The 55,506-nt window shown below is 65.5% G+C and carries 60 protein-coding genes and 2 tRNA genes (2 of these 62 running past the window's edge); 49 read left to right on the top strand and 13 right to left on the bottom strand.

The features are described 5' to 3' along the window. The 37 genes from EJI01_RS12640 to tatC all read left to right on the top strand — a co-directional run. Positions 1-128 carry the end of a pilus assembly protein PilP gene (locus tag EJI01_RS12640; RefSeq protein ID WP_126837488.1) on the top strand. Its footprint begins 412 nt before the window's first position, so the window shows 128 of its 540 coding nt (coding positions 413-540); its start codon lies beyond the left edge, outside the window; the stop codon is at positions 126-128. Then, a complete protein-coding gene (gene pilQ, locus EJI01_RS12635; protein ID WP_126837487.1) occupies positions 125-2,275 on the top strand; it encodes a type IV pilus secretin PilQ in 2,151 nt (716 codons plus the stop codon). The genes EJI01_RS12640 and pilQ overlap by 4 nt, the downstream gene beginning before the upstream one ends. Positions 2,276-2,299: 24 nt before the next feature. Further along, complete coding sequence (locus EJI01_RS29280; RefSeq protein WP_126837486.1) at positions 2,300-2,845, top strand: shikimate kinase; 546 nt, start codon at positions 2,300-2,302, stop codon at positions 2,843-2,845. 36 nt (positions 2,846-2,881) lie between these two features. Beyond that, positions 2,882-3,982 carry a 3-dehydroquinate synthase gene (gene aroB / locus EJI01_RS12625; protein ID WP_126837485.1) on the top strand — a complete coding sequence of 367 codons (1,101 nt, stop codon included), beginning with the start codon at positions 2,882-2,884 and terminating at the stop codon, positions 3,980-3,982. A gap of 16 nt (positions 3,983-3,998) precedes the next feature. Continuing rightward, positions 3,999-5,129 carry a deoxyguanosinetriphosphate triphosphohydrolase gene (locus tag EJI01_RS12620; RefSeq protein WP_126837484.1) on the top strand — a complete coding sequence of 377 codons (1,131 nt, stop codon included), beginning with the start codon at positions 3,999-4,001 and terminating at the stop codon, positions 5,127-5,129. Then, complete coding sequence (locus tag EJI01_RS12615; RefSeq protein ID WP_126837483.1) at positions 5,126-6,388, top strand: CynX/NimT family MFS transporter; 1,263 nt, start codon at positions 5,126-5,128, stop codon at positions 6,386-6,388. Before EJI01_RS12620 ends, EJI01_RS12615 begins: the two co-directional genes overlap by 4 nt. After that, on the top strand, positions 6,385-6,960 hold the full coding sequence (locus EJI01_RS12610; protein WP_126837482.1) for a DUF1415 domain-containing protein: 576 nt from the start codon (positions 6,385-6,387) through the stop codon (positions 6,958-6,960). Before EJI01_RS12615 ends, EJI01_RS12610 begins: the two co-directional genes overlap by 4 nt. Continuing rightward, positions 6,957-7,823: a class I SAM-dependent methyltransferase gene (locus EJI01_RS12605; RefSeq protein WP_126837481.1), complete on the top strand. Its 867-nt coding sequence runs from the start codon at positions 6,957-6,959 to the stop codon at positions 7,821-7,823. The genes EJI01_RS12610 and EJI01_RS12605 overlap by 4 nt, the downstream gene beginning before the upstream one ends. 21 nt (positions 7,824-7,844) lie before the next feature. Continuing rightward, positions 7,845-8,537 carry a transposase gene (locus tag EJI01_RS12600; RefSeq protein ID WP_126837480.1) on the top strand — a complete coding sequence of 231 codons (693 nt, stop codon included), beginning with the start codon at positions 7,845-7,847 and terminating at the stop codon, positions 8,535-8,537. 183 nt (positions 8,538-8,720) lie between these two features. Further along, positions 8,721-13,466 carry a glutamate synthase-related protein gene (locus EJI01_RS12595; RefSeq protein ID WP_126837479.1) on the top strand — a complete coding sequence of 1,582 codons (4,746 nt, stop codon included), beginning with the start codon at positions 8,721-8,723 and terminating at the stop codon, positions 13,464-13,466. A 34-nt stretch (positions 13,467-13,500) separates the two neighbouring features. Continuing rightward, complete coding sequence (locus EJI01_RS12590) at positions 13,501-14,979, top strand: glutamate synthase subunit beta (RefSeq protein WP_126837478.1); 1,479 nt, start codon at positions 13,501-13,503, stop codon at positions 14,977-14,979. A 113-nt stretch (positions 14,980-15,092) separates the two neighbouring features. After that, complete coding sequence (locus EJI01_RS12585) at positions 15,093-15,914, top strand: ABC transporter ATP-binding protein (protein WP_126837477.1); 822 nt, start codon at positions 15,093-15,095, stop codon at positions 15,912-15,914. Beyond that, positions 15,911-16,693, top strand: coding sequence for a lipid asymmetry maintenance ABC transporter permease subunit MlaE (gene mlaE / locus EJI01_RS12580; protein WP_126837476.1), 783 nt, complete (start codon positions 15,911-15,913; stop codon positions 16,691-16,693). The genes EJI01_RS12585 and mlaE overlap by 4 nt, the downstream gene beginning before the upstream one ends. A gap of 20 nt (positions 16,694-16,713) precedes the next feature. Beyond that, complete coding sequence (mlaD, locus tag EJI01_RS12575; RefSeq protein WP_126837475.1) at positions 16,714-17,202, top strand: outer membrane lipid asymmetry maintenance protein MlaD; 489 nt, start codon at positions 16,714-16,716, stop codon at positions 17,200-17,202. Further along, positions 17,199-17,945 carry a VacJ family lipoprotein gene (locus EJI01_RS12570; protein WP_126837474.1) on the top strand — a complete coding sequence of 249 codons (747 nt, stop codon included), beginning with the start codon at positions 17,199-17,201 and terminating at the stop codon, positions 17,943-17,945. The genes mlaD and EJI01_RS12570 overlap by 4 nt, the downstream gene beginning before the upstream one ends. A gap of 155 nt (positions 17,946-18,100) precedes the next feature. After that, the gene (locus EJI01_RS12565; protein WP_260602444.1) at positions 18,101-18,712 is read left to right on the top strand and encodes a phospholipid-binding protein MlaC; all 612 of its coding nucleotides are present in this window, start codon (positions 18,101-18,103) and stop codon (positions 18,710-18,712) included. 16 nt (positions 18,713-18,728) lie between these two features. After that, positions 18,729-19,001 carry a lipid asymmetry maintenance protein MlaB gene (locus tag EJI01_RS12560; RefSeq protein WP_126837472.1) on the top strand — a complete coding sequence of 91 codons (273 nt, stop codon included), beginning with the start codon at positions 18,729-18,731 and terminating at the stop codon, positions 18,999-19,001. Positions 19,002-19,059: 58 nt separating this feature from the next. Continuing rightward, on the top strand, positions 19,060-20,007 hold the full coding sequence (locus EJI01_RS12555; RefSeq protein WP_126837471.1) for an ABC transporter ATP-binding protein: 948 nt from the start codon (positions 19,060-19,062) through the stop codon (positions 20,005-20,007). A gap of 85 nt (positions 20,008-20,092) precedes the next feature. Then, on the top strand, positions 20,093-20,857 hold the full coding sequence (locus EJI01_RS12550; protein ID WP_126837696.1) for an ABC transporter permease: 765 nt from the start codon (positions 20,093-20,095) through the stop codon (positions 20,855-20,857). 2 nt (positions 20,858-20,859) lie between these two features. Further along, positions 20,860-21,102, top strand: coding sequence for a BolA family protein (locus EJI01_RS12545; RefSeq protein ID WP_126837470.1), 243 nt, complete (start codon positions 20,860-20,862; stop codon positions 21,100-21,102). 19 nt (positions 21,103-21,121) lie between these two features. Further along, positions 21,122-22,408: a UDP-N-acetylglucosamine 1-carboxyvinyltransferase gene (gene murA, locus EJI01_RS12540; protein WP_126837469.1), complete on the top strand. Its 1,287-nt coding sequence runs from the start codon at positions 21,122-21,124 to the stop codon at positions 22,406-22,408. Then, positions 22,405-23,046 carry an ATP phosphoribosyltransferase gene (hisG, locus tag EJI01_RS12535; protein WP_126837467.1) on the top strand — a complete coding sequence of 214 codons (642 nt, stop codon included), beginning with the start codon at positions 22,405-22,407 and terminating at the stop codon, positions 23,044-23,046. The genes murA and hisG overlap by 4 nt, the downstream gene beginning before the upstream one ends. Before the next feature lie 2 nt (positions 23,047-23,048). Beyond that, positions 23,049-24,416 carry a histidinol dehydrogenase gene (gene hisD, locus EJI01_RS12530; protein ID WP_126837466.1) on the top strand — a complete coding sequence of 456 codons (1,368 nt, stop codon included), beginning with the start codon at positions 23,049-23,051 and terminating at the stop codon, positions 24,414-24,416. A 14-nt stretch (positions 24,417-24,430) separates the two neighbouring features. Then, positions 24,431-24,790, top strand: coding sequence for a hypothetical protein (locus tag EJI01_RS12525; RefSeq protein WP_260602429.1), 360 nt, complete (start codon positions 24,431-24,433; stop codon positions 24,788-24,790). Between the two features lie 5 nt (positions 24,791-24,795). Continuing rightward, the gene (gene hisC, locus EJI01_RS12520; protein ID WP_126837465.1) at positions 24,796-25,890 is read left to right on the top strand and encodes a histidinol-phosphate transaminase; all 1,095 of its coding nucleotides are present in this window, start codon (positions 24,796-24,798) and stop codon (positions 25,888-25,890) included. Further along, positions 25,887-26,516, top strand: coding sequence for an imidazoleglycerol-phosphate dehydratase HisB (gene hisB / locus EJI01_RS12515; RefSeq protein ID WP_126837464.1), 630 nt, complete (start codon positions 25,887-25,889; stop codon positions 26,514-26,516). Before hisC ends, hisB begins: the two co-directional genes overlap by 4 nt. Before the next feature lie 55 nt (positions 26,517-26,571). Then, positions 26,572-27,222 (top strand): imidazole glycerol phosphate synthase subunit HisH, encoded by a 651-nt coding sequence (hisH, locus tag EJI01_RS12510; protein ID WP_126837462.1) that lies wholly within the window; start codon positions 26,572-26,574, stop codon positions 27,220-27,222. Between the two features lie 45 nt (positions 27,223-27,267). After that, positions 27,268-28,011, top strand: coding sequence for a 1-(5-phosphoribosyl)-5-[(5-phosphoribosylamino)methylideneamino]imidazole-4-carboxamide isomerase (hisA, locus tag EJI01_RS12505; RefSeq protein ID WP_126837460.1), 744 nt, complete (start codon positions 27,268-27,270; stop codon positions 28,009-28,011). Between the two features lie 103 nt (positions 28,012-28,114). Beyond that, positions 28,115-28,957, top strand: coding sequence for a D-hexose-6-phosphate mutarotase (locus EJI01_RS12500; RefSeq protein ID WP_126837459.1), 843 nt, complete (start codon positions 28,115-28,117; stop codon positions 28,955-28,957). Positions 28,958-28,980: 23 nt separating this feature from the next. Continuing rightward, entirely contained in the window at positions 28,981-29,760 is a 780-nt protein-coding gene (gene hisF / locus EJI01_RS12495; protein WP_126837457.1) for an imidazole glycerol phosphate synthase subunit HisF, read from the top strand. Between the two features lie 14 nt (positions 29,761-29,774). After that, entirely contained in the window at positions 29,775-30,176 is a 402-nt protein-coding gene (hisI, locus tag EJI01_RS12490; protein ID WP_126837455.1) for a phosphoribosyl-AMP cyclohydrolase, read from the top strand. Beyond that, positions 30,173-30,562: a phosphoribosyl-ATP diphosphatase gene (locus tag EJI01_RS12485; protein ID WP_126837454.1), complete on the top strand. Its 390-nt coding sequence runs from the start codon at positions 30,173-30,175 to the stop codon at positions 30,560-30,562. Before hisI ends, EJI01_RS12485 begins: the two co-directional genes overlap by 4 nt. 9 nt (positions 30,563-30,571) lie before the next feature. After that, complete coding sequence (locus EJI01_RS12480; RefSeq protein ID WP_126837452.1) at positions 30,572-30,952, top strand: DUF4870 family protein; 381 nt, start codon at positions 30,572-30,574, stop codon at positions 30,950-30,952. Continuing rightward, on the top strand, positions 30,949-31,392 hold the full coding sequence (locus EJI01_RS12475; protein ID WP_126837450.1) for a histidine triad nucleotide-binding protein: 444 nt from the start codon (positions 30,949-30,951) through the stop codon (positions 31,390-31,392). The genes EJI01_RS12480 and EJI01_RS12475 overlap by 4 nt, the downstream gene beginning before the upstream one ends. Positions 31,393-31,461: 69 nt before the next feature. Beyond that, positions 31,462-31,704, top strand: a complete 243-nt coding sequence (tatA, locus tag EJI01_RS12470; RefSeq protein ID WP_093105670.1) for a Sec-independent protein translocase subunit TatA — start codon at positions 31,462-31,464, stop codon at positions 31,702-31,704. 13 nt (positions 31,705-31,717) lie between these two features. Next, a complete protein-coding gene (gene tatB, locus EJI01_RS12465) occupies positions 31,718-32,176 on the top strand; it encodes a Sec-independent protein translocase protein TatB (protein ID WP_126837449.1) in 459 nt (152 codons plus the stop codon). 60 nt (positions 32,177-32,236) lie between these two features. Then, positions 32,237-33,040, top strand: a complete 804-nt coding sequence (gene tatC / locus EJI01_RS12460) for a twin-arginine translocase subunit TatC (protein WP_126837447.1) — start codon at positions 32,237-32,239, stop codon at positions 33,038-33,040. 23 nt (positions 33,041-33,063) lie between these two features. On the opposite strand, the gene EJI01_RS12455 is transcribed toward tatC, so the two are convergent. Beyond that, entirely contained in the window at positions 33,064-34,227 is a 1,164-nt protein-coding gene (locus tag EJI01_RS12455; protein WP_126837446.1) for a S1C family serine protease, read from the bottom strand. A 186-nt stretch (positions 34,228-34,413) separates the two neighbouring features. On the opposite strand from EJI01_RS12455, the gene EJI01_RS12450 reads away from it, so the two are divergent. Together EJI01_RS12450 and pdxA are read left to right on the top strand one after the other, a co-directional pair. Next, the gene (locus tag EJI01_RS12450) at positions 34,414-35,187 is read left to right on the top strand and encodes a Nif3-like dinuclear metal center hexameric protein (RefSeq protein WP_126837444.1); all 774 of its coding nucleotides are present in this window, start codon (positions 34,414-34,416) and stop codon (positions 35,185-35,187) included. Then, positions 35,184-36,236, top strand: a complete 1,053-nt coding sequence (gene pdxA / locus EJI01_RS12445) for a 4-hydroxythreonine-4-phosphate dehydrogenase PdxA (RefSeq protein ID WP_126837443.1) — start codon at positions 35,184-35,186, stop codon at positions 36,234-36,236. The genes EJI01_RS12450 and pdxA overlap by 4 nt, the downstream gene beginning before the upstream one ends. Here pdxA and mscL read toward each other — a convergent pair. After that, complete coding sequence (gene mscL, locus EJI01_RS12440) at positions 36,223-36,651, bottom strand: large conductance mechanosensitive channel protein MscL (RefSeq protein WP_126837441.1); 429 nt, start codon at positions 36,649-36,651, stop codon at positions 36,223-36,225. The genes pdxA and mscL overlap by 14 nt on opposite strands. Positions 36,652-36,808: 157 nt before the next feature. On the opposite strand from mscL, the gene petA reads away from it, so the two are divergent. The 6 genes from petA to EJI01_RS12410 all read left to right on the top strand — a co-directional run bounded on the left by petA (position 36,809) and on the right by EJI01_RS12410 (position 41,033). Further along, positions 36,809-37,423 (top strand): ubiquinol-cytochrome c reductase iron-sulfur subunit, encoded by a 615-nt coding sequence (gene petA, locus EJI01_RS12435; protein WP_126837439.1) that lies wholly within the window; start codon positions 36,809-36,811, stop codon positions 37,421-37,423. A 13-nt stretch (positions 37,424-37,436) separates the two neighbouring features. Continuing rightward, positions 37,437-38,837, top strand: a complete 1,401-nt coding sequence (locus EJI01_RS12430; RefSeq protein ID WP_126837438.1) for a cytochrome b — start codon at positions 37,437-37,439, stop codon at positions 38,835-38,837. Positions 38,838-38,853: 16 nt separating this feature from the next. Further along, positions 38,854-39,609, top strand: coding sequence for a cytochrome c1 (locus tag EJI01_RS12425; RefSeq protein ID WP_126837436.1), 756 nt, complete (start codon positions 38,854-38,856; stop codon positions 39,607-39,609). Between the two features lie 101 nt (positions 39,610-39,710). Then, the gene (locus EJI01_RS12420) at positions 39,711-40,322 is read left to right on the top strand and encodes a glutathione S-transferase N-terminal domain-containing protein (RefSeq protein ID WP_057596959.1); all 612 of its coding nucleotides are present in this window, start codon (positions 39,711-39,713) and stop codon (positions 40,320-40,322) included. Between the two features lie 19 nt (positions 40,323-40,341). Beyond that, entirely contained in the window at positions 40,342-40,908 is a 567-nt protein-coding gene (locus tag EJI01_RS12415; protein WP_126837434.1) for a ClpXP protease specificity-enhancing factor, read from the top strand. Positions 40,909-40,957: 49 nt separating this feature from the next. After that, positions 40,958-41,033, top strand: a tRNA-Thr gene (locus EJI01_RS12410). A gap of 6 nt (positions 41,034-41,039) precedes the next feature. Here EJI01_RS12410 and EJI01_RS12405 read toward each other — a convergent pair. Further along, positions 41,040-41,345 (bottom strand): DciA family protein, encoded by a 306-nt coding sequence (locus tag EJI01_RS12405; protein WP_126837433.1) that lies wholly within the window; start codon positions 41,343-41,345, stop codon positions 41,040-41,042. Between the two features lie 190 nt (positions 41,346-41,535). Here EJI01_RS12405 and secA point away from each other — a divergent pair, with 190 nt between their 5' ends. The 4 genes from secA to mutT are packed head-to-tail and all read left to right on the top strand — an operon-like array spanning position 41,536 to position 46,863. Next, positions 41,536-44,319: a preprotein translocase subunit SecA gene (gene secA, locus EJI01_RS12400; RefSeq protein ID WP_126837431.1), complete on the top strand. Its 2,784-nt coding sequence runs from the start codon at positions 41,536-41,538 to the stop codon at positions 44,317-44,319. Between the two features lie 19 nt (positions 44,320-44,338). Then, on the top strand, positions 44,339-45,568 hold the full coding sequence (gene argJ / locus EJI01_RS12395) for a bifunctional glutamate N-acetyltransferase/amino-acid acetyltransferase ArgJ (protein ID WP_126837429.1): 1,230 nt from the start codon (positions 44,339-44,341) through the stop codon (positions 45,566-45,568). Next, on the top strand, positions 45,565-46,434 hold the full coding sequence (locus tag EJI01_RS12390; protein ID WP_126837427.1) for an ATP-binding protein: 870 nt from the start codon (positions 45,565-45,567) through the stop codon (positions 46,432-46,434). The genes argJ and EJI01_RS12390 overlap by 4 nt, the downstream gene beginning before the upstream one ends. 6 nt (positions 46,435-46,440) lie before the next feature. Then, the gene (gene mutT, locus EJI01_RS12385; RefSeq protein WP_126837425.1) at positions 46,441-46,863 is read left to right on the top strand and encodes an 8-oxo-dGTP diphosphatase MutT; all 423 of its coding nucleotides are present in this window, start codon (positions 46,441-46,443) and stop codon (positions 46,861-46,863) included. Here mutT and EJI01_RS12380 read toward each other — a convergent pair. From EJI01_RS12380 to EJI01_RS12335, 10 genes are all read right to left on the bottom strand, one after another. Beyond that, on the bottom strand, positions 46,854-47,066 hold the full coding sequence (locus tag EJI01_RS12380) for a DNA gyrase inhibitor YacG (RefSeq protein ID WP_126837694.1): 213 nt from the start codon (positions 47,064-47,066) through the stop codon (positions 46,854-46,856). The genes mutT and EJI01_RS12380 overlap by 10 nt on opposite strands. Continuing rightward, positions 47,066-47,821, bottom strand: a complete 756-nt coding sequence (gene zapD, locus EJI01_RS12375; protein WP_126837424.1) for a cell division protein ZapD — start codon at positions 47,819-47,821, stop codon at positions 47,066-47,068. The genes EJI01_RS12380 and zapD overlap by 1 nt, the downstream gene beginning before the upstream one ends. Positions 47,822-47,897: 76 nt before the next feature. Continuing rightward, positions 47,898-48,908, bottom strand: a complete 1,011-nt coding sequence (locus EJI01_RS12370; protein ID WP_126837423.1) for a hypothetical protein — start codon at positions 48,906-48,908, stop codon at positions 47,898-47,900. 1 nt (position 48,909) lies between these two features. After that, on the bottom strand, positions 48,910-50,400 hold the full coding sequence (locus EJI01_RS12365) for an MBOAT family O-acyltransferase (protein ID WP_126837421.1): 1,491 nt from the start codon (positions 50,398-50,400) through the stop codon (positions 48,910-48,912). Between the two features lie 83 nt (positions 50,401-50,483). Beyond that, positions 50,484-51,083 (bottom strand): dephospho-CoA kinase, encoded by a 600-nt coding sequence (coaE, locus tag EJI01_RS12360; RefSeq protein WP_126837419.1) that lies wholly within the window; start codon positions 51,081-51,083, stop codon positions 50,484-50,486. A 21-nt stretch (positions 51,084-51,104) separates the two neighbouring features. Beyond that, positions 51,105-51,947, bottom strand: coding sequence for a prepilin peptidase (locus EJI01_RS12355; protein WP_126837417.1), 843 nt, complete (start codon positions 51,945-51,947; stop codon positions 51,105-51,107). Continuing rightward, positions 51,947-53,173 carry a type II secretion system F family protein gene (locus tag EJI01_RS12350; protein ID WP_126837416.1) on the bottom strand — a complete coding sequence of 409 codons (1,227 nt, stop codon included), beginning with the start codon at positions 53,171-53,173 and terminating at the stop codon, positions 51,947-51,949. The genes EJI01_RS12355 and EJI01_RS12350 overlap by 1 nt, the downstream gene beginning before the upstream one ends. A 20-nt stretch (positions 53,174-53,193) precedes the next feature. After that, positions 53,194-54,930 carry a type IV-A pilus assembly ATPase PilB gene (pilB, locus tag EJI01_RS12345; RefSeq protein ID WP_126837414.1) on the bottom strand — a complete coding sequence of 579 codons (1,737 nt, stop codon included), beginning with the start codon at positions 54,928-54,930 and terminating at the stop codon, positions 53,194-53,196. Between the two features lie 118 nt (positions 54,931-55,048). Further along, positions 55,049-55,125, bottom strand: a tRNA-Pro gene (locus EJI01_RS12340). A gap of 49 nt (positions 55,126-55,174) precedes the next feature. Then, positions 55,175-55,506 carry the 3' portion of a polyprenyl synthetase family protein gene (locus EJI01_RS12335; protein WP_126837412.1) on the bottom strand. Its footprint extends 661 nt past the window's final position, so only the last 332 of its 993 coding nucleotides appear in the window; its start codon lies beyond the right edge, outside the window; the stop codon is at positions 55,175-55,177.

Genomic DNA, 55,506 nt, shown 5'->3' with positions numbered 1-55,506 from the left:
GACTCAACTACGGGCGCATTACCCGTATCAGTGAAACCGAACTCGCCTTGCGTGAAATCGTGCAGGACGCCGCCGGTGAATGGATTGAACGCGTGGCGACGCTGCAGTTGCAAGAGAGGTCGAAATGAATTCCAAGAAGTCAATGTTCGCGCAGTGGTTGCGCGCTGCCGGCGTGAGCCTGTTTGCGTTCGGCACGATCGCCGTCGCGCAGGCGCAGAACGCCATCGAATCGGTCACGAGTTCGATGCAATCCGGCTCGGAAGTCATCCGGGTCGACCTGACCCAACCGCTGGCTGCCGTGCCAACCGGCTTCGCGATTCAGACACCGGCGCGCATCGCGCTCGACTTCCCCGGTGTGACGAACGCCATCGGCCGCTCGGCGATCGACGTCAACCAGGGCAACCTGCGCTCGGTCAACGTGGTGCAGGCCGGTGAGCGCACGCGCCTTGTGCTGAACCTGAAGCAAGCGACCGCCTACAAGGCCGAAGTCCAGGGCAAGTCCTTGCTGATTTCGCTGGAACCCGTTCCGGGCGCCGCATTGGTTGCTTCCACGCCTTCGGCCTTTGCCGAAAACCGCAACCGGGACACCTTGCCCCTGCGCGACGTCGATTTCCGCCTGGGCTCGGACAACACCGGCCGCGTGATCGTGGACCTGGCCAACAACCAGGTCGGCGTGGACATTCGCCAGCAGGGCAAGAACCTGGTGGTCGAGTTCACCAAGTCGACCCTGCCCGAGGGCTTGCGCCGCCGCCTCGACGTGTCGGATTTCGGCACGCCCGTTCAGTTGGTGACGACGCAGCAGTCGGGCGATCGCGTGCGCATGACCATCGAGCCCAAGGGCGATTGGGAGCACAGCGCGTACCAGAGCGAAAACCAGTTCGTCGTCGAAGTGCGTCCTCGCAAGGTCGACCCGACCAAGCTCACCCAGGGCGCCGGCTACAGCGGCGAGAAGCTCTCGCTGAACTTCCAGAACATCGAAATCCGCTCGCTCCTGCAGGTAATCGCCGATTTCACGAACTTCAACATCGTGACCTCGGATTCGGTGACCGGCGCGCTGACCCTGCGCCTGAAGGATGTGCCGTGGGACCAGGCGCTGGACATCATCATGCAGGCGAAGAACCTGGGCATGCGCAAGAACGGCAGCGTTCTGTGGATTGCGCCCAAGGATGAAATCAACGCAAAGGAAAAGCTGGAATTCGAAGCCCAGGCCGCCATCCAGAATCTGGAGCCTCTTCGCACCCAGTCGTTCCAGCTGAACTACACCAAGGCGATCGCGATCGCACAGGGCTTGACCGGCACGGGCGCGTCCAGCGGTGGTGGCGGCGGTTCGGGTACGACGACGCGCATCCTGAGCCCGCGCGGCAGCGTGATCGCCGAATCGCGCACCAACCAGCTCTTCGTTTCGGACATTCCTTCGCGACTCCAGCAGGTCGCCGAGCTGATTCAGAAACTCGACATCCCCGTGCGGCAGGTGCTGATCGAGGCGCGCATCGTCGAGGCCTCCGACACCTTCGGCAAGTCCCTGGGCGTGCGGCTCGGCGGCGGTGTCGCCGGCGGCACGGTAGGCTCGAACAGCGGCCGTCCGATCTTCGGCAACGTCGGTGTCATGCCGGTCGTCACGCCCGCAACGGCAACCAGCACGGGCAGCGCGCTCACGACTTTCACCAATTCGAATTTCGTGAACCTGCCTTCGACCGGCGTTTCCGGCAACGGCAACGCGCCGGGCACCTTCGCGATCTCGCTCTTCAACTCCAGCTTCTCGCGCATGCTGAACCTTGAGATCTCCGCGCTCGAAGCCGACGGCAAGGGCAAGGTGGTGTCGAGCCCACGCGTGGTGACAGCGGACCAGACCAAGGCGTTGATCGAGCAGGGCACCGAACTGCCCTACCAGGTCGCGACTTCCAGCGGTGCCACCTCGATCGCGTTCCGCAAGGCCAACCTCAAGCTCGAGGTCACGCCGCAGATCACGCCAGAGGGCAACATCATCCTGACGCTCGACGTCAACAAGGACACGGTCGGCCAGGCCACCACGGCCGGCTTCGCGATCAACACCAAGCACGTGCAAACCGAGGTGCTGGTGGAAAACGGCGGCACGGTGGTCATCGGTGGTATCTTCGAGCTCACCGAAACCAACGATGAATCGCGCGTGCCGGTGCTCGGTGAAGTGCCTTATCTCGGGGCGCTGTTCCGTACGCGCAATCGCGTTGCCAACAAGACCGAAATGCTCGTCTTTATCACCCCGAAGATGATTACCGACCGCAACGCCGCGCGCTGAGTGCGCGGGCGTTCGTAGCACCGCGTGGCGGTCGCGCTCGTCGGCTTGCCCGGCGCCGGAAAATCAGCAGTGGGCCGGCGCCTCGGCCAGCGCCTGCAGCTCCCCTTCATCGACAGCGACGAGGTGATCGAGCGCCGCATCGGCTGCTCCATCCGCGACTACTTCGAGCGCGAAGGCGAAGAAAGCTTCCGCGATGTCGAAGAGGCCGTGATCGCCGATCTCGCGTCGACGGCCCATGGTGTCGTGGCGACCGGCGGCGGCGCCGTGCTCCGGGAGGCCAACCGGATCCAGCTGCGCGCGCACTTTCATGTGATCTACCTGCGCTCCTCGCCCGAGGATCTGTTTCGCCGGCTGCGTCACGACGTCAAGCGCCCCCTGCTGCAGGTGGCCGATCCGCTGGGCCGCCTGCATGAGCTCTACAGCGCACGCGACCCGTTCTATCGCGAGACGGCCCACGACGTGGTCGAGACCGGCAGGCCCTCGGTTGCGATGCTGGTGAACATCATCGTGATGCAACTCGAATTGGCCGGCGGGCTGCCCGCCGAAACCCGGAGCCACCCACCGGACTGAGGCAAGCCCTTGCGGCATGCGCCTAAACTCGGGGCCATGCGCCTGTCTGCCTCCCCCGAATGCGTCGAGATCCAGCTCGGTGACCGCAGCTATCCGATCCTGATCGGCAGCGACCTGCTCGGCGAACCGAATAATTTTGCAGCGGTAACCGCAGCCGCCACGGCGCTGATCGTCACCAACACCACCGTCGCGCCGCTCTATGCGGCCGCACTGCGCCGGACGCTGGCCGGACGCTTCAGCGCCGTGCACGTGCTCGAACTCCCCGATGGCGAAGCGCACAAGGACTGGCAGACGTTGAACCTGATCTTCGATGCGCTGCTCGGGCACGGCTGCGACCGCAAGACGGTGCTCTTCGCGCTCGGCGGCGGGGTGGTTGGTGACATGACCGGCTTCGCCGCAGCCAGCTATATGCGCGGCGTACCCTTCGTACAGGTGCCGACCACCCTGCTGGCGCAGGTCGACTCGTCGGTCGGCGGCAAGACCGCGATCAACCATCCGCTCGGCAAGAACATGATCGGCGCCTTCTATCAGCCGCAACTCGTGCTGTGCGACCTTGCCACGCTCGCTACGCTGCCGCCGCGCGAGCTCAGCGCCGGCCTGGCCGAGGTCATCAAGTACGGCCCCATCTACGACATGCGCTTCCTCGACTGGATCGAGTCGAACATCGACGCGCTGGTGGCGAGGGAGCCGGCCGCGCTGGCGTATGCCGTCAAGCGCAGCTGCGAAATCAAGGCCGAGGTGGTGGGCCAGGACGAGCGAGAGATCGGTCTGCGGGCCATCCTCAATTTCGGCCACACCTTCGGGCACGCGATCGAGTCGGGCCTCGGCTACGGCCAATGGCTGCATGGCGAAGCGGTCGGCTGCGGCATGGTGCTGGCTGCGCATCTGTCGCAGCGGCTGGGCGGCGTCGACAAAGCCTTCGTGCAGCGCCTCACGGCCTTGATCGAGCGCGCCGGCCTGCCTGTGGTCGCGCCGGCGCTCGGCGCGGAGCGCTATCTCGAACTGATGCGCATCGACAAGAAATCGGAGGCCGGCGAGATCCGCTTCGTCGTGATCGACAAGCCCGGCTCGGCCGTCATGCGCAGCGCTCCGGACGCGATGGTGCGCGAGGTGCTGGCGCAATGCTGCGCAGCCTGAATCGGGAGCCTTCGCGATGAGCCTGGCACCCTATGCCAGCGATCCAGCGATATCGCGCGGGCGGCGGCATCCCGAACCGCCAGCTCCCACGCGCGATGCCTTTCAGCGCGACCGCGACCGCATCGTGCATTCGACCGCGTTCCGGCGCCTGGTCTACAAGACCCAGGTGTTCCTGAACCACGAGGGCGACCTGTTCCGCACCCGCCTGACCCATTCGCTCGAGGTCGCGCAGCTCGGCCGTTCCATCGCCCGCGCGCTGCGGCTCAACGAAGACCTGGTGGAAGCCGTCGCGCTGGCGCACGACCTCGGCCACACGCCTTTCGGCCATGCGGGCCAGGACGCGCTCAATTCCTGCATGACGGGGCACGGCGGCTTCGAGCACAACCTGCAGAGCCTGCGTGTGGTGGACGAACTCGAACACCGCTATCCGCAGTACGACGGCCTCAATCTGAGCTTCGAGACGCGCGAAGGCATCCTCAAGCACTGCTCGCGCGCGAATGCAGAGCGCATCGAGGCGAGCGAGCCGGGCGGCGTGGCGCGACGTTTCTGCGACGGCACGCAGCCTTCGCTCGAAGCGCAGCTCTGCAATCTCGCCGACGAGATCGCCTACAACGCCCACGACATCGACGACGGCGTGAGATCGGGACTGATCAGCATCGAGCGCGTGAGCGAGGTCGGCCTGTTCGATCGCTACCGTCGCGAAGCGCTGGCGGAGCATCCGCAACTGCAGGGAAGGCGCGTGCTCTATGAGGCGATCCGGCGCATGCTGAGCGCCCAGGTCTATGACGTGATCGACGCAACCCGCGCCGCGCTCGAGGCGGCCGCGCCGGCCGATGCCGACGCGGCGCGCGGGGGCGGGCCGCTGGTGCTTTTCGGCGACGTCATGCGCGCGCAATCCATCGAGCTCAAACAGTTCCTGTTTCGCAATCTCTATCGGCACCCGCGCGTCACGCAGACCACCGACCAGGCGCAGCAGGTCGTGCGCGAGCTGTTCGCCGCCTACCTGACGCGCGCCGAAGAGATGCCGGCCTCCTATGCAGAACGCACGGACCGGCATCGCGCGGTGGCGGACTATATCGCCGGCATGACCGACCGCTTCGCGATGCGGGAACACGAGCGCCTCACCGGACGGCGGTGGACCGAATGAGCAGCGGCAGGGCGCATGCGCGTATTCCAGTCGCCGCACTGGCTGTGGTCGTAGCGGGCGTCGCGGCCGCCTTGCATCTCGGCAAGCTGGCGCCGGCCGTCCCGGCCTTGCAGGCCTCTCTGGGCATCGGCTTGGTCGAAGCAGGCTTTCTGCTGTCGTTGGTGCAGGTCGCCGGCATGACTCTCGGCATCGTGGTCGGCCTCGCGGCGGACACGATCGGCCTGCGCCGCAGCATGCTCGCGGGCCTGGCCGTGATCAGCGGCGCGAGCGTGCTCGGCGGGCTGGTCGGGAGCTCGGGCGAGGGCGGGGCGAAGGCGGTTCACCTGCTGCTGGTGCTGCGTGCACTCGAAGGCGTCGGCTTTCTCCTGGTCGTGATGCCGGGGCCCGGGCTGATCCGTGCCATGTCGCAACCGGGCACCGAGAAGGCAGCGATGGGCCTCTGGGGCGCCTACATGCCGCTCGGCGTCGCCTTGGCGCTGCTGCTCGGACCCGCGTTGATCGCGTGGGCAGGTTGGCCGGGCTGGTGGTGGGCGCTGTCGCTGGTGTCGGCGGCCGCAGCGGCGTGGGTCGTGCTCGGCGTGCCCGCGGACACTAAGCGCATGGCATCGCCTGCCGCTGTCTCGCCGGAGAACTGGTCGGGGCGACTGCGCGACACGGTGCGTGCAGGCGGACCCTGGACGCTTTCGCTGGCGTTCGCGGTGTATTCGGCGCAATGGATGGCGGTGATCGGCTTCCTGCCCGCCATCTACACTGACGCCGGCGTCCCGGATGCCTGGAACGCAGCGCTGACGGCGCTCGCGGCGGCGATGAACATCGTCGGCAACGTCGCCGGCGGGCGCTTCCTGCAGCACGGCATCGCGCCCGAACGCCTGCTGCGCGCGGGCTTCGTCGTGATGGCGCTCGGCGGCGTCGCTGCCTTTGCGCAGATCGGACAGGCCGCCGATGCCGCCAGCCTGCCGCCCGCCCTGCGCTATCTCGCGATCTGCCTGTTCTCGCTCGGCGGCGGCCTGGTGCCGGCCACGCTCTTTATGCTCGCCGTCCGGCTGGCGCCGGGTCCGTCGACCGTGTCGACCACGGTGGGGATGATGCAACAGGCATCGTCGCTCGGGCAGTTCATCGCGCCGCCGGTCGTTGCCTGGATTGCCCACCGGGTCGGTGGCTGGCAGTGGACCTGGGTCGTGACCCTGGCTTGCTCGATGGCGGGCATGGCGCTTGCCGCCCATGTTGCGCCTTCAAGTCCCCGCAGGGGCACGGCATGAGCGCCGGTGCCACAATTTCGGCAGCACAGGCGCAGGCCGATACGCAGCGCTGGCTCGAACGTGCGGTGATCGGCCTCAACCTGTGCCCGTTCGCCAAGGCGGTGCATGTTCGAGGGCAGATTCACTATGCCGTCTATTTGCCGAACGAAGACGCCGACCTGATCGACGCTCTGCTGGTCGAGGCGCACGAGCTTGCAGCCCGCGAACCTTCCGAGCGCGACACCACACTCTTGATCGCACCGAACACCTTGGCCGACTTTCTGGACTTCAACGATTTCACGGCCCGCGCCGAGCGCGGATTGGCGCGCGCGGGTTTCGATGGCCAGTTCCAGCTGGCAAGCTTCCATCCGCACTACCAGTTCGCCGGCATGGAGGCCGAGGACATCAGCAATGCGACCAATCGTGCGCCATACCCCACGTTGCACCTGCTGCGCGAAGACAGCGTGAGCCGTGCCGTCGAGGCCTTTCCGGATGCCGAGGCCATTTTTGGGCGCAATATCCAGACCCTCGAGGCGCTCGGCGCCACAGGGTGGGATGCGCTGGATGTCGGTCCGGGCGGAGCGGCGCGATGAGCAGCAAGACCGCCGCCCGCGCATCGAAAGCCGAAATCGACCTGCAAAGCGAGTTGCGCCCCGGTCAATCGATCGAGTTGCTCAAGGAACTGCACATCCTCACGCGCGAGGGCCGGCTCAACCAGGATTCGCGCCGCAAGCTCAAGCAGGTCTATCACCTGTTCCAGTTCATCGAGAAGCTGCTGTGCGAATTGCCGGGCGAGGGCGCCCAGGCCACGCTGGCCGACCATGGTGCGGGCAAGTCCTACCTCGGGTTCATCATCTACGACCTGTTCTTCAACCGGCGCGGCGGCGGCCACGTCTACGGCATCGAAACCCGGGCCGAACTGGTCCATCGGTCGCGCACGCTTGCTGCACGTCTCGGTTTCGAGCGCATGTCCTTCCTCAATCTCACCGTGGCCGAATCTGCCGGCGCGACGGAACTGCCGGCGCGGATCGACATCGTGACCGCGCTGCATGCCTGCGATACCGCCACCGACGACGCGATCGCCTTCGGCCTCGCGAAGGAGGCGCGCTTCATGGTGCTCGTGCCCTGCTGCCAGGCCGAAATTGCCGCCTGCCTGCGGCAGACCAAGGCGCTGGCGCTGTCGCGCACGCCCCTGGCGGAGCTCTGGCGCCATCCGCTGCACACGCGCGAAATCGGCAGCCAGCTCACCAATGTGCTGCGCTGCCTCTATCTGGAGGCGAACGGCTACCAGGTCACGGTGACGGAGCTGGTCGGCTGGGAGCACAGCATGAAGAACGAGTTGATCATCGCGCGCCATATCGGCCAGCGCAAAGCCAGCGCCGCGACGCGGTTGCGCGAACTGCTGGCCGAGTTCGGCCTCGAGTCATTGCTGGCGACGCGCTTTCGTCTGCCCTGATCGATGCGCTGAACCCGCGCCATGGCACGCCTGCCCCGCCTCACGCTGGCCGACCAGCCGCACCACGTGATCCAGCGCGGGAACAACCGCCAAGCCATCTTCATCGATCGCGCCGACCGAGAGATGCTGCTCGGCCTGCTGGGCGAGAATGCCGCGCGCTACGGCATCGCCTTGCATGCTTACGTGCTCATGGACAACCACTTCCATCTGCTCGCCACACCGTCGACCGCCGATGGGCTGCCGCAGTGGATGCAGGCGATCGGACGGCGCTACGTGCGCTACTTCAACGATCGGCACGGGCGCAGCGGCACCTTGTGGGAGGGGCGCTACAAGTCCACGCTGATCCAGACCGATCGCTATCTGCTGGCCTGCATGGCCTACATCGACCTCAATCCGGTGCGCGCCGGCATCGCGCCCGAGGCGCGCGACTACCCGTGGTCGAGCCATGGGCACTACGCCGGGCTGCGGCACGACAAGCTGCTGACCCCGCATCCGCTCTACTGGTCATTGGGCAACACCCCCTTCGCTCGCGAAGCCGCCTATGCCGATTTGGTGCGTGCCGGCGTTCCGACGGCCGATCAGGCGGCGCTCACGGAGGCCACTTTGCACGGTTGGGCCGCAGGGGATCGTGACTTCCTGGCTTCGTTACAAAGAGCCACCCCTCGGCGCGTTTTGAAGGCTCGGCCGGGTCGTCCTCCGACTCCTCGGAACTGATTTCAAACCGTCTGCCCGTTTGCACGACGAGGTGCCTTTGCTATGAGTTTTGATGTGTCCCTTAATTAATTCCGAGCTCGAGACTCAACATTTAATTGGAATCTGACCCCGAATAAAGTGTTTGGCATTGTTTGTGCAACGCAATATGCTCCTTTTCCCTGCGAAAAATTGAAGGAGCACGCCATGACAACGGCTGCCGAGATCGAGTATCTCCAACAACATGGTCTTTATTCCGGTGCCGACGAGCACGACGCCTGCGGCGTCGGCTTCGTGGCCCACATCAAGGGCGAAAAAAGCCATGCCATCGTGCTGCAGGGCTTGAAGATTCTCGAGAATCTGGACCATCGCGGCGCAGTGGGCGCTGACAAGCTGATGGGCGACGGCGCCGGCATCCTGATCCAGTTGCCCGACTTGCTGTACCGCGAGGAGATGGCGAAGCAGGGCGTCGCGCTGCCGCCGCCCGGCGAATACGGCGTCGGCATGATCTTCCTTCCCAAGGAGCACGCCTCCCGCGAAGCCTGCGAGCAGGAGATGGAGCGCGCCATCAAGGCTGAAGGCCAGGTGCTGCTGGGCTGGCGCGACGTGCCGGTGAATCGCGAGATGCCGATGTCGCCCACCGTGCGCAAGAAGGAGCCGCTGCTGCGCCAGGTCTTCATCGGCCGCGGCAACGACGTCATCGTGCAGGACGCGCTGGAGCGCAAGCTCTACGTGATCCGCAAGACTGCCAGCGCCAACATCCAGCGCCTGAAGCTCAAGCACAGCAAGGAGTACTACGTTCCGAGCATGTCGAGCCGCACGGTGGTCTACAAGGGCCTGCTCCTGGCCGACCAGGTCGGCACCTACTACCTCGACCTGCAGGACAAGCGCTGCGTCTCGGCCCTGGGCCTGGTGCACCAGCGCTTTTCGACCAACACCTTCCCCGAGTGGCCGCTGGCCCACCCGTACCGCTATGTCGCCCACAACGGCGAAATCAACACGGTCAAAGGCAACTACAACTGGATGAAGGCGCGCGAAGGCGTGATGTCCTCGCCGGTGCTCGGTGCCGATCTGCAGAAGCTCTATCCGATCAGCTTCGCCGACCAGTCCGACACCGCCACCTTCGACAACTGCCTCGAGCTGCTCACGATGGCCGGCTACCCGATCAGCCAGGCCGTGATGATGATGATTCCCGAGCCCTGGGAGCAGCACGCGACCATGGATCCGCGCCGCCGCGCCTTCTACGAATATCACGCCGCGATGCTGGAACCCTGGGACGGCCCGGCCTCGATCGTCTTCACCGACGGCCGCCAGATCGGCGCCACGCTCGACCGCAACGGCTTGCGGCCTTCCCGCTACTGCGTGACCGACGACGACCTGGTGATCATGGCTTCGGAATCCGGCGTGCTGCCCGTGCCCGAGCAGAAGATCGTGCGCAAATGGCGCCTGCAGCCCGGCAAGATGTTCCTGATCGACCTGGAGCAGGGCCGCATGATCGACGACGAGGAGGTCAAGGCCACCCTCGCCAACAGCAAGCCCTACAAGCAGTGGATCGAGAACCTGCGCATCAAGCTCGACAGCGTCGAGGCCGAGGCCGTGCAGGCGCCGGTGAGCCAGGTCGCGCTGCTCGATCGCCAGCAGGCGTTCGGCTACACGCAGGAAGACATCAAGTTCCTCATGAGCCCGATGGCCGCGGCCGGCGAGGAAGGCATCGGCTCGATGGGCAACGACAGCCCGCTGGCCGTGCTGTCCAACAAGAACAAGCCGCTCTACAACTACTTCAAGCAGCTGTTCGCGCAGGTGACGAACCCGCCGATCGATCCGATCCGCGAGGCGATCGTGATGTCGCTGGTGTCCTTCATCGGGCCGAAGCCGAACCTGCTCGACATCAACCAGGTCAACCCGCCGATGCGGCTCGAGGTGAGCCAGCCGATCCTCGACTTCGCCGACATGGCGAAGCTGCGCGACATCGGCAAGTACACGCAGGGCAAGTTCAAGAGCTACACGCTCGACATCACCTACCCGCTCGCCTGGGGCGAAGAGGGCGTCGAGGCCAAGCTGGCCTCGCTCTGCGCCGAGGCGGTCGATGCGATCAAGGGCGGCCACAACATCCTGATCGCGAGCGACCGCGCGGTAAGCCCGACGCAGATCGCGATCCCCGCGCCGCTGGCGCTGTCGGCCATCCACCAGTACCTGGTGCGCGAGGGCCTGCGGACCACGGCCGGCCTGGTGGTCGAGACCGGATCGGCACGCGAGGTGCATCACTTCGGCGTGCTGGCGGGCTACGGCGCCGAGGCCGTGCACCCGTACCTCGCGATGGAAACCCTGGCCGCGATGCACGAAGACCTGTCAGGCGACCTGAGCGCAGAGAAGGCGATCTACAACTACGTCAAGGCGATCGGCAAGGGTCTGTCCAAGATCATGTCGAAGATGGGCGTCAGCACCTACATGAGCTACTGCGGTGCGCAGCTGTTCGAAGCCATCGGCCTCAACAGCGAAACGGTCGCCAAGTACTTCACCGGCACCGCCAGCCGCGTCGAGGGCATCGGCGTGTTCGAGATCGCGCAGGAAGCCATCCGCATGCACAAGGCGGCCTTCAGCGACGACCCGGTGCTCGCCCACATGCTGGACGCCGGCGGCGAATACGCCTGGCGCACGCGCGGCGAAGAGCACATGTGGACGCCGGATGCGATCGCGAAGCTGCAGCACAGCACGCGCGCCAACAACTTCAACACCTACAAGGAATACGCGCAGCTCATCAACGACCAGAACCGCCGCCATCTCACGCTGCGCGGCCTGTTCGAGTTCAGGATCGACCCGGCGAAGGCGATCTCCGTGGACGAGGTCGAGCCGGCGAGCGAGATCGTCAAGCGCTTCGCGACCGGCGCCATGTCGCTCGGCTCGATCAGCACCGAAGCGCATTCGACGCTGGCCGTGGCGATGAACCGCATCGGCGGCAAGAGCAACACCGGCGAGGGCGGCGAGGATCCCGCGCGCTACCGCAACGAGCTCAAGGGCATCCCGATCAAGGTCGGCGACACGCTCAAGAGCGTGATCGGCGAAGCCAACGTCGAGGTCGACCTGCCTCTGCAGGACGGCGATTCGCTGCGTTCGAAGATCAAGCAGGTCGCCTCGGGCCGCTTCGGCGTCACCGCCGAGTACCTGTCGTCGGCCGACCAGCTGCAGATCAAGATGGCGCAGGGCGCGAAGCCCGGCGAGGGCGGCCAACTGCCGGGCGGCAAGGTCTCCAACTACATCGGCCAGCTGCGCTACTCGGTGCCCGGCGTGGGCCTGATCTCGCCGCCGCCGCACCACGACATCTATTCGATCGAGGACTTGGCGCAGCTGATCCACGACCTGAAGAACGTCGCGCCGCACGCGAGCGTGAGTGTGAAGCTGGTGAGCGAAGTCGGCGTCGGCACGATCGCGGCCGGCGTCGCCAAGTGCAAGAGCGACCATGTCGTGATCGCGGGTCATGACGGCGGCACCGGCGCGTCGCCGTGGTCGTCGATCAAGCACGCGGGCAGCCCGTGGGAGATCGGCCTGGCCGAGACCCAGCAGACCCTGGTGCTCAACCGCCTGCGCGGCCGCATCCGCGTGCAGGCCGACGGCCAGATGAAGACCGGCCGCGATGTCGCCATCGGCGCGCTGCTCGGCGCCGACGAGTTCGGCTTCGCGACGGCGCCGCTGGTGGTCGAGGGCTGCATCATGATGCGCAAGTGCCATCTCAACACCTGCCCGGTCGGCGTGGCCACGCAAGACCCGGTGCTGCGCAAGAAGTTCACGGGCAAGCCCGAGCACGTGGTGAACTACTTCTTCTTCGTCGCCGAGGAAGTGCGCCAGATCATGGCGCAGTTGGGCATCCGCAAGTTCGACGATCTGATCGGCCGCGCCGACCTGCTCGACACCAGGAAGGGCATCGAACACTGGAAGGCCCGCGGCCTGGACTTCAGCCGCCTGTTCGCGCAGCCGAACGTGCCGGCCGACGTGCCGCGCTACCACGTCGAGGCCCAGGACCACGGCCTCGCGAAGAGTCTCGACAACAAGCTGATCGAGAAGTCGCGCCCGGCGATCGAGAAGGGCGAGAAGGTGCAGTTCATCGAGGTGGCGCGCAACGTCAACCGCTCGGTCGGCGCCATGCTCTCGGGGGCGCTGACCAAGGTGCATCCGCAGGGCCTGCCCGACGACTCGATCCGCATCCAGCTCGAGGGCACGGGCGGCCAGTCCTTCGGCGCCTTCCTGGCGCGTGGCATCACGCTCTACCTGATTGGCGATGCCAACGACTACACCGGCAAGGGCCTCTCGGGCGGCCGCGTGGTGGTGCGGCCCAGCCTCGACTTCCGCGGCGAAGCGATACGCAACACCATCGTGGGCAACACCGCGCTCTATGGCGCGACCACCGGCGAGGCCTACTTGTGCGGCGTGGCGGGCGAGCGCTTCGCGGTGCGCCTGTCGGGCGCCACCGCGGTGGTCGAAGGCACTGGCGACCACGGCTGCGAATACATGACCGGCGGCACGGTCGCGGTACTCGGCAAGACCGGTCGCAACTTCGCGGCCGGCATGAGCGGCGGTGTCGCCTTCGTCTACGACGAGGACGGCCAGTTCGCATCGCGCTGCAACCTTTCGATGGTCTCGCTCGACAAGGTGCTGACCTCCGCCGAGCAGATCGCGAGCGTGCACCGCAAGATCTGGCACGACGGCGAGACCGACGAGGCGCAGCTTAGGAAGCTGCTGGAAGACCACCACCGCTGGACCGGCAGCAAGCGCGCGCGCGAGCTGCTCGACACCTGGGCAGTCTCGCGCACCAAGTTCGTGAAGGTCTTCCCGAACGAATACAAGCGCGCGCTGGCCGAGATCCACGACCGCCAGGTCGAACTCACGAGCAGCGGCAACAACGCCCACGTGGGCCTGGAGCCGCACGCGATGGCCGGCAAGCCGGTGGCCGCCGTCTGAGCGCCCACGAGAACGAAAAAATCTAGGAATCACGATGGGAAAAATCACCGGCTTCATGGAGCACGAGCGCATCGAGGAGGGCTACAAGCCCGTCACGGAGCGCGTCAAGCACTACAAGGAATTCGTCATCGGGCTCGACGAGGCCCAGGCCAAGGTGCAGGGCGCGCGCTGCATGGACTGCGGCACGCCCTTCTGCAACAGCGGCTGCCCGGTCAACAACATCATTCCGGACTTCAACGACTTGGTCTACCGGAGCGACTGGCAGAGCGCCTTCGTGGTGCTCGATTCGACCAACAACTTCCCCGAGTTCACCGGCCGCATCTGCCCCGCGCCCTGCGAGGCCGCCTGCGTGCTCAACGTGAACGACGATCCGGTGGGCATCAAGTCGATCGAGCACGCGATCGTCAATCGCGCCTGGCAAGAGAACTGGGTCGCGCCGCGTCCGGCCAAGCACAAGACCGGCAAGAAGGTCGCGGTGGTCGGCTCCGGCCCGGCCGGCATGGCCGCAGCCCAGCAGCTCGCGCGCGTCGGCCACGATGTGACCTTGTTCGAGAAGAACGACCGCCTCGGCGGCCTGCTGCGCTACGGCATTCCCGACTTCAAGATGGAGAAGGTGCACATCGACCGCCGCGTCGAGCAGATGAAGGCCGAAGGCGTGGTCTTCCGCACGGGGGTGATGGTCGGTGCCGCGAAAGATCCGCTCGGCAAGGGCTCCAAGGTCACGAACTGGGCTAAGGAGATCGTGACGCCCGAACAACTCGACAAGGAATTCGATGCAGTTCTGCTGACCGGCGGTGCCGAGCAGTCGCGCGACCTGCCGGTGCCGGGCCGCGATCTCGACGGCATCTATTTCGCGATGGAGTTCCTGCCGCAGCAGAACAAGGTCAACGCCGGGGACAAGGTCAAGGGCCAGATCCGGGCCGATGGCAAGCACGTGATCGTGATCGGCGGCGGCGACACGGGCTCCGACTGCGTGGGCACTAGCAACCGCCACGGCGCAGCGAGCGTCACGCAGTTCGAGCTGATGCCGCAGCCGCCCGAAGAAGAGAACCGGCCGCTGACCTGGCCTTACTGGCCCTACAAGCTGCGCACCAGTTCCAGCCATGAAGAAGGCTGCGAGCGCGAGTTCGCGATCTCGACCAAGGAATTCATCGGCGAGAAGGGCAAGCTCACCGGCCTCAAGACCGTCCGTGTGGAGTGGAAGGACGGCAAGATGGTCGAGATTCCCGGCACGGAGGAGGTGCTGAAGGCCGATCTGGTGCTTCTGGCCATGGGTTTCGTGAGCCCGGTAGCTGCCGTGCTCGACGCTTTCGGCGTCGCGAAGGATGCACGCGGCAACGCCAAGGCCAGCGTCGACTTCGTCGGCGGCTACGCGACCAACGTGCCCAAGGTGTTCGCGGCGGGCGACATCCGCCGCGGCCAGTCGCTGGTGGTGTGGGCCATCCGCGAAGGGCGCCAGGCGGCGCGCTCCGTCGACGAATTCCTGATGGGATTCAGCGATCTGCCGCGCTGAATTAGGCAGGGATTAGGTCCCCTCTTCGGGGCATGGGCACGCCCCGTGCTTCATTTATCATGGGTGCAACCGCGAGCCGGGATGCCTGAAGGCGCCCCGGCTTTTCTGTTGATATGGCCCCATCCACCACCTCCCTTGTTGAATTTCGCGACCTCGGCTTCGGCTACGGCGAGCGCGCCATCCTCGATGGCGTCTCGTTCTCCGTGCCGCGCGGCAAGGTGACGGCGCTGATGGGAGCCTCCGGCGGCGGCAAGACCACCGTGCTGCGGCTGATCGGCGGCCAGCTGCGCGCGCAGCGCGGCGAGGTGCTGGTGGATGGCCAGGACGTCGGCAAGCTCGGGACCGACGCGCTCTATGCCATGCGGCGCCGCATGGGCATGCTGTTCCAGTTCGGGGCGCTGTTCACCGACATGAGCGTATTCGACAACGTCGCCTTTCCGCTGCGCGAGCACACGCGGCTGCCCGAAGCCCTCGTGCGCGACATCGTGCTCATGAAGCTCGATGCGGTCGGCCTGCGCGGCGCGCGGCACCTGATGCCCAGCGAAGTCTCGGGCGGCATGGCAAGGCGCGTGGCGCTGGCCCGCGCGATCGCGCTCGACCCCGATCTCGTGATGTACGACGAGCCCTTCGCCGGTCTCGATCCGATCTCGCTCGGCACCGCGGCGCGCCTGATCCGGCAGCTCAACGACACGCTGGGGCTGACCAGCATCGTGGTTTCGCACGATCTCGAAGAAACGTTTCGCATCGCCGACCACGTGATCATCCTGGCCAACGGCGGCATCGCCGCGCAGGGCACGCCAGAGGAGGTGCGCAAGAGCGGCGATCCGCTGGTGCACCAGTTCGTCAACGCGCTGCCCGATGGGCCGGTGCATTTCCACTATCCCGCCGTCGGCGTCGAGGACGACTTCGGCAACACCCACGGAGAGCGCGAATGAGCTGGTACCGGCCCGCCGACGTGGGTTACGCCGCGCGCTCGAAGCTCGCCGACCTGGGCCTTGGCGCGCGCCTGTTCCTGCGCCTGGTGTTCCGCGGCGCGCGCAGCCTGCGCCGCTTCGGCCTGGTGCGCGATCAGATCCATTTCCTCGGCAACTACTCGCTCGCGATCATCGCGGTGTCTGGGCTGTTCGTCGGCTTCGTGCTCGGGCTGCAGGGCTACTACACGCTGCAGCGCTACGGCTCCTCGGAGGCGCTGGGCCTGCTGGTGGCGTTGAGCCTGGTGCGGGAACTCGGCCCCGTGGTCGCGGCCTTGCTCTTCGCGGGCCGTGCGGGCACTTCGTTGACGGCGGAGATCGGCCTCATGAAGGCCGGCGAGCAACTGAGCGCGATGGAGATGATGGCGGTCGATCCTGTGCAGCGCATCCTTGCGCCGCGCTTCTGGGCCGGCGTGATCACCATGCCGCTGCTGGCGGCCGTGTTCAGCGCGGTCGGCGTGAGCGGCGGCTACGTGGTCGGCGTGCTGATGCTCGGCGTCGATCCGGGCGCCTTCTGGGGCCAGATGCAAGGCGGCGTCGATGTCTGGCGCGACGTCGGCAACGGCGTGGTGAAGAGCATCGTCTTCGGCTTCACGGTGACCTTCATCGCGCTGCTGCAGGGCTACGAATCCCAACCGACGCCCGAAGGCGTGTCCCGCGCTACCACTCGGACGGTCGTCGCCGCTTCGCTCGCAGTGCTCGGACTCGACTTCCTGCTGACTGCAATGATGTTCAGCATCTAGTAAATAGGGAAGACACATACATGCAACGTTCCAACAACGACATCTGGGTCGGCCTGTTCGTGCTGATCGGCGCGGCGGCGCTGCTCTTTCTCGCGCTGCAATCGGCCAACCTGCTGAGCCTCAGCTTCCAGAAGACCTATGCCGTGACCGCGCGCTTCGACAACATCGGCGGACTCAAGCCACAAACCGCGGTGAAGAGCGCGGGCGTGGTGGTCGGGCGTGTCGAATCGATCACGTTCGACGACAAGAACTTTCAGGCCAGCGTCACGCTCGCTTTACAAAGCCGTTACAGTTTCCCCAAGGACAGTTCCCTCAAGATCCTGACCAGCGGCTTGCTCGGCGAGCAGTACATCGGTATCGAGGCGGGGGCTGAGGAGAAGAACCTTCAAGCCGGTGACACCATCACCGCAACGCAATCGGCCGTCGTGCTGGAGAACCTGATCGGTCAGTTTCTCTATAACAGGGCGGCCGAGGGCAGCACGCCGTCGGGCAACGCCAACAAGAAATGAAACCGCGATCCACTTCTAATTTTTCGTCCGCGATCCGCGGCGCTTCCGTTCTGCGTCGCCTCGGTGCGCTTGCCCTTCTCGTCATCGCCAGCGGCTGCGCGACCGGCCCCAATCCCAATGCGGCCGATCCCTTCGAGCCATTCAATCGTGGGGTTTCACGCTTCAACGACGTGGTCGATGACGCAGTGCTGCGTCCCGCCGCGACGGCGTACCGCGAAGTGCTGCCCTCGCCGGTGCGCACGGGCGTCAACAACTTCTTCGGCAACCTGTCCGACGTCTGGAGCTTCGTCAACAGCGTGCTGCAGCTCAAGCTGCAGCACAGTGCTGAAAGCTTCATGCGCGTGAACGTCAACACCGTCTTCGGCCTGGGTGGCCTGCTCGACATCGCCACCGAAGCCGGCATCGACCGCCACAGCGAAGACTTCGGCCAGACCTTGGGCCGCTGGGGCGTGCCGAGTGGTCCTTACGTGGTGCTGCCGCTGTTCGGACCGTCGACCTTGCGCGACACGGCTGCGTGGCCGATCGATCGGCGGGGCGATCTGCTGCGCGAGTTGAACGACATTCCGGTGCGCAACTCGCTGTATTTTGTGCGCGTGATCGATGGCCGAGCCAACCTGCTGCGCGCGGGCCAATTGCTCGATGATGCCGCGCTCGACAAATACTCGTTCACGCGCGATGCCTTCCTGCAGCGCAGGCGCAACGAAGTGCATGACGGCAACCTGCCGAATGACGGCAACGAGTGAGCCGGTCGCTTGCATCCCGTTGCGGGCCTTTACCTCCGAGCGGGAACCGTGCAGGCAAAGCTTTTCTCCAATTTGCTACGGTCGTTTGACCTGAACTTCAAACAAGGGACTTATCGATGAACCAGATCCTGCAACGCCGCTCCTTCGGGCGCCTGATGCTCGCCGGCCTGCTGCTCGCGGGCGCTGCCGCTTTCGTGCGGCCCGTCCATGCCGCCGACGAAGCGCCCGACGCGCTGGTGAAGCGTCTCTCGACCGATGTGCTCGAAACCATCAAGGCCGACAAGACGATCAAGGCAGGCGACATCAACAAGATCATGGCCCTGGTCGACACCAAGATCATGCCGAACGTCAACTTCCAGCGCATGACCGCTTCGGCGGTGGGCCCGGCCTGGCGCCAGGCCACGCCCGAGCAGCAGCAGCGTCTCCAGGAAGAATTCAAGAAGCTGCTGGTGCGCACCTATGCCGGCGCGCTCGACCAGGTGAGCGACCAGAGCGTGACCGTGCGTCCCTTCCGCGGCTCGCCCGACGACAAGGAAGTGCTGGTGCGTACCGAGGTCCGGGGCAGCGGCGACCCGGTGCAGCTCGACTACCGGCTCGAGAAGACGCCGGGCGAAGCCGGCGGCTGGAAGATCTACAACCTGAACGTGCTGGGTGTGTGGCTGGTCGATACCTACCGCAGCCAGTTCGCTCAGGAGATCAACGCCAAGGGCATCGACGGCTTGATCGCCAGGCTGGTGGAGCGCAACAAGCAGAACGGCAAGAAATGACCGGAACGAGCGCCCGATGCTGGTCCTGCCGCCCAAGCTGACCCACGACGAAGCGCCTGCGTGCGTGCTCATGCTCAGGCAGGGGCTCGCGGGGCAGGCCGGTTCGTCCACCGTGGTCGACGCCGGCGCGTTGGCGCAGTTCGATTCGTCGGCACTAGCGGTGCTGCTCGAATGCCGGCGCGAGTCCAGCGCGCTCGGTCGCGGCTTCGCGGTGAAGGGCTTGCCGTCGCGCCTGCGCGAACTGGCCTCGCTGTACGGCGTGGCGGGGCTTTTGCCGGCCGCACCCTAAGGTCTGTTCGCCGGCAAATCCTGGAAAAAGCGCCAGCCCTCTAAAATCGTGGGTTCCCATGCCCGCGATCTCCTTCCAATCGGTCTCCAAGACCTATCCTGCCTCACGCCAGCAACGCGCCCAGGGAAAGCCCGGCCTGCGCGCGGTCGACGAGGTCACATTCCAGATCGAAGAGGGCGAGTTCTTCGGCCTGCTAGGCCCCAACGGCGCAGGCAAGACCACCCTGATCAGCATGCTCGCCGGCCTCTCGCGGCCGAGCGCCGGCGCCATCAGCGTTCATGGTTTCGACGTCCAGCGCGACTACGCCCAGGCGCGCCGCCAACTCGGCGTGGTGCCGCAGGAACTGGTGTTCGACCCCTTCTTCAACGTTCGCGAGTCGCTGCGCATCCAGTCGGGCTACTTCGGCATCAAGAACAACGACGACTGGATCGACGAGCTTCTGCACAGTCTCGGTCTCGCCGACAAGGCCGGCGCCAACATGCGCCAGCTCTCCGGCGGCATGAAGCGCCGCGTTCTCGTGGCGCAGGCGCTGGTGCACAAGCCGCCCGTTATCGTGCTCGACGAGCCGACCGCCGGCGTCGACGTCGAGCTGCGCCAGACGCTGTGGCAGTTCGTCGCCAAGCTCAACAAGCAGGGCAGCACGGTGCTCTTGACCACCCACTACCTCGAAGAAGCCGAGGCGCTGTGCCATCGCATCGCGATGCTCAAGCAGGGCCGCGTGATCGCGCTGGACCGCACGAGCGAGCTGCTGCGCTCGGCCGCCAGCAACGTGCTGCGCTTCAAGACCGACGGCATGCTGCCGTGGGCGCTCGCGCAGCACGCCCGCATCACGGGCCGCATCGTGCAACTGCCGGCACAAAACGCCCGCGAGGTCGAACTGATGCTCGCCGCCATTCGTGAGGCGGGGCTCGATGTGGAAGACGTGGAGATGCGCAAGGCCGATCTCGAGGACGTGTTCATCGACCTGATGGCCGGCGAGCAAACGCCGCTGGAGGTGGCGAGATGAGCGCAGCGCAGGGCCGCCCCAAGCAAGCTCGCGCCGCCTCGGGGTGCAGCGAGGACACGAAGTGCCGAGCTTGGGGGCTGACATGATGATCGGTGCTTTGGGCTGGCGTGCCTTGCTCTACAAGGAAACGCTGCGCTTCTGGAAGGTCGGCTTCCAGACCGTCGGTGCTCCCGTTCTCACCGCGGTGCTCTACCTGATGGTGTTCGGCCACGTGCTCGAAGACCACGTCAAGGTCTACGGTACGGTCGGCTACACCGCTTTCCTGGTGCCCGGCCTCGTGATGATGAGCGTGCTGCAGAACGCCTTTGCGAACAGCTCCTCGTCGATCATCCAGAGCAAGATCATGGGCAGTCTGGTGTTCGTGCTGCTGACGCCGTTGTCGCACTGGGGCTGGTTCTTCGCCTACGTGGGTTCCTCGATCCTGCGCGGCCTGGCCGTCGGCGTGGGCGTGTTCGTGGTGACCGCGCTGTTCGCGATGCCGAGCTTCGTGGCCCCGCTGTGGATTCTCGTGTTCGCTTTCCTGGGGGCCGCCATGCTGGGCACGCTGGGCCTGATCGCCGGGCTCTGGGCCGAGAAGTTCGACCAGATGGCGGTGTTCCAGAATTTCCTGATCATGCCGATGACTTTCCTCTCGGGCGTGTTCTATTCGATCAACTCGCTGCCGCCTTTCTGGCAGACCGTGAGCCACCTGAATCCCTTCTTCTACATGATCGACGGCTTCCGCTATGGCTTCTTCGGCGTCAGCGACGCCTCCCCCTGGCTGAGCTTGGCGATCGTGGGCAGCGCCTGGCTCGTCGTGAGCGCGATCGCGGTCCACTTGCTGCGCATCGGCTACAAGATCCGAGGCTAGACATGACCGCAGAAGAACTCCAATCCATCATCCAGGCCGGCCTGGCCTGCGAGCACATTGCGCTCGAAGGCGACGGCCGGCACTGGTATGCCACCATCGTGTCTTCCGAGTTCGAGGGCAAGCGCGCGATCCAGCGACATCAGCGCGTCTACGCCACCCTCGGTGCCAAAATGCACACCGACGAAGTGCATGCGCTCTCGATGAAGACCTACACGCCCGCCGAATGGGCGGACCAAAACTCCTAGTTCTCTCGCTGGATCTTTCATGGACAAACTTCTGATTCGCGGCGGGCGCACGCTCCGCGGCGAGGTGCTCATTTCCGGCGCGAAGAACGCCGCGCTGCCCGAACTCTGCGCTGCGCTCCTGACCGACCGGCCCGTCACGCTGCACAACGTGCCGCGGCTGAACGACGTCACGACCATGCTCAAGCTGATCCGCAACATGGGCGTGGCAGCCGAGCGCGACGACAACGGCACGGTGCGCATCGACGCCGGAGCGCTGCACACGGCCGAAGCGCCCTACGAATTGGTGAAGACCATGCGCGCGTCGGTGCTCGCGCTCGGACCGCTCCTCGCGCGTTTCGGCAAGGCCAGGGTTTCGCTGCCGGGCGGCTGCGCCATCGGCTCGCGGCCGGTCGATCAGCACATCAAGGGGCTGCAGGCGATGGGCGCCGAGATCGTGGTCGAGCACGGCTACATGGTGGCCAGCCTCGCTGCCGGCGCCAAGCGCCTGCACGGCGCGCGCATCACGACCGACATGGTGACCGTCACGGGGACCGAGAACTTCCTCATGGCCGCCGCGCTGGCTGACGGCGAGACGGTGCTGGAAAACGCTGCACAGGAGCCCGAGATCTCGGACCTGGCCGAGATGCTGATCGAGATGGGCGCGAAGATCGAAGGGCACGGCACCAGCCGCATCCGCATCCAGGGCGTCGGCAAGCTGAACGGCTGCACGCATCAGGTTGTGGCCGACCGCATCGAGGCCGGCACCTTCCTGTGCGCCGTCGCGGCCACCGGCGGCGATGTGGTGCTGAGGCACGGCCGTGCCGACCATCTCGATGCGGTGATCGAGAAACTGCGCGAGGCGGGCGCCCAGGTGGCCGCAGTGGACAGCGGCATCCGCGTCCAGAGCCAGGGCCGCCTCAAGGCGCAGAGCTTCCGCACCACCGAGTACCCGGGCTTTCCGACCGACATGCAGGCCCAGTTCATGGCGCTCAACGTGATCGCCGAAGGCACCTCGACGGTGACCGAAACGATTTTCGAGAACCGCTTCATGCACGTCGACGAGATGCTGCGCCTGGGCGCCAAGATCCAGACCGACGGCAAGGTCGCCGTGATCGAAGGCGTTGCGCAGCTCTCGGGGGCGACCGTGATGGCCACCGACCTGCGCGCCTCGGCCAGCCTGGTGATCGCCGGGCTGGTGGCCGAGGGCGAAACGCTGGTCGACCGCATCTACCACCTGGACCGCGGCTACGACCGCATGGAAAGCAAGCTGCGCGGCCTCGGTGCCGACATCGAGCGCGTGCCCGGGCCGGCGGAGATGCAGCCGTGATCACGCTCGCCTTGTCCAAGGGCCGCATCTTCGAGGAAACGCTGCCGCTCTTGGCCGCGGCGGGCATCGAGGTGACCGAGGACCCGGAGAAATCGCGCAAGCTGATCCTCGCGACCACGCGGCCCGACGTGCGCGTGGTGCTGGTGCGCGCCTCGGACGTGCCCACCTACGTGCAGTACGGCGGCGCCGACCTCGGCGTGACCGGGCTCGACGTCCTGCTCGAACACGGCAACCAGGGCCTCTACCAGCCGCTCGACCTGCGCATCGCGGCCTGCCGCCTGAGCGTGGCGGTGCGAGCCGACTACGACTACGAATCGGCCGTCAAGCAGGGTTCGCGCATCAAGGTCGCCACCAAGTACGTCGGCCTGGCGCGCGAATTCTTCGCCAGCAAGGGCGTGCACGTCGACCTGATCAAGCTCTACGGCAGCATGGAGCTCGCGCCGCTCACCGGCCTGGCCGACGCCATCGTCGACCTGGTGTCGACCGGCAACACGCTCAAGGCCAACCATCTGGTGGAGGTCGAGCGCATCATGGAGATCAGTGCGCACCTGGTGGTCAACCAGGCCGCGCTCAAGCTCAAGCAGGCGCCGATCCGCCGCATCATCGACGCCTTCGCCTCGGCCATTCCTTCCCCCTGACGATGAACCTGAAAGCCTCTCCTGCCCGCCTGTCGACCGCCTCGGCCAGCTTCGAAGCCGATTTCAAGGCGCGGCTGCATTGGTCGGCCGAATCCGATGCAAAGATCGAACAGGTGGTGGCCGATATCCTCGTCGACGTGCAGGCGCGGGGCGACGAGGCGGTGCTCGACTACACCCGCCGCTTCGACGGCCTGAGCGCCGCCACGGTCGGCGCGATGGAGCTGTCGCAAGCCGACTTCAAGCAGGCGTTCGACGCCATACCCGCGGTGCAGCGCGAGGCCTTGCAGGCCGCCGCCGCGCGCGTGCGCCACTATCATGAGGCGCAGAAGAAAGCCTCCGGCGAGAGCTGGAGCTATCGGGACGAAGACGGCACGCTGCTGGGCCAGAAAGTCACGCCGCTGGATCGCGTCGGCATCTACGTACCTGGCGGCAAGGCGGCGTATCCGTCGAGCCTGCTGATGAACGCGATTCCGGCTCACGTGGCCGGCGTCGGCGAAATCATCATGGTGGTGCCCACCCCGGTCCGTGGCAGCGTGGCCACGGGAGGCTCCGGCGCGCAGGCCGCATCGACCCAGGGCGAACGCAATGTGCTGGTGCTGGCCGCCGCCTATGTGGCCGGCGTGACGCGCGCCTTCACCGTCGGCGGCGCGCAGGCCGTGGCCGCGCTGGCCTACGGCACGGAAACCATTCCGAAGGTCGACAAGATCACCGGCCCCGGCAATGCCTATGTCGCCAGCGCCAAGAAGCGCGTCTTCGGCACCGTCGGCATCGACATGATCGCCGGCCCGAGCGAGATCCTGGTGCTGGCCGACGGCAGCACGCCGGCCGACTGGGTGGCGATGGACCTGTTCAGCCAGGCCGAGCACGACGAACTCGCGCAGAGCATCCTGCTTTGCCCCGACGCGGCCTACATCGAGCGCGTGCAGCAGGAAATCGACCGCCTGCTGCCCTCGATGCCGCGCGCGGCGATCATCGCGGCTTCGCTCAACGGCCGCGGCGCGCTGATCCACACCCGCAGCATGGAAGAGGCCTGCGAAATCAGCAACCGCATCGCGCCCGAGCACCTGGAAGTCAGCAGCCACAATCCGCAGCGCTGGGAGCCGCTGCTCAAGCATGCCGGGGCGATCTTCCTCGGCGCCTACACCAGCGAAAGCCTGGGCGACTACTGCGCCGGTCCCAACCACGTGCTGCCCACCAGCGGCACCGCGCGCTTCAGCTCGCCGCTGGGGGTCTACGATTTCCAGAAGCGCTCGAGCCTGATCGAGGTGAGCGAGGAGGGCGCCCAGGCCCTGGGCCGAATCGCGGTGACCCTGGCCGAAGGCGAGGGCTTGGCAGCGCATGCCGAGGCGGCCCGCCTGCGCCTGCGCTGACGGAGAGCGAAGCGATGCGAATGCTGTCGATCGAGACCGGCTTGGCGCTCGCGCTCATGGTCTTCGCCGCCGCCTGCCAGGCCATGAGCATCCGCGAGCTGCGCACGCTGGAAGCCAACGAAAAGGACGGCAAGCTCTACGCCAACTACTATCTCGTCGGTGTGGTCGAGGGTCTGCGCGAGGCCGGCGACATGGCCCAGCGTTCGGGCCAGAAGCCGCCGTTCTGCATCAACGGCCGCCGCCTCGAGCCTTCGATGGCGCGCTCGCTCTACCAGACTGAACTGACGCGCAACGCCGACAGCTACGAGGCCGACATGCCGGTGCAGCTCGTGCTTTCGGCCGCGCTGCGCAACAGCTACCGCTGCGCGCCTTGAACCGAATGACTTCTGCTTCCGTCGATACAACCCGCGCCCTGAACCGCATCCGCGCCGACGTTCAGTCCATGCATGCCTATGCCGTGCAGGACGCGCGCGGGCTGATCAAGCTCGACGCCATGGAAAACCCCTTCAGCCTGCCGTCCGCGCTGCAGTCCGCGCTGGGCCAGCGGCTCGGTGCGCTGGCGCTGAACCGCTATCCCGGTGCACGCGGTGCCGACCTGCAGCGCGCACTGGCCGCTCACGCCGGCATGCCGGAAGGCTTCGCGCTGATGCTCGGCAACGGCTCGGACGAGCTGATCTCGCTGCTCGCCATGGCTTGCGATCTCCCCGGGGCGGCCATCCTGGCGCCGGTGCCCGGCTTCGTGATGTACGCCATGAGCGCCCAGCTGCAGGGCCTGCGCTTCGTCGGCGTTCCGCTGACGGCCGATTTCGAGCTCGACGAAGCCGCCATGCTCGAGGCCATCGCGCGCGAAAAGCCGGCCATCGTCTACCTCGCCTATCCCAACAACCCGACCGCCAATCTCTGGGACGATGCGGCGATCGAGAAAATCATCGAGGCACAGGGCGCGCAGGGCGGCCTGGTGGTGATCGACGAGGCCTACCAGCCTTTCGCCGGCCGGAGCTGGATCGACCGCATCGCGCGTCACGGCCACGTGCTGTTGATGCGCACGCTCAGCAAGTTCGGCCTGGCGGGCGTCCGGCTGGGCTACCTGATCGGCCCCCAGGCCCTGATCGCCGAGATCGACAAGGTGCGGCCACCCTACAACATCAGCGTGCTCAACTGCGAGTGCGCGCTGTTCGCGCTGGAGCACGCCGAGGTGTTTGCCGGGCAGGCCGCGGAGATTCGCGCGCAGCGCCAGCGCATCTTCGAGGCGCTGGCCCGGCTGCCCGCGCTGAAGAGCTGGCCCAGCGACGCCAACATGATCCTGGTGCGCGTGCCCGATGCCGGCAAGACCTTCGAAGGCATGAAGACGCGCGGCGTGCTGGTCAAGAACGTTTCTAAAATGCACTCATTGCTGGCGAACTGCCTGCGCCTGACCGTCGGAACCATCGACGAGAATGCGCAGATGCTCGCGGCCCTCGAAGCATCCCTATGAACACCCCCTCGGCACCCGAAGCAGTCGTCGCCGCTGTAGCGCGCAGCGCCACCGTCACGCGCAATACCGCGGAGACGAAGATCACGGTCCGCGTCGACCTCGACGGCAGCGGCCGCTCGAAGCTCGCCACCGGCATCGGCTTCTTCGACCATATGCTCGATCAGATCGCCCGTCACGGCCTGATCGACCTCGACATCGACTGCCAGGGCGATTTGCACATCGACGGCCACCATACGGTGGAAGACGTCGGCATCACTCTCGGCCAGGCGGTCGCGAAAGCGGTCGGCGACAAGAAGGGCATCCGGCGCTACGGCCACGCCTATGTGCCGCTCGACGAGGCGCTGAGCCGCGTGGTGATCGATTTCTCCGGCCGCCCCGGCCTGGTCATGCACGTGCCCTTCACCAGCGGCATGATCGGCACTTTCGACAGCCAGCTCACCTACGAGTTCTTCCAGGGCTTCGTCAACCACGCCTTCGTGACCCTGCACATCGACAACCTCAAAGGCGTCAACGCCCACCACCAGTGCGAGACCGTGTTCAAGGCCTTCGCGCGCGCGTTGCGCGCCGCGCTCGAACTCGATCCGCGCTCGGCCGGCGTCATTCCTTCGACGAAGGGATCGCTCTGAGCCGCCGGGCCGCCCCAAGGCGACCGCCGCAGCGCTGCTGCGCGGGGGCTCGCCAATGACCAAGAATACCGTCGCCGTCGTCGACTACGGCATGGGCAACCTGCGCTCGGTGTCGCAGGCGGTCCAGCATGCCGCCGACCAGGTCGGGGTCGAGGTTTTCGTGACCTCCGACCCGGAAGTGGTGCGCCACGCCACGCGCGTCGTGCTGCCGGGGCAGGGCGCCATGCCCGATTGCATGCGCGAACTGCGCGACTCCGGCCTGCAGGAATCGGTGCTCGAAGCGGCCGCGGCCAAGCCTCTGTTCGGCGTCTGCGTCGGCATGCAGATGCTGCTGTCGACGAGCGACGAGGGCCCTACCGAGGGCCTGGGCCTGATTCCCGGCGAGGTGCGCAAGTTCGAACTGACCGGCCGTCTCCAGCCGGACGGCAGCCGCTACAAGGTGCCGCAGATGGGCTGGAACCAGGTTATCCAGGTGCAGCCGCACCCGGTATGGGCGGGCGTGCCCGACCGGAGCTACTTCTATTTCGTGCACAGCTTCTATGCGCGGCCGGCGGATGCCCGCCACAGCGCGGGCGAAGCGGAATACGGCGAGCGCTTTACCGCTGCCATTGCACGCGATAATATTTTTGCGACCCAGTTCCACCCCGAGAAGAGTGCGGACCACGGCCTGCAGCTCTATAGAAACTTTCTCCACTGGAATCCCTGAAGCAGTCTGTCGCGCTTCATCGCTCGTTCCACGCAATCCCGCACCATGCTCCTCATTCCTGCGATCGATCTCAAGGACGGCCATTGTGTTCGCCTCAAGCAAGGCGACATGGACCAGTCCACCACCTTCAGCGAAGACCCGGCCGCGATGGCGCGCAGATGGATCGAAGCTGGCGCACGGCGGCTGCACCTCGTCGACCTGAACGGCGCTTTTGCCGGCAAGCCGCAGAACCATGCGGCGATCAAGGCGATCCTGAAGGAGGTCGGCGACGACATCCCGGTGCAGCTCGGTGGCGGCATCCGCGACCTCGACACCATCGAGCGCTACATCGACGACGGCCTGCGCTACGTCATCATCGGCACCGCTGCGGTCAAGAATCCCGGCTTCCTCAAGGATGCCTGCAGCGCCTTCGGCGGCCACATCATCGTCGGCCTCGACGCCAAGGACGGCAAGGTAGCGACGGACGGCTGGAGCAAGCTCACCGGCCATGAAGTGGCCGACCTGGGCAAGAAATTCGAGGACTACGGCGTCGAATCGATCATCTACACCGACATCGGCCGCGACGGCATGCTCTCGGGCATCAACATCGAGGCCACGGTGAAGCTGGCCCAGGCGCTCACCATCCCGGTGATCGCATCGGGCGGGCTCTCGAACATGGCCGACATCGACAAGCTCTGCGCGGCCGAACCGGACGGCGTCGAGGGCGTGATCTGCGGCCGCGCGATCTACTCGGGCGACCTCGATTTCGCCGCAGCGCAGGCCCGCGCTGACGAGCTCGCCGAACAGTAAGCGCATCCAGGTGTCGCGCCCTATTCCGACTTGGCCGCCAGGCGCTGGATGATGGCTGCCGGCTGCGGCCTGGGTTGACACTCGTCAAACCTAGAATCGGCCCATGTCCATCAAAGAGCTCGTCTTCCGCGGCCAGCCTGCACTGCACGTCGCCCTGCCGGATGGCAGCGCCTGCACCGTGGCGCAGCACGGCGCCCACCTGCTGTCGTGGCTCACGGCCGACGGCGTCGAGCGCCTCTACCTGAGCCCCGAGGCGCGTTTCGACGGCCACAGCGCGATCCGCGGCGGCGTGCCGATCTGCTGGCCGCAGTTCAACCAGCGCGGGCCGCTGCCCAAGCACGGTTTCGTGCGCAATGTCGCGTGGCAGGCCGACGCGGGCACCGCCGGCGGCAAAGGCGACACGCTCGTTCTCTCGCTGCACGACGACGAGGCCACCCGCACCATCTGGCCGCACGCCTTCCATGCGCGGCTGACGGTGACTTTGGCGCCGCATTCGCTGCGCATCGCGCTTTCGATCGACAACACCGGCCGCGCGCCCTGGTCCTTTGCGGCTGCGCTGCACAGCTACCTGCGCGTGGACGACATTGCCGAGGCCTCGCTGGAAGGGCTGCAGGGCGCCAACCGCTGGGATGCGGTGCGCGACGACCGGCATGTCGACCTGGCGCCCGCGCTGCGCTTCGGCAGCGAATTCGACAGCGTCTACACGGCGCCGGCGCGGCCGCTGCGGCTGGTGCAGCCGTCCGGCACGCTCGAGATCGCGCAGAGCGCGAGCTGCACCGAAACGGTGGTGTGGAACCCCGGGCCGGCACTCAGCGCCCAACTGGCCGATCTGCCCGACGACGGCTGGCGCCACATGCTCTGCGTCGAGGCCGCACGCATCGACGAGCCCGTGCTGCTCGCGCCGGGTGGCGTCTGGCAGGGCTGGCAGCAGCTCACTGTCCTTTGAATCCCACAAGCTCCGAATCCGCCATGCTCGCCAAACGCATCATTCCCTGTCTCGACGTCACCGGTGGCCGCGTCGTCAAGGGCGTCAACTTCGTCGCGCTGCGCGATGCCGGCGATCCGGTCGAGATAGCGGCGCGCTACAACGCGCAGGGCGCGGATGAGCTGACATTTCTCGACATCACGGCCACCAGCGACGGCCGCGACCTGATCCTGCCGATCATCGAGGCGGTGGCCTCGCAGGTCTTCATTCCGCTGACCGTCGGCGGCGGCGTGCGCACCGTCGAGGACGTGCGCCGCCTGCTCAACGCCGGTGCCGACAAGACCAGTTTCAATTCGGCCGCCATCGCGAACCCGCAGGTGATCGAGGACGCATCGCGCAAGTACGGCGCCCAGTGCATCGTGGTCGCGATCGACGCCAAGCGGCGCTCGGCCGAAGACGCTGCGACCCGCGGTCCCGGCTGGGACGTCTACAGCCACGGCGGCCGCAAGAACACCGGGCTCGACGCGGTGCAATGGGCCGCCGAGATGGCGCGCCGCGGCGCCGGCGAGATCCTCTTGACCAGCATGGATCGCGACGGCACCAAGAGCGGCTTCGACCTCGAGCTCACGCGCGCCGTCAGCGACGCAGTCAGCGTGCCGGTGATCGCCTCCGGCGGTGTCGGCAATCTCGAGCACCTGGCCGACGGCATCCAGACCGGCGGCGCCGATGCCGTGCTGGCGGCCAGCATCTTCCATTACGGCGAATACACCGTCGGCCAGGCCAAGGCCTGCATGGCGGCGCGCGGCATCCCGGTGCGCCTCTGACCGACAATACCCCGATGAACTGGCTCGACGAAGTGAAGTGGGATGCGAACGGCCTGGTGCCCGTGATCGCGCAGGAACAGGGCAGCAAGGACGTGCTGATGTTCGCCTGGATGAACCGCGAGGCGCTGGCCAAAACGGCCGAGCTCGGCCGCGCGGTGTATTACAGCCGCTCGCGCAGCAAGCTCTGGTTCAAGGGCGAGGAATCGGGCCACGTGCAGACCGTGCACGAGATCCGGCTCGACTGCGACAACGACGTGGTGCTGCTGCAGGTCACGCAACTCGGCCACGAGCCCGGCATCGCCTGCCATACCGGGCGCCACAGCTGCTTCTTCAGCAAGTACGAGAACGGCTGCTGGACTGTGACCGAGCCGGTCTTGAAAGACCCCGAATCCATCTACACATCGTCCCCGAGATGAGCACCGACGCCCCCGAACGGAATGCGGAAGACGCGCTCGCGCGACTGGCCGCTGTGATCGAAAGCCGGCTGCCCGCGCGCGGCGGCGATCCGGAAAAGAGCTACGTGGCGCGCCTGCTGCACCGCGGGCCCGACGCCTTTCTCAAGAAGATCGGCGAGGAGGCCACCGAGGTGGTGATGGCCGCGAAGGATGCCGACCATGGCGGCGAGCGCACGAAAATAGTGAACGAAGTGGCCGATCTCTGGTTCCACAGCATGGTGGCGCTGGCCCACTACGGCTTTTCGCCGCGCGACGTGGTGGCCGAGCTCGAGCGCCGCGAAGGCCTGAGTGGCATCGAGGAAAAGGCCCTGCGCAAGGCGCAGGATCGCGAAGCTTCCAACGACTGAGAGGATCCCATGCCCAACGACATCGTGACCGTGGAACCCGACAGCTCGCTCAAGACCTGGGGCTGGATCAGTTACATCCTGCATCTGGTGGTGGCGGTCGGCGCCGTGCTGCCCGGCATGCAGGCTTCCATCGCTCTGCTCCTGATCGCGCTGGTGGTCGATCTGGTGAAGCGCGACGATGCAGTCGGCACCTGGCAGGCGACGCATTTCAGCTGGCGCATCCGTTCGGTGCTGTGGGCCGGCGTGTTGTACGTGCTGACCTCCTGGCTCTGGCTGCTGCTGCTCCTGCCTGGCTGGATCGCTTGGGCGCTGATTTCCCTCTGGTTCCTCTATCGCATCGTCAAGGGGATGGTGCGCATGAACGCGGGCCGTGCCATGGAGTCGGCATGAGCACCGCCGGGCCGCCCCAAGGTGCGGAGGTCCCCTCGGGGGGCAGCGAGGATACGTCGGTGCCGAGCGTGGGGGCGCACGCCTCCTCTGACCCGAATTGCGTTTTCTGCAAGATCATCGAGGGCAAGATTCCCTCGCGAAAGATGTACGAAGACGACGATCTCTTCGGCTTCCACGACATCGCGCCCTGGGCGCCTGTGCATTTCATGCTGGTGCCCAAGCGCCACATCCCCTCGATGGCGCAGGTCACGCCGGACGACGCGGCGCTCCTGGGAAAAATCATGACGCTGGCGCCCAGGCTGGCGATCGAGCAGGGCTGCCGGCCCTATCCGCAGGGCGGCTTCCGCATCGTCGTCAACACCGGCGCGGAGGGCGGGCAGGAGGTCCACCATCTCCATGTCCACGTCATGGGCGGCCCGCGCCCCTGGCTTAAAGGTTGATATTCGCCATCGCCGCGGGTTGTGACATCTGCGCCGACTAAAATCAACGACATTCTTCAGGAGTAATCCATGGGTTCACTTTCCATCTGGCACTGGCTGATCGTGCTGCTTGTCGTCGTGATGATCTTCGGCACCAAGAAGCTCCGCAACATGGGCTCCGACCTCGGCGGCGCCGTCAAGGGCTTCAAGGACGGCATGAAGGACGGTTCGGCGACCACCGAATCGCCCGCCGCCCCCAATCCGCAGGTGACCGGCAACACCACAGCCGCCGACAAATCGACGATCGACGTCGAAGCGCGTCAAAAGTCTTGATTCGCATCCGTCCGTGATCGACCTCGGCATCTCGAAAATCGCGCTGATCGGCGCGGTGGCGCTGATCGTCATCGGGCCCGAGAAGCTGCCGCGCGTGGCGCGCACCGTCGGCACCCTGCTGGGCAAGGCGCAGCGTTACGTGAACGACGTCAAGGCCGAGGTCAACCGCTCGATGGACCTGGACGAGCTGCGCAAGATGAAGGACACGGTGCAAGACGCCGCCCGCGACGTCGAGCACAGCATCCAGACCGGCGCGAGCGAGTTCGAAAAGCAGTTTTCCGAGAGCGGGCAGACCCTCTCGGAGCTGGCCGAGCCAGCGCCGTCCTACCCCGAGTACAAGCATCCCCGCAAGAACTGGCGCCTGAAGCAGGGCGCCACGCCGCAGTGGTACAAGGCGCGCAACGGCGTGCGCACCCGGGCGCTTTCGGGCGCAGCGCGCGTGGCCCGCTACCGTCCACACAAAATCAACTAGCCGCAACGCCGATCCGGCCGCGAGCAGCGCGCGCCGGACGCCCGCTTGCAGCGCCCCCACATGGCCGATTCTCCCGACAAGAACAAAGAAGACGAACTGGCCGGCACCGAGCAGCCTTTCGTGCAGCATCTGATGGAGCTGCGCGACCGCCTGCTCTATTGCGTTTACGGACTGGCGATCGCGGGCATCCTGCTCGCGATCTGGCCCGGCCCGAGCGGGCTGATCGACATGATCGCGGTTCCGATCCGCGCGCACATGCCGCCCGACGCGAAGCTGATCGCCGTCGGCGTGTTCTCGCCCTTCTTCGTGCCGCTGAAGGTGCTCATGATGGCGGCGGTGCTGCTGACCTTGCCGTGGCTCATGTACCAGTGCTGGATGTTCGTGGCGCCCGGCCTCTACAGCCACGAGAAGAAGTTCGCGCTGCCGCTGATCATCTTCGGCAGCTTCCTGGCCTATGCAGGCATCGCCTTCGTGCAGTTCTTCGTACTCGACAAGATGTTCGGCTTCATCCAGCGATTCACGCCGGAGAGCGTGGCGGCCACGCCGGATATCGCGTCGTACGTCGAGTCGATCCTGTCGCTCTACCTCGCCTTCGGCGTCGCCTTCCAGGTACCGATCGTCGTGATGCTGCTGGTGCGCTTCGAAATGGTCACGATCGAGAAGCTGAAGAATTTCCGCGGCTATTTCATCGTGCTGGCCTTCGTCGTGGCGGCGGTGCTCACGCCGCCCGACGTCGTCTCGCAGCTCGCGCTGGCGATACCGATGTGCCTGCTCTACGAAGTCGGCATCGTGGCCGCGCGCTACTTCGTGAAACACAGCAAGGCGCCCGAGGAAAACGAAAGCGCCGATTCCGCGCAGCCCTGAGCTGGGCCGCGCGAGCCGCCCGGCTACTCGGGCTCGCCCGGGACGCGGCGGATCGGACTCCGCGGCCGGGGACCCGGCGTGACGTCGAGCTCCATCTTGTCCTTGCCGCGCTGAAGCGCAAATCGCGCCGCATCGCCGGGTTTGAGTCCGGCTACCGCGGTCAGCAGTTCCTGCACGTTGTCGACGCTCTTCTCGCCGACGCCCGTGATCACGTCGCCGGGGCGGATACCGGCCCTCGCGGCCGGGCCGTTCTGCAGCACGCCCGTGATGATGACGCCCTTGTTCGCCTTGACGCCGAAGGTCTCCGCCAGTTCGGGCGAGAGGTTGTTGGGTTCCACGCCGATCCAGCCGCGCGTGACCTTGCCTTCCTTGACGATGTCTTCCAGCACCTGCTTGGCGGTCGAAACAGGAATCGCGAAGCCGATGCCCATGCTGCCGCCCGAACGCGAGTAGATCGCGGTGTTGATGCCCTCGAGGTTGCCGTTGACGTCGACCAGCGCACCGCCGGAGTTGCCGGGGTTGATGGCCGCATCGGTCTGGATGAAGTTCTCGAAGGTGTTGATGCCGAGCTGGTTGCGCCCCAGCGCCGAGACGATGCCGCTGGTGACGGTCTGGCCGACGCCGAAGGGGTTGCCGATGGCGAGCACCTGGTCGCCGACCTGCAGATTGTCGGAGTTGCCGAGCACGACCACCGGCAGCTTGTCGAGCTCGATCTTCAGCACGGCGAGATCGGTGTCGGGGTCGGTGCCGATCACCTTGCCGCGCGCGTGGCGGCTGTCGTTGAGCGTGACGTCGATCTCGTCTGCGCCCTCTACCACGTGGTTGTTGGTGAGGATGTAGCCATCCGTGCTGACGATAACGCCGCTGCCCAGGCCGACCTGGGGCTGGTCGGCGCCCTGGTCGCCGAAGAAGAAGCGGAACCAGGGGTCATCGCTGCGCGGATTGCGCCGTGCCGCCTTGCTGGTATTGATGCTGACGACTGCCGGCGAGGCCTTCTTGGCGGCAGCGCTCAGGCTGCCGGGCGCGATCGCCGTCGGATTGGCGCTCGGCGCCTCCATCACCGAGACCACACCGCCGAGGGAGGTGGCGCGCCGGCCGACCCACTCGGGCTTGAGCGTCGCGACGATGAAATAAGCCGCGAGCATGACGGTCACGGCTTGGGCGAACAGCAGCCAGGTGCGTTTCATGAAAACAAGAAAGGAAGAAATGAAGTCGGGGCGGCGCGGCTGGCGCCGAAGACCGCATTGTCCCTCAATGGACCTGCTGCCTCATTCCGCAGACTCGCGCATCAATGAATCGGACTGTTTCCGTCTACATGGTAAAAACCCTGAGGCCTGCGGCCTTGACCGGGCGCTCGGGTCCACAATGGCGCGATGAGTACGACCCGTCACGAACTCCTGCATGCCTTCGACCTCCTGCTCGCGCCCGAGCGTTTCAAGGACTACGGCCCCAACGGCTTGCAGGTCGAAGGCCGCACCTCGGTGCGCAAGATCGTCTCGGGCGTCACCGCGAGCCGCGCCCTGATCGAGGCTGCGATCCATGCCGAGGCCGATGCGATCTTCGTGCACCATGGCCTGTTCTGGCGCGGGCAGGACGGCCGCGTGACCGGCTGGATGAAGCAGCGGCTCGGCCTCCTGCTCGGCGACGATGTGAGCCTGTTCGCCTATCACCTGCCGCTCGATGCGCATCCCGAGCTCGGCAACAACGCGCAGCTCGGCCTCAAGCTGGGCCTGATCGCGCACGCCGGTTCGACCGGGCGCTTCGGCGAGCAGGAGATCGGCTTCCTGGGCGCGCGCGGCAACGGCGAAGGCTTCCCGAGCGCGAAAGCGCTGGCCACCCACGTCGAGAAGGCGCTCGGCAAGCCCGTCACCCTGCTCGACACGGCGCATCGTCCGATCCGCAACATCGCCTGGTGCACGGGCGGCGCCCAGGGCTATTTCGAGGCCGCCATCGCGGCCGGCGCCGATGCCTTCATCACCGGCGAAATCTCGGAGCCGCAGGCGCACTACGCGAGGGAAATGGGCGTCGCCTTCCTTGCCTGCGGCCACCATGCCACAGAACGCTACGGCGCACCCGCGGTGGCGGCGCACGTGGCCGCGCAGCTCGGCCTCGCGCATCAGTTCATCGACATCGACAATCCGGCGTGAAGCGCGACACCGCCCCGATCGCGATCACGCTCGGCGATCCCGCAGGCATCGGGCCCGAGATCATCGTCAAGTCTTTCCGCGATGCACCCGGCATCACGCGGGGCTGCTTTGTCGCAGGCGACGTGGACACCGTGCGCCTCGCAGCGCAGGCGCTCGCAGAGCCGGGCCGCGTGCCGCTTCCCGTGGCGCTGATCGATGCGCCGGCCGACCTGGCTACGGTGCCTCCGGGTTGCATCCCCGTGCTGCAGGCTGCGAGCCCGCCGCCAACGCCCATCGCGATCGGTGAAATCAGTGCCGCCGCCGGCCGCATCGCGGGCGGCTGCGTGGTGTGGGCCGCGCGCGCAGCGTTGCGCGGCGAGTTGGCGGCCATCGTCACGGCGCCTTTGCACAAGGAAGCGCTGGCCGCGGCAGGCTTTGGCTTTCCCGGCCACACCGAACTGCTGCAGGCTGAAGCGGCGGCCTACCTGGGCCGGCCGGTCACCGAAGTGCCGGTGCGCATGATGCTGGCCAACGACGAGCTGCGGACCGTGCTCGTGAGCATCCACATGTCGCTGCGCGACGCCATCGAGGCGGTGACGGTCGACGGCGTGCTGCAGACGCTGCGCATCGCGCACCGCGCACTGGCGGCGGTGCTGGGGCGTGCGCCGAAGATCGGCGTCGCCGGCCTCAACCCGCATGCGGGGGAGGGCGGCCTGTTCGGCTCGGAAGAACGCGACATCATCGCGCCGGCCATCGCGGCCGCGCGCGCGGAGGGCATCGATGCCGACGGGCCCCATGCGCCCGACACCGTCTTCATGCGCGCCCGCGCCAAGCGCCAAGGGGCGGGCGAGTTCGACGTGGTGATCGCTATGTACCACGACCAGGGCCTGATCCCGGTCAAGTACCTGGGCGTGGAGAAGGGGGTAAACGTGACGCTGGGCCTGCCGCTGGTGCGCACCAGTCCAGATCACGGCACCGCGTTCGACATCGCCGGCAAAGGCGCAGCCGACGCTTCCAGCCTGATCGAAGCGATCCGGATGGCGCGCGCGCTGGCCTTTAGGAGCGCTTGAGGCTGTCGCGAATCTCGCGCAGGAGCGCGATGTCTTCCGGCGGCGCGGCTTCGGCCGGGGCCTCTTCCTGCTTTTTGCGCAGCTTGTTGATCTGCTTGACCATCATGAAGATGATGAAAGCCAGGATTGCGAAGTTGACCGCGATGGTGATGAAGTTGCCGTAGGCCAGCACCGGCACGCCGGCCTTCTTCAGATCCGCCAGGTTGTTCGCCACGCCGGCCGGCGCGGTGCCCAGCACGATGTAGAGGTTCGAGAAGTCGAGCTTGCCGAACACGATGCCGACCAGCGGCATGATGACATCGCCGACCAGCGAGTCGACGATCTTGCCGAAGGCGGCGCCGATGATCACGCCGACCGCGAGGTCGATCACGTTGCCCTTGACCGCGAACTCGCGAAATTCCTTCAGAACGCTCATGTCGCTTACCTCGCGTCTTTGTTGTTGGACCGGCGGCAGTATAGGGGCCGCTTCGCAGTGCCTGCGAGGCCCGCGCCGGCGTTGAATTCGCTTGTGACGCTCCGCTACAATCGTCGGTTGACTCCAAGCCCCCAGCGAAGAAGATTTGAGGACCCCCATGAGTGACATCTCCGTCGGCCAACAACGGATCGACAGCAGCAAGCGGACGTGGTTGATCGCATCCGGCTGTGCCGGCGCAGTGGGAGGCGTCGCAACCGCCATCCCGTTCGTGAGCACTTTCCAGCCCTCGGAGAAAGCCAAGGCGGCCGGTGCGCCGGTCGAGGTCGATATCGGCGGCCTGCAGCCCGGTGAGAAACTCACCGTCGAATGGCGCGGCAAGCCGGTCTGGATCCTCAAGCGCACGCCGGCCCAGGTCGCCGAGCTGCCCAAGCTCGATGGCCAGCTCGCCGATCCGCAATCCAAGCGCAATCCCGACGAGTTCACCCCCGAATACGCGCGCAATGAAGGCCGCTCGATCAAGCCCGAAGTGCTGGTGGTCGTCGGCATCTGCACCCATCTCGGCTGCTCGCCGATCGACAAGCTCCAGGCCGGCCCACAGCCCTCGCTGCCCGACGACTGGGAAGGCGGTTTCCTCTGCCCCTGCCACGGCTCGACTTTCGACCTGGCCGGCCGCGTCTTCAAGAACAAGCCCGCGCCCGACAACCTCCCGGTGCCGCCGCACATGTATCTCTCCGACACGCGCCTCCTGATCGGCGAAGACAAGAAGGCCTGAGAGGAACAAGAACATGGCTGAATTCAAGGAAATCTCGCCCAACGCGCCGGCCGGCGAGAAGCTGCTCAACTGGGTCGACAACCGCTTCCCGCTGACCAAGCTCTGGAACGACCAGTGGGGCAAGTACTACGCGCCGAAGAACTTCAACTTCTGGTACATCTTCGGCTCGCTCGCGATGCTGGTCCTTGTGATCCAGATCGTGACCGGCATCTTCCTGGTGATGCACTACAAGCCCGATGCGGCGCAGGCCTTCGCCTCGGTCGAGTACATCATGCGCGACGTGCCCTGGGGCTGGCTGATCCGCTACATGCACTCCACGGGCGCCTCGGCGTTCTTCATCGTGGTGTACCTACACATGTTCCGCGGCCTCATCTACGGCAGCTACCGCAAGCCGCGCGAGCTGATCTGGATCTTCGGCTGCGCGATCTTCCTGTGCCTGATGGCCGAAGCCTTCATGGGCTACCTGCTGCCCTGGGGCCAGATGAGCTACTGGGGCGCCCAGGTGATCGTGAACCTGTTCTCCGCGATTCCCTTCGTCGGCCCTGATCTCGCACTCCTGATCCGCGGCGACTACGTGGTGAGCGACGCCACGCTCAACCGCTTCTTCAGCTTCCACGTGATCGCGGTGCCGCTGGTGCTGCTGGGCTTGGTGGTCGCCCATCTGATCGCGCTGCACGAAGTGGGTTCGAACAACCCCGACGGCATCGAGATCAAGGCCAAGCTCGACGCCGACGGCCATCCGCTGGACGGCATTCCGTCGCATCCGTACTACACGGTACACGACATCTTCGGCGTGGTGGTGTTCCTCACGATCTTCTCGGCCGTGATCTTCTTCGCGCCCGAGGCCGGCGGCTACTTCCTCGAATACAACAACTTCATCCCGGCCGATTCGCTGAAGACGCCGAACCACATCGCGCCGGTCTGGTACTTCACGCCCTACTACTCGATGCTGCGCGCGATCACCGGCGAGATGGTGTATGTGCTGATCGCCTGCGTGGTCGCGGGTGCCGTCTTCGGTGTCTGGAAGGCGCGCATCATCGCGCTGCTCAAAGGCCTGATCGTGATCGCCGCGGCCATCGTCATTGCCATGATGCTCAACACCGACGCCAAGTTCTGGGGCGTTCTGGTGATGGGCGGTGCGGTCGTCATCCTGTTCTTCCTGCCCTGGCTGGACCACAGCCCGGTCAGATCGATCCGCTACCGCCCGAGCTGGCACTGGTACCTGTACGGCGTGTTCGTCGTCAACTTCGTGGTCCTCGCCTACCTCGGCGTGCAGCCGCCGTCGCCGATCGGCGAGCGCGTGTCGCAGGTCGGAACGCTGTTCTATTTCGGGTTCTTCCTCCTGATGCCGTGGTGGAGCCGCCTCGGCGAATTCAAGCCGGTCCCCGAGCGCGTGACCTTCAGCGCCCACTGACCGGGAGCACACAAGAATGAAGAAACTGATCCTCACGTTGATTGCAGCGCTTGGCTTCGTAGCCGGCGCACATGCCGCCGAAGGCGGCATCGCCTGGGACAAGGCGCCGAACAAGACCAACGACCTGGCCGCGCTGCAGAACGGCGCCAAGCTGTTCGTCAACTACTGCCTCAACTGCCATTCGGCAGCGTTCATGCGCTACAACCGGCTGCAGGACATCGGCATTACCGAGCAGCAGATCAAGGACAACCTCCTGTTCACGACCGACAAGGTCGGCGAGACGATGAAGGCCAACCTCGATCCGAGCCAGGCCAAGGAATGGTTCGGCGGCGTTCCGCCCGACCTCACGCTGGTCGCCCGTTCGCGCGCCGGCCACGGCGGCACCGGCGCCGACTATCTCTATACCTACCTGCGCACCTTCTATCGCGACGACACCAAGGCGACCGGCTGGAACAACCTCGTGTTCCCGAACGTCGGCATGCCGCATGCGATGTGGGAGCTGCAGGGCGATCGCCGCCCGGTGCTCGACAAGGTCGAATCGCACGGCCACACCGCCGAGGTATTCAAGGGCTGGGAGCAGGTCTCGCCCGGAACGATGACGCCGCTGCAGTTCGACCAGGCGATGGGCGATCTGGTGAGCTACCTGCAATGGATGGCCGAACCTGCCCAGAACACCCGCATCCGGGTCGGCGTCTGGGTGATGCTGTTTCTCGTCATGGCGTTGGTCTTCGTATGGCGCTTGAATGCCTCGTACTGGAAAGACGTGAAGTAAACCAAGCTGAGAACGCGGCCTCGTATTGCCGGCGCGCGTCCTTGTGGAGTGGGTTGCCATTGCGCATGCCCACTCTTTTTAATTTTTAGGAGTCTTTCGCCATGATGGTTTTGTATTCAGGAACGACCTGCCCCTTTTCTCATCGTTGCCGCTTCGTGCTGTTCGAAAAAGGCATGGATTTCGAGATCCGCGACGTCGATCTCTATAACAAGCCCGAAGACATCAGCGTGATGAATCCGTACGGCCAGGTGCCGATCCTGGTGGAGCGCGACCTGATCCTGTACGAGTCGAACATCATCAACGAGTACATCGACGAGCGCTTCCCGCACCCGCAGCTGATGCCCGGCGACCCAGTCGACCGCGCTCGCGTGCGCCTGTTCCTGCTTAATTTCGAGAAGGAACTGTTCGTGCACGTCTCCACGCTGGAAAACCGCACCGCCAAGGGCAACGAGAAGGCGCTCGAGAAGGCGCGCTCGCATATCCGCGACCGGCTCACGCAGCTCGCGCCCGTGTTTCTCAAGAACAAATACATGCTTGGCGACAATTTCTCGATGCTCGACGTCGCGATCGCGCCGCTGCTCTGGCGCCTGGACTACTATGGCATCGACCTCAGCAAGAACGCCGCGCCGCTTCTGAAGTACGCTGAACGCATCTTCTCGCGGCCGGCCTACATCGAAGCGCTGACGCCGTCCGAAAAGGTGATGCGCAAGTAGTACCTGCAGTTTCGTTCTCATGATCAACGCGCTCGAGTCTTCTTCCACCCGCCCCTACCTGATCCGGGCGCTGTACGAGTGGTGCACGGACAACGGCTTCACCCCCTACGTGGCGGTGCAGGTCGACGACACGGTGCAGGTGCCGCGCGAGTACGTGAAGAACGGCGAGATCGTGCTGAACATCAGCTTCGATGCGACCAGCTCGCTCAAGCTGGGCAACGATTTCATCGAGTTCAAGGCCCGCTTCGCCGGCACCGCGCGCGAGATCAGCGTGCCGGTAGGCCGCGTGATCGCGATCTATGCGCGCGAGAACGGGCAGGGCATGGCTTTTCCGGCGCCCGCACCCGCGGCAGTGCCGGCCATCGAGGACCACAGCCCGGTCACGGCGTCGCGCACGTCCTTGCGGGATACCTCCCGCGGCACCGAAGGCGATGGGAGCAGGGTGGTCCATCTGGTCAGCGGCGAGGCTTCCGCGGATGACGCGGCGGCAACAACGACAGCGGGTGCCACGCCGTCGGACCCCGAAGACCCGCCGAGGCCGCCGACCAACGGCGGCGCCCGTCCCTCGCTCAAGCGCATCAAGTAGTCAACCGCCCGCCGGGCGCCGCGCCGCTAAAATTCACCCATTCCCCCACGCCGCTTTAGCTCAGTTGGTAGAGCAACCGCCTTGTAAGCGGTAGGTCGTCAGTTCGATTCCGACAAGCGGCACCATCGGTTTCAGCGCCGCGCCTGTACCTTGATGCGCAGCGTCACCTCGCCCCATCCCATGGATTTCAGCCGCGTCTGAAGCAGCGGCAGCAGCTGGCGCAGCTTCGCGGCGGCGGCGTTGCCCCGCACCAGCAGGCACCAGGTGCCGCCTTCGACCGGACCGGCCTGCACGGCAGGGCGCAAGTCGGGCGGAATTAGTTCCTGCACCGCCTGCAACCGCTCGCTCGCGTCGCGCGCGCGAGCGAAGAGGCTGGCCAGGGTCGGCGAATCCTGCGCGGCTTGCTCCAAAGTGACGGGATTGAAACGGCGGTTCATGGGGAAAGACTGTGAAGAGCCTAGGGTGGCAACGCGGCTAAAATGCCCGGTTTGCCGGCGTTCGCGCCGGCGGGGTCCGTTTGCCTTGGCGTGAAAGATTTTGCGCCAGGCGCGCCCACCTGCTTTCACCTATCTTAGGAATTTCGGTCGCGGTGCCCGCATGCGTTGGGGTCCCTGTCGACCTGCTCGCATGGCCACCAACTTCCTGACCCAGATTTTCGGCAGTCGCAACGACCGGCTCCTCAAGCAGTATCGCAAGACGGTCGAGCGCATCAATGCGCTCGAACCCGCATTCGAGAAACTCAGCGACGATGCGCTGCGCGCGAAAACCCAGGAGTTCAAGGACCGGCTGGAGCGCGGCGAGACGCTGGACGACCTGCTGCCCGAGGCTTTTGCGACGGTGCGCGAAGGCTCCAAGCGCGTCATGAAGATGCGCCACTTCGACGTGCAGCTGCTCGGCGGCATGGCGCTTCACAACGGCAAGATCTCCGAAATGCGCACCGGCGAGGGCAAGACGCTCACCGCCACGCTGCCGGTGTACCTGAACGCGCTGACCGGCAAGGGCGTGCACGTGGTGACAGTGAACGACTACCTCGCCAATCGCGACGCCCGCTGGATGGGCCGCCTCTACAACTTCCTCGGACTCACGGTCGGCATCAATTTGCCGCAGATGCCGCGCGAGGAGAAGCAGCAGGCCTACGGCAGCGACATTACCTACGGCACCAACAACGAGTACGGCTTCGACTACCTGCGCGACAACATGGTCTACGAGACGCAGGACCGGGTGCAGCGCGGGCTGAACTACGCGATCGTCGACGAGGTGGACTCGATCCTGATCGACGAGGCGCGCACGCCGCTCATCATCAGCGGCCAGGCCGAGGACCACACAGAGCTGTACCTCGCGATCAACAAGGTCGTGCCGCTCTTGACCAAGCAGGAGGGCGAGGCCGATCCGCGCACCGGCGAGGGCGTCACGAAGCCGGGCGACTTCACGGTCGACGAGAAGACGCACCAGGTGTTCCTGACCGAAGACGGTCACGAGAAAGCGGAGCAGATCCTCTCCGAATTCAAGCTGCTGCCCGAGGGCGCCTCGCTCTACGATCCGGCCAACATCACGCTGATGCATCACCTCAATGCGGCGCTGCGTGCGCGGCATCTGTACCACCGCGACCAGCACTACGTGGTGCAGCAGGGCGAGGTGGTGATCGTCGACGAGTTCACTGGCCGCCTGATGACCGGCCGGCGCTGGAGCGACGGCCTGCACCAGGCCGTCGAAGCCAAGGAAGGCGTCGAGATCCAGGCCGAGAACCAGACGCTCGCCTCGATCACCTTCCAGAACTATTTCCGCCTGTACGGCAAGCTGGCGGGCATGACGGGCACGGCCGACACGGAAGCCTACGAATTCCAGGAGATCTACGGCCTGGAGACCACGATCATTCCGCCCAACCGTCCGAGTCGGCGCGAAGACCAGCTGGACCGCGTCTACAAGACCACGCGCGAGAAGTACGACGCGGCCATTGAAGACATCCGCGAGTGCTACGAGCGCGGCCAGCCGGTGCTGGTGGGCACCTCCTCGATCGAGAACTCCGAGATCATCGACGGACTGCTCGCCAAGGCAGGCCTGCCGCACCAGGTGCTCAACGCTAAGCAGCATGCGCGCGAGGCCGAGATCGTCGCGCAGGCAGGCCGGACCAAGATGATCACGATTGCGACCAACATGGCGGGCCGCGGTACCGACATCGTGCTCGGGGGCAACGTCGAAAAGGCAATCGAAGCGGTAGAGGCTGACGAAGCGCTCGATCCTTCGGCCAAGGCGGCCGAGATCGCACGCCTGCGCAGCGAGTGGGACAAGGACCATGAGTTCGTGAAGTCGCTCGGCGGCCTGCGCATCATCGCGACCGAGCGCCACGAATCGCGGCGCATCGACAATCAGCTGCGCGGCCGCTCGGGCCGGCAGGGCGACCCGGGCTCTTCGCGCTTCTACCTGAGCCTTGACGATCCGCTGATGCGCATCTTCGCGGGCGACCGCGTCAAGGCGATCATGGACCGCCTCAAGATGCCGGATGGCGAGGCCATCGAAGCCGGCATCGTCACGCGCAGCATCGAGAGCGCGCAGCGCAAGGTCGAGGCCCGCAATTTCGACATCCGCAAGCAGCTGCTGGAGTACGACGACGTCTCCAACGACCAGCGCAAGGTGATCTACCAGCAGCGCAACGACATCCTCGACGCCGGCGATCTCACGGCGCAGATCGAGGCCTTGCGCGAAGGCTGCTTCACCGACCTGGTCCGCCAGTACGTGCCGCCCGAATCGGTCGAGGAGCAGTGGGACCTGGCCGGCCTCGAGAAGGCGTTGAGCGACGAGTGGGGCATCGACATCCCGCTTCAGAAGGACGTGGAGGCCGCGAGCGCCATGGGCGACGAGGACATCGTCGAAAAGGTGGTGGCCGCGGCCAACGAAGCGTTCAACGCCAAGGTGACGCTGATCGGCCAGGAGAACTTCACCCAGTTCGAGCGCATGGTGCTGCTGCAAAGCATCGACACCCACTGGCGCGAGCACCTGGCTTCGCTGGACTACCTGCGCCAGGGCATCCACCTGCGCGGCTACGCTCAGAAGCAGCCCAAGCAGGAATACAAGCGCGAGGCTTTCGAGCTCTTCGGCCAGTTGCTCGATTCGGTGAAGAACGAGGTCACGCGCCAGCTCATGACGGTGCGCGTGCAGTCGAGCGAGCAGTTGGAGCAGGCCGCCGACGCGATGGAAAGCCGCGGCGAGAACTTGGCCAACATCACCTACACCGCGCCGACCGAGACGGGCGACGTCGAGATCCGCGTCGACGAGGAAAGCCAGCGCCGCCTGGCCGCGATCGCCACTGGCCTTCCCGTCGGCGCCGCCGCCTTCGCCCGCGTCGGCCGCAACGATCCCTGCCCCTGCGGCAGCGGCAAGAAATTCAAGCATTGCCACGGCAAACTCAGCTGATAGCGACCAGGACGCCGCCATGCCCGTGAATCTCTCCGCTCCCGACCCCGCCGCCCTGCATGCGGTGCCCGGCATTCGCATCGGCGTGGCCGAAGCGGGCGTGCGCAAAGCCAACCGCAAGGACCTGACGGTGGTGCTGATAGACGAAGGCGCTGCCGTCGGCGGCGTGTTCACGCAGAACCGCTTCTGCGCAGCGCCCGTGCAGGTGTGCCGCGAACACCTGGCCCGGGACTTCGGCATTCGCGCGATGCTGATCAACACCGGCAATGCGAATGCCGGCACCGGTGAGGACGGCCTGGCGCGCACGCGCGCGACCTGCATCGCGTTAGCCCGCAAGCTGAACCTGGCACCCGAGCAGATCCTCCCGTTCTCCACCGGCGTGATCATGGAGCCGCTGCCGATCGACCGCATCGAGGCCGGCCTGCCCGCTGCGCTTGCCGACGCGGCGCCCGACCACTGGGCACGCGCGGCCGAAGGCATCATGACCACCGACACCGTGCCCAAGGCCTTCAGCCTCCAGGTGCAGATCGGCGGCGCGACGGTCACCGTCACCGGCATCAGCAAGGGCGCCGGCATGATCCGGCCGAACATGGCGACCATGCTCGGGTTCATGGCGACAGACGCGAAGATCGCTCCGTCGCTGATCCAGCCGCTGGCCAAGGCGTTGGCCGACGCTTCGTTCAATCGCGTGACCATCGACGGCGACACCTCGACCAACGATTCCTTCGTGGTGATCGCCACGCAGAAGGCTGCGCACGGCACCATCTCCTCACTCGATTCCGTGGAAGGCCGTGCGTTGGTGGAAGCGATGCAGACCGTCGCGCGCCAGCTGGCCCAGGCCATCGTGCGCGACGGCGAGGGCGCGTCCAAGTTCATCACCATCCGCGTGGAAGGCGGGCGCGATGCCGCCGAATGCAGGCAGGTGGCGTATGCGGTGGCGCATTCGCCGCTGGTCAAGACCGCGTTCTACGCGAGCGACCCCAACCTCGGGCGCATCCTCGCGGCGGTCGGCTATGCGGGCATCACCGACCTCGATCAGACTGGAATCGATCTCCACCTCGACGACGTGCATGTTGCCGTCAAGGGCGGACGCAATCCGAGCTACCGCGAAGAAGACGGCCAGCGCGTGATGAAGCAGAGCGAGATCACGGTGCGCATCGGCCTCGGCCGCGGCGACGCCGCCGATACCGTGTGGACCTGCGACCTGAGCCACGACTACGTTTCCATCAATGCCGACTACAGGTCATGAATGAGAAGTTCGAACGCCTGATCGAGCGCGCCGAACAGCTGATCGGCCGCATCGAGTCGATCCTTCCGCAGCCGCTGGCGGCGCCCTCCGACTGGAACGCCTCGATCGCCTGGCGCTACCGCCGCCGCAGCTCGGGACACGGCACGCTGGAACCGGTGCGCCACCTGGCTTCGATGCCCTTGGATGCGTTGAAGGAAATCGACGCCCAGAAGGAAAAGATCGAACGCAACACGCGTCAGTTCGTCGAGGGCAAGCCGGCCAACAATGTGCTGTTGACCGGAGCCCGCGGCACCGGCAAGTCTTCGCTGATCCGCGCCTGCCTGCAGGCCTATGCGCCGCAGGGATTGCGCTTGATCGAAGTCGACAAGGCCGAGCTGACGGACCTGCCGGACATCGTCGAGGTGGTTTCGCAGCGGCCCGAGAAGTTCATCGTATTCAGCGACGACCTGAGTTTCGACGAGGGCGAACCCGGCTACAAGGCGCTCAAGTCGATCCTCGACGGCTCGATCGCCGCGGCCACGCCCAATGTGCTGATCTATGCGACCAGCAACCGGCGCCACCTGCTGCCCGAATACATGAAGGACAACCTGAGCTACACCCACACCGAAGACGGCGAGGTGCATCCCGGCGAGGTGATCGAGGAAAAGATCTCGCTGTCGGAGCGCTTCGGCCTGTGGGTCAGCTTCTATCCCTTCAGCCAGAACGAATACCTGACCATCGTCGCGCAGTGGCTGTCGTCCTTCGGCGTCGATCAAAAGGCGATCGAGGCAGCACGGGCCGAGGCGCTGGTCTGGGCGCTCGAGCGCGGTTCACGCAGCGGCCGGGTGGCCTACCAGTTCGCGCGTGACTACGCTGGCCGCAGCTGACGCGCCATGACGGACAAGCGCAAGCACACAGAGGTGGCGGTAGGCATCCTCATCCGCGAGGACGACGCGCTGCTTCTTTCGACCCGGCCCGACGGCAAGCCTTACGCGGGCTACTGGGAGTTTCCGGGCGGCAAGATCGAGCCGGGCGAGACGGTGGAAGAGGCGCTACGGCGCGAACTGCACGAGGAACTCGGCATCACGATCGCCGGCGCCGAGGTCTGGAAGACCACCGAACACGACTATCCGCACGCGCTGGTCCGCCTGCACTGGTGCAAGGTCCGGGCGTGGCGTGGCGAGTTCGAGATGCGCGAAGGCCAGGCGATGCGCTGGCAGCAGTTGCCGCTCGATGTGGCGCCGGTGCTGCCGGGTGCGCTGCCGGTGCTTGGCTGGCTCGCGCGGGAGCGCGGCCTCGCCAACGATCACTGCTGAATCTTGGGGTCGCCGAAAGCCTCGTCGTCCGGCGGCGCCTCGGCCGGCATTCTGAATTCCTCGCTGGCCCACGCGCCGAGGTCGATGCCCTTGCAGCGTGCGCTGCAGAAGGGCCGGTACGGATTACTGGGCGCGTAGACGCTGTCTTTCCCGCATGCCGGGCACCGGACGATGCGCTCGCCAGATGAATTGACCTTGGCCATCATGCGCAGAGAGTCAGCTCGAAGGGAGTGTCGTCCGTGCTCTGGTGCAGGCGATCGTCGGCTTCGTGTCGCATCAAGCGCACCGACACCATGAGCCGATTGCCGCTGATCTCGGGAATGAGTCCGAGTTTCGGGTCGATCCGCAGGCGCAACAGCTGGAAGCTCCGGCCCTGAGGCAGGTTCTGCTGGAACTGGCCGCCAGCGGCCATGACCTTGTAGGGCACGTCGGCGTCGCGCAAGAGCTTCAGCAGCAGGTAGATCGATTCGGCCAGCGGCGCGAGCGTGGAGGACCAGCGTTCCAGGTCGGCGCGCCGGTCGGGGGCGCTGCCGTTCTGCCAGGCGTAGTAGGCCGGCAGATCGAACTCGCAGGTGCCGCCGGGAATGCTCGCGCGGCTGCGGATGCTCATCAGCCACTCGTTCTCGGTCAATGCCTGTCCGGCCTTGCCGGGAACCGTGTTGAGCGTGGTGAAGTTGCTTTCGAGCTTGCCGACGACCTGGTCAAGCACGGCTTCGGAGATGGCCGGGTTGCCGCGATAGCTGTTGAAGACGTTCTTGTGCTTGTCGAGGTCGCGCAGCACGTCGGCCTTGAGATCGGCGCGCGCCGCCACGTCCATGATCTCGAAGATCGTGACGAGGGCGTAGTGATGGGAGAGCGCCGAATCGGCAGGCACCAATTCGCCGAGGCGGCGAAACAGGTGCTCCAGCCGCAGGTAGGTCCGGATGCGCTCGTTGAAGGGGTACTCGTACAGAATCACGCGTCGGCTTCCAGTCGCACGATGATAGCCCGAAGACTCGCTGCCGCACCGCAGCGAAGGGGAACTGGCATTCGTCCTACGGCGCGTTGTGCCGGACGGGAGAGAGGAGCGCGCGCACCTCCTTGAGCATCAGCTCGCCGACCCACAGCTGACCGTGCATGGACAGGTGCGTGTCGTTGGGGAAGTACAGGTCGCGCACGGTCGTACGGGCCTCCCTCGCCGCGGTGAACAAGTCGGGACCGAGTTTGGTCTTGTTGAGGGCGGCGACGAAAGCGGCGGAGTGCTGCGGTTCCACGTAAGTCGTGGTCTTGTCCGGAATCACCATCCACAGGATCGGCGGCGACGGATGCGCCTGGCTGATCGCTTCCATTTGCCTGACCGTGCGTTCGGAAAGCTCCGCTGCGGTGGTGTCATCGGGAAAGAACAGCGCCTTGTCGCACAGCCTGCTGCTGAAATAGGCGCAGCCGTCGGGCACGGTGCGCACCCGCGCGCGCTCTCCGAACTGGACGTCGGGCGATGCGATGGCGCGTTTCGTGTTGCGATAGGTGTTCAGGCCGGTGGTCAGCTTGGCGCTGGTATTGAGTTCGAAGCCCGGGACCTCGGTGAGGGGCTGCACGAAGGGCTCCTTCTTGACCGACAGGGGCTTCTTCGACATCGCGCCGCACTTCTCGCTGTCGTCGAGGCGCTCGGCAAGCAGGCGCTCGATGCTCTCGATCACGATCAGCTTGCCGCGGAAACCGTTGTCCTCGACCCATTGGCTGAAGTTCTTGCAGATGAAGGGAAGTTGCCCCCAGTAGATAGTCGTGACGCGGTAGCCGGCCTTCACCAGTACGCTCTGCCATGTGAAGGTCATCGAGAAACTGTCGCCGATGACGAGGATGTCGGCTTGGTCCATCGGGACGGCGCGCATGGACTCGAACGGGAGAGGAGGCGGCGGTTTGCGCCACCCGAACTCGTGCTCGGATACGCGCCCGATGCGCGACAGGTCGCCGTAGGGAATCGGCGTGAACAGCGTGACCAGCAGCAGGGCCACGATCACCGCAAAGCCAGCGAAAAAGATCCGCAGCCAGAGTTTCGCTGGGGTCATGTCAGAACTGAAAATAGAGGAAGGGGCTGTAGACGCCCAGTTGAGACACGCACATGCCGAACAGCACGACCACGAAAGCGGCGATCAGTGCCGTCCCCATCCGCATCGAGCGCGGACGCCCCGCCAGTGCGATCGGACCAGGCACCCAGCGCTCCAACGCGATTGTGGGAGGCAATGCCAGGCAGATGAACAGGCCGAGCAGCAAGGTCTGGAAGAATTCGGGCTTACGGTATGGAACCGCGAACTCGCCGAATGCGCTCGGCGGCGCCCCGTGCATGCCGAGCATGCCCTTGTAGATTTCGAGCGCCGTGGTGACGCTCTCGGCGCGGAACACGACCCAGGCGATCATCACGCACAGGAAGGTCAGCAGCCAGCCGGCCACGCGCCCCACGCGGCTCGGCGTGGCGCTGCGCCGCACCTTGGCGTTCCACAGGTGGTTGATCATCAGGAATGCGCCGTGCAACGCGCCCCAGATCACGAAGGTCCACGCCGCGCCATGCCAGAGGCCGCCGAGCAGCATGGTGATAAACAGATTGAGGTAACGGCGCGCCTCGCCCTTGCGGTTGCCACCCAGCGGCACATACAGATAATCGCGCAGGAAAGTCGATAGCGAAATGTGCCAACGCCGCCAGAACTCGATGATGTTGGTCGACTTGTACGGCGATCGGAAATTGAGCGGCAATTGCACGCCCAGGCACAAGGACAGCCCGACCGCCATATCCGAATAGCCCGAGAAGTCGAAGTAGATCTGCAGCGTGTAGGCCAGCACACCGAACCATGCCGTGTAGAGCGAGGGCGCGATGCCGTTGTGGACGCCGTTGAACATCAGGTCGGCGTACTGCCCCATCTTGTCGCCGATCAGCAGCTTCTTCGCGAGACCGAAGCTGAAGATCGCAATGCCGAGTGCGAGCTTGTTCGCATCGACCCGGTAAATGGCCGGGTTGGCGAACTGCGGCATCATCTGCGCGTGATGCAGCACCGGACCCGCGATCAAATGCGGGAAGTAGGTGACGAACAGCACATAGTGAATGAAGCTGCGCTCGTGAACCTTGCCCTGCCAGCAGTCGACCAGGAAGGCGATTTGCGTGAAGGTATAGAACGAAATCCCGATCGGCAGTGCGATATGGAGCAGCTGAATCGGCGCCAGTCCTGCGGCAGCCAGCCCCTCGTTCACGTTTGAGACGAAGAAGTTGGCGTACTTGAAGACCGCCAGCACCCCGAGGTTGACGACGAGCGCAGCGATCAGCATGCGCTTGCGCTGACGGTCGTCGCGTTCGGGGCTCGGCGTGAGGCGCAGCCCGAACCAGTAGTTGACGCAGATCGAGCCCACCAGCAGCGGCAAGGCCATGACGCTCCACCAGCCGTAGAAGAACAGCGATGCGAGCGCGAGAAAGCCGGCAGCTGCACGCGCGTTGCGCTTTCCGATCAGGAAGAACCCGACAAGAACTATCGGGAAATAGAGAAAGATGAATGCGTACGAATTGAAGAGCATCTTGGGGAGGGCAGCGTCGCATGGCTCATTCGAGCGCGCCGCCTTGTTGTTGTCTCGCGCGTGTGGCGGCAGTCAGCGCGGGATTATCGCGTGCTTGCGCCGGTCCACCGTTCCCACAGGTTTCGGACGTCGGCGGAGAGTTCCGCCAGCGACATTTTCTCGTTGAAGATCACCGCGTCCGCCGCGGCGCAGCGCTGCGCGCGGTCGGCCTGCTGAGCGATCACGGCGCGGACGGCTTCGGGCGTCCAACCCGAACGCGCCACCACGCGCTGCACCTGGGTTTCTTCGGTCGCGTCGACGACCAGCACGCGATCGACGAGAGCGCGCCAACGCTTCGATTCGACCAGCAGCGGCACATCGAAGACGATCAATTGCCCGCCCGCGGCGGCCGCCTGACGCTCGCATTCCTCGCCGATCAGGGGATGCAGGATCGCTTCGAGCCGCTTTCTGGCATGCGCGTCGGCAAACACCAGATCCCGCATGCGCGCCCGGTCCAGGCCGCCATCCGCAGCGATGACCCCACGGCCGAATTCGGCTTCGATCGCAGGCATGGCGGCTCCTTGCGGCTGGGCAATCGCGCGTGCAATGGCGTCGGTGTCGATCAGCGTGGCGCCGGCGATGACCAGCATGGACGCGACGGTGCTCTTTCCGCTGCCGATGCCGCCGGTCAGTCCGATGCGCATGGCACGCGCGCCTTTGCTCGGTCAGAGGCCGGCCACGCGAAGGATCGCGTCCGGACCGAAGAGCATGGCTGTGAAGCCGGCACCTGCGAGGAAAGGGCCGAAGGGCACATAGCCGCCTTCGCGCAGCCCGCTGTTGAGCTTGAGCGCAACGCCGACGATCACACCGATCACCGATGCCATCAGGATGATGGGCACCAGCGCCTGCCATCCGAACCAGGCGCCGAAGGCGGCGAACAGCTTGAAATCGCCGTAACCCATGCCCTCCTTGCCGGTGCTCAGCTTGAACAGCCAGTAGACCGCCCACAGCGAGACATAGCCCGCCACGGCGCCCCAGACGGCATTGGCGAGGCTCACGCCCGTGAAGCCTGCGAGGGCTGCGAGCAGGCCGGCCCAGAGCAAGGGCAGCGTGATGTCGTCGGGCAAGAGGGTGGTGTCCCAGTCGATCAGCGCGAGCGCGATCAGCGCAGCGGCGAAGCCGCACCAGGCTAGGCCGCCGAACTGGCCGGGCATGCGCCACACGCACCAGGCGAACAGGGCGCCGGTCGCCAACTCGACCAGCGGATAGCGCAGGCTGATGGGTGCCTTGCACGCCGAGCATTTGCCGCGAAGAAACAGGTAGCTCAGCACGGGCACATTCTCGTACCAGCGGATCGCATGGCCGCACTGCTGGCAGCGCGAATGCGGCACCATCAGATTGAAGGGCTCTGCAGCAGCGGGTTCCGCGCCGTCGAGGCTCGCACATTCGGCGGCCCATTGGCGTTCCAGCATTTTCGGCAGGCGATAGATCACGACGTTGAGGAAGCTACCGATCAACAACCCCAGCACGCCGGCCAATGCGGCGTCCACCCCCTGCGAAACCAGCATCAGACGACCTGGCCGAGCTTGAAGATGGGCAGATACATCGAGACCACGATGCCGCCGATGATCACGCCCAGGAACACGATGATGATGGGCTCCATCAGGCTCGAGAGGCCGGCCACCATGTCGTCGACTTCCGATTCGTAGAAATCGGCGGCCTTGCCCAGCATGTGGTCGATCGACCCGGACTCCTCGCCGATCGCGGTCATCTGCAGGACCATGGAAGGGAACAGGTTGGCGTTGGTCATCGCCGCCGTCAGGCTGGTGCCGGTCGAGACTTCCTGCTGGATCTTGGCCGTGGCGTCGGCGTACACCGTATTGCCGGAGGCGCCGCCGACCGAGTCGAGCGCCTCTACCAACGGCACGCCGGCGGCGAACATGGTGGCCAAGGTGCGGGTCCAGCGCGCGACGCAGGATTTGTCGATCAGGCTGCCGAAGATCGGCAGGCGCAGCAGCAGCCGGTCCATGACCCGCTGAACGCGCTCGTTGCGCTTCCAGGCCTGCATGAAGAAGTAGAGGCCGCCGCCGATCACCCCGAAGATCAGCCACCAGTACGCGACGAAGAATTCGCTGATGGCCATGACGATCAGCGTCGGGGCCGGGAGGTCGGCGCCGAAGGAGCTGAACACCTGCTTGAAGGCCGGGATCACGAAGATCATGATGATCGCCACCACGACGAACGCGACGACGACCACGGAGGTCGGGTACATCAGCGCCGACTTGATCTTCGACTTGATCGCCTCGGTCTTTTCCATGTAGGTGGCCAGGCGATCGAGCAGTTCTTCAAGGATACCTGCGGCCTCGCCGGCTTCAACCAGGTTGCAATAGAGGTTGTCGAAGTACTTGGGAAACTTGCGGAAGGCGGCGGACAGCGAGGTGCCCGTTTCCACGTCGCTGCGAACGTCGTTGAGCAGCTTGGCCACGCTCGGATTCGCGTTGCCGCGGCCCACGATGTCGAAGGCCTGCAGCAAAGGAACGCCGGCCTTCATCATCGTCGCGAGCTGGCGTGTGAAGATGGCGATGTCCTTCGGCTTGATGGCCTTGCCGGAACGCATGCGCCGCTTCTTGATCTTCGTCGCTAGCACGCCCTGGCGCCGCAGTGCCGCCTGGACCTGGTTTTCGCCGGCAGCACGGACTTCCCCGCGTACCACCTTGCCATTGCGATCCTTGCCTTCCCACTCGAAGACGAATTCCTTGAGGGTTCGGGTTGATGCTGCTGCTGCCGTTGCCATTCGAGCTCCGCTTCTCAATGCTATTCGTTGGTGACCGCGAGCACTTCTTCAAGTGAGGTCAGGCCTTGCATGACCTTCTTCAGTCCCGATTGACGTAGCGAGCGCACGCCTTCGGCTTCGGATTGCTTCGCGATATCGAGTGCGCTGCCATCGCGCAGAATGATCTTCTGGATCTCTTCGGAGATCGGCATCACCTGGTAGATGCCAACGCGCCCCTTGTAGCCGCCGTTGCAGGCCGAGCAGCCGACCGGGCGGTAGGGCTTCCAGGTACCGTCCACATCGCTTTCCTTGAAGCCGGCATCGAGCAGCGCCTCTTTCGGCACATCCATGGCCGGCACCTTGCAAACCGTGCAGAGGCGTCGCGCAAGCCGCTGCGCGGTGATCAGGATGACGCTCGAGGCGATGTTGAAGGGCGCGATGCCCATATTCCGCATGCGCGTGAGTGTCGTGGGAGCGTCGTTGGTGTGCAGGGTGGACAGGACCAGGTGGCCCGTCTGCGCAGCCTTGATCGAGATGTCAGCGGTTTCGAGGTCGCGGATTTCGCCGACCATGATGATGTCCGGATCCTGGCGCAGGAAGGCTCGCAGCGCAGTCGCAAAGGTCAGTCCCGCCTTTTCGTTGACGTTGACCTGGTTCACGCCGGGCAGGTTGATTTCCGACGGATCTTCCGCCGTGGCGATGTTGACGCCGGCCTTGTTGAGCAGGTTCAGGCACGTGTAGAGCGACACCGTCTTGCCGGAGCCGGTCGGGCCCGTGACCAGCACCATGCCGTAGGGACGCCCGATGGCAGTGAGCAATCGTTCCTTTTCATCCGCGTCGTAACCCAGTGCGTCGATGCCGAGGCGTGCACTGCTCGGATCGAGGATACGGATCACGATCTTTTCACCGAACAAGGTGGGCAGGGTACTCACGCGGAAATCGATCACCCGATCGGGACCGATCTTGAGCTTCATGCGGCCGTCTTGCGGCACCCGCTTTTCGGAGATGTCCAGCCGCGAAATCACCTTGATCCGCGACGCCAGCTTGTCCTTGATGACCGTGGGCGGACTTGCGATTTCGCGCAGTTCGCCGTCGACACGGAAGCGCACGCGATACTGATGCTCGTAGGGTTCGAAGTGGATGTCCGACGCGCGCATGCTGAATGCATCGAGCAGCATCTTGTGCAGAAAGCGAACGACCGGCGCATCTTCGACCTCGGCCACCGCCGGGTCGTTGTTGTCGCTCGAGGTTTCCGCCGAAATTTCGTCGAATTCGAACTCAGCGCCGACGATGCTGTCGATGGTCTCGGAGGCGCTCACTGCGGCCGCCTCGATCATGCGCGAGAGCTTGTCGTACTCGGCGATGACCCAGTCCACGCCCATCTGGGACGCGAACTTGATCTTCTCGGCGGCCTGCTGATCCGAAGGATCGGCTGTTGCAACAATGAGACGATTGTTGCGCTTGCTCAGCACCACAACCCGATAGGCTTGGCAGAGCTTGGGGTCGAGCAGGTCCTTAGGAAGGCGCTGCGGATCGATCGCGTCGAGGTCGAGCAGTGGCGCGCCGAAGGCGCCCGACAAGGTGTGCGCGAGGTCGGCGGCCGAGACGGCACCGGTGCCGGTCAGCTCCGCGATGAAGCTGGTCCGTCCACTGAGCGACTTCTGGTAGATGTCTTCTGCTGATTTTGCCGGCAGTTTGCCAGCCGATATCAAGGCCCGCGCGAGTCCCGGCAGGGCGATCGACGAGTTTTCTTTGACGAGGGGTTCAGCAGCGGCCATTCAACGAATGTAACAAGACGTGAAAAATTGCTTCACGATCATCGCTGATCCCCCAAGGGCTGTAAATCGCTTCGCAGCAACAGACCGCGCAGCATTTTGCATATACAGCCGAAAAGGCTGGTCGGGGTGAGAGGATTCGAACCTCCGGCCTCTACGTCCCGAACGTAGCGCTCTACCAGGCTAAGCTACACCCCGATGGTTGCAAGAAAAAGAATCGTCCCGGGTGCCCACTGTCGTGAGGTGTCTAGGCGCGTCGCTCAAGCAACTGAGCCGCCAATTGTAGCAAACCGGCAGAGTGCAAATTCGCGGGAAAGCCGGCAAGCGCATCCATCGCGCGTTGCGCTTCGGCCGCTGCTGCTGCCCGCGTAGCGTCCAGCGCACCCGTCTCTCGCACGATGGCGACGATCTGCGGCAGCTGCGCCGTATCGCCCGCCTCGATGGCAGTTCGAATGAGCTCGCGCTGCGCCGGCGTGCCGCGCTGCATGGCCAGAATCAGCGGCAGCGTCGTCTTGCCTTCGCGCAAATCGTCGCCGACGTTCTTGCCGGTCTCGTTCGCATCGCCTGCGTAGTCGAGCA

It is taken from the genome of Variovorax sp. MHTC-1 (assembly GCF_003984645.1).
Lineage (GTDB): Bacteria > Pseudomonadota > Gammaproteobacteria > Burkholderiales > Burkholderiaceae_C > Variovorax.
The sequence above is the reverse complement of the archived record's forward strand: the minus strand, read 5'-3'. Positions and strand labels throughout refer to the sequence as shown.

Coding starts and splice junctions, on each gene's coding strand:
- pilQ (WP_126837487.1), top strand. CDS start 125: ATGAATTCCAAGAAGTCAATGTTCGCGCAGTGGTTGCGCGCTGCCGGC.
- aroB (WP_126837485.1), top strand. CDS start 2,882: ATGCGCCTGTCTGCCTCCCCCGAATGCGTCGAGATCCAGCTCGGTGAC.
- EJI01_RS12620 (WP_126837484.1), top strand. CDS start 3,999: ATGAGCCTGGCACCCTATGCCAGCGATCCAGCGATATCGCGCGGGCGG.
- EJI01_RS12615 (WP_126837483.1), top strand. CDS start 5,126: ATGAGCAGCGGCAGGGCGCATGCGCGTATTCCAGTCGCCGCACTGGCT.
- EJI01_RS12610 (WP_126837482.1), top strand. CDS start 6,385: ATGAGCGCCGGTGCCACAATTTCGGCAGCACAGGCGCAGGCCGATACG.
- EJI01_RS12605 (WP_126837481.1), top strand. CDS start 6,957: ATGAGCAGCAAGACCGCCGCCCGCGCATCGAAAGCCGAAATCGACCTG.
- EJI01_RS12600 (WP_126837480.1), top strand. CDS start 7,845: ATGGCACGCCTGCCCCGCCTCACGCTGGCCGACCAGCCGCACCACGTG.
- EJI01_RS12595 (WP_126837479.1), top strand. CDS start 8,721: ATGACAACGGCTGCCGAGATCGAGTATCTCCAACAACATGGTCTTTAT.
- EJI01_RS12590 (WP_126837478.1), top strand. CDS start 13,501: ATGGGAAAAATCACCGGCTTCATGGAGCACGAGCGCATCGAGGAGGGC.
- EJI01_RS12585 (WP_126837477.1), top strand. CDS start 15,093: ATGGCCCCATCCACCACCTCCCTTGTTGAATTTCGCGACCTCGGCTTC.
- mlaE (WP_126837476.1), top strand. CDS start 15,911: ATGAGCTGGTACCGGCCCGCCGACGTGGGTTACGCCGCGCGCTCGAAG.
- mlaD (WP_126837475.1), top strand. CDS start 16,714: ATGCAACGTTCCAACAACGACATCTGGGTCGGCCTGTTCGTGCTGATC.
- EJI01_RS12570 (WP_126837474.1), top strand. CDS start 17,199: ATGAAACCGCGATCCACTTCTAATTTTTCGTCCGCGATCCGCGGCGCT.
- EJI01_RS12565 (WP_260602444.1), top strand. CDS start 18,101: ATGCTCGCCGGCCTGCTGCTCGCGGGCGCTGCCGCTTTCGTGCGGCCC.
- EJI01_RS12560 (WP_126837472.1), top strand. CDS start 18,729: ATGCTGGTCCTGCCGCCCAAGCTGACCCACGACGAAGCGCCTGCGTGC.
- EJI01_RS12555 (WP_126837471.1), top strand. CDS start 19,060: ATGCCCGCGATCTCCTTCCAATCGGTCTCCAAGACCTATCCTGCCTCA.
- EJI01_RS12550 (WP_126837696.1), top strand. CDS start 20,093: ATGATCGGTGCTTTGGGCTGGCGTGCCTTGCTCTACAAGGAAACGCTG.
- EJI01_RS12545 (WP_126837470.1), top strand. CDS start 20,860: ATGACCGCAGAAGAACTCCAATCCATCATCCAGGCCGGCCTGGCCTGC.
- murA (WP_126837469.1), top strand. CDS start 21,122: ATGGACAAACTTCTGATTCGCGGCGGGCGCACGCTCCGCGGCGAGGTG.
- hisD (WP_126837466.1), top strand. CDS start 23,049: ATGAACCTGAAAGCCTCTCCTGCCCGCCTGTCGACCGCCTCGGCCAGC.
- EJI01_RS12525 (WP_260602429.1), top strand. CDS start 24,431: ATGCGAATGCTGTCGATCGAGACCGGCTTGGCGCTCGCGCTCATGGTC.
- hisC (WP_126837465.1), top strand. CDS start 24,796: ATGACTTCTGCTTCCGTCGATACAACCCGCGCCCTGAACCGCATCCGC.
- hisB (WP_126837464.1), top strand. CDS start 25,887: ATGAACACCCCCTCGGCACCCGAAGCAGTCGTCGCCGCTGTAGCGCGC.
- hisH (WP_126837462.1), top strand. CDS start 26,572: ATGACCAAGAATACCGTCGCCGTCGTCGACTACGGCATGGGCAACCTG.
- hisA (WP_126837460.1), top strand. CDS start 27,268: ATGCTCCTCATTCCTGCGATCGATCTCAAGGACGGCCATTGTGTTCGC.
- EJI01_RS12500 (WP_126837459.1), top strand. CDS start 28,115: ATGTCCATCAAAGAGCTCGTCTTCCGCGGCCAGCCTGCACTGCACGTC.
- hisF (WP_126837457.1), top strand. CDS start 28,981: ATGCTCGCCAAACGCATCATTCCCTGTCTCGACGTCACCGGTGGCCGC.
- hisI (WP_126837455.1), top strand. CDS start 29,775: ATGAACTGGCTCGACGAAGTGAAGTGGGATGCGAACGGCCTGGTGCCC.
- EJI01_RS12485 (WP_126837454.1), top strand. CDS start 30,173: ATGAGCACCGACGCCCCCGAACGGAATGCGGAAGACGCGCTCGCGCGA.
- EJI01_RS12480 (WP_126837452.1), top strand. CDS start 30,572: ATGCCCAACGACATCGTGACCGTGGAACCCGACAGCTCGCTCAAGACC.
- EJI01_RS12475 (WP_126837450.1), top strand. CDS start 30,949: ATGAGCACCGCCGGGCCGCCCCAAGGTGCGGAGGTCCCCTCGGGGGGC.
- tatA (WP_093105670.1), top strand. CDS start 31,462: ATGGGTTCACTTTCCATCTGGCACTGGCTGATCGTGCTGCTTGTCGTC.
- tatC (WP_126837447.1), top strand. CDS start 32,237: ATGGCCGATTCTCCCGACAAGAACAAAGAAGACGAACTGGCCGGCACC.
- EJI01_RS12455 (WP_126837446.1), bottom strand. CDS start 34,227: ATGAAACGCACCTGGCTGCTGTTCGCCCAAGCCGTGACCGTCATGCTC.
- EJI01_RS12450 (WP_126837444.1), top strand. CDS start 34,414: ATGAGTACGACCCGTCACGAACTCCTGCATGCCTTCGACCTCCTGCTC.
- mscL (WP_126837441.1), bottom strand. CDS start 36,651: ATGAGCGTTCTGAAGGAATTTCGCGAGTTCGCGGTCAAGGGCAACGTG.
- petA (WP_126837439.1), top strand. CDS start 36,809: ATGAGTGACATCTCCGTCGGCCAACAACGGATCGACAGCAGCAAGCGG.
- EJI01_RS12430 (WP_126837438.1), top strand. CDS start 37,437: ATGGCTGAATTCAAGGAAATCTCGCCCAACGCGCCGGCCGGCGAGAAG.
- EJI01_RS12425 (WP_126837436.1), top strand. CDS start 38,854: ATGAAGAAACTGATCCTCACGTTGATTGCAGCGCTTGGCTTCGTAGCC.
- EJI01_RS12420 (WP_057596959.1), top strand. CDS start 39,711: ATGATGGTTTTGTATTCAGGAACGACCTGCCCCTTTTCTCATCGTTGC.
- EJI01_RS12415 (WP_126837434.1), top strand. CDS start 40,342: ATGATCAACGCGCTCGAGTCTTCTTCCACCCGCCCCTACCTGATCCGG.
- EJI01_RS12405 (WP_126837433.1), bottom strand. CDS start 41,345: ATGAACCGCCGTTTCAATCCCGTCACTTTGGAGCAAGCCGCGCAGGAT.
- secA (WP_126837431.1), top strand. CDS start 41,536: ATGGCCACCAACTTCCTGACCCAGATTTTCGGCAGTCGCAACGACCGG.
- argJ (WP_126837429.1), top strand. CDS start 44,339: ATGCCCGTGAATCTCTCCGCTCCCGACCCCGCCGCCCTGCATGCGGTG.
- EJI01_RS12390 (WP_126837427.1), top strand. CDS start 45,565: ATGAATGAGAAGTTCGAACGCCTGATCGAGCGCGCCGAACAGCTGATC.
- mutT (WP_126837425.1), top strand. CDS start 46,441: ATGACGGACAAGCGCAAGCACACAGAGGTGGCGGTAGGCATCCTCATC.
- EJI01_RS12380 (WP_126837694.1), bottom strand. CDS start 47,066: ATGGCCAAGGTCAATTCATCTGGCGAGCGCATCGTCCGGTGCCCGGCA.
- EJI01_RS12370 (WP_126837423.1), bottom strand. CDS start 48,908: ATGACCCCAGCGAAACTCTGGCTGCGGATCTTTTTCGCTGGCTTTGCG.
- EJI01_RS12365 (WP_126837421.1), bottom strand. CDS start 50,400: ATGCTCTTCAATTCGTACGCATTCATCTTTCTCTATTTCCCGATAGTT.
- coaE (WP_126837419.1), bottom strand. CDS start 51,083: ATGCGCATCGGACTGACCGGCGGCATCGGCAGCGGAAAGAGCACCGTC.
- EJI01_RS12355 (WP_126837417.1), bottom strand. CDS start 51,947: ATGCTGGTTTCGCAGGGGGTGGACGCCGCATTGGCCGGCGTGCTGGGG.
- EJI01_RS12350 (WP_126837416.1), bottom strand. CDS start 53,173: ATGGCAACGGCAGCAGCAGCATCAACCCGAACCCTCAAGGAATTCGTC.
- pilB (WP_126837414.1), bottom strand. CDS start 54,930: ATGGCCGCTGCTGAACCCCTCGTCAAAGAAAACTCGTCGATCGCCCTG.